The organism is Muricoccus pecuniae, assembly GCF_014199205.1.
GTDB classification, from domain to species: Bacteria; Pseudomonadota; Alphaproteobacteria; order Acetobacterales; family Acetobacteraceae; genus Roseomonas; species Roseomonas pecuniae.
Genome location: NZ_JACIJD010000004.1, coordinates 111,040 through 165,347, shown reverse-complemented (window position 1 = coordinate 165,347; position 54,308 = coordinate 111,040). Strand labels below are relative to the sequence as shown.

The following is a 54,308-nucleotide window of genomic DNA, read 5'->3' as shown; positions in this document are numbered from 1 at the left end:
AAGAACTTCGAGCGCGTGCTGACGAAGCAGGGCTTCAAGTTCAAGCTCGGCCACAAGGTCACGGGCGCGACCAGGACCGAGGCGGGCATCTCCCTCTCGGTCGAGCCGGCCAAGGGCGGCGAGGCGCAGACGGTCGAGGCGGATGTCGTGCTCGTCGCCATCGGCCGCCGCCCCTATGTCGAGGGGCTCGGGCTGGAGGCCGTCGGCGTGGCGCTGGACGAGCGCGGCCGGGTGAGGACCGACGAGCACTTCGCGACCAATGTCCCCGGCATCTACGCCATCGGCGACGTGATCGCGGGCGCCATGCTCGCCCACAAGGCCGAGGACGAGGGCGTGGCGGTGGCCGAGATCCTGGCCGGGCAGCACGGCCATGTGAACTACGGCGCCATCCCCGGCATCGTCTACACCTGGCCCGAGGTCGCCGCCGTGGGCGCCACCGAGGACGAGCTGAAGGCGGCGGGCACGGCCTACAAGGTCGGCAAGTTCCCCTTCACCGCCAATGGCCGGGCCCGCGCCATGGGCGACCTGGACGGCTTCGTGAAGATCCTCGCGGACAAGACGACCGACCGCGTGCTCGGCGCCCATATCCTCGGCCCCGATGCCGGGCACCTCATCGCCGAGATGGTCACGGCCATCGAGTTCGGCGCCAGCGCCGAGGACGTGGCCCGCATCTGCCACGCCCACCCGACGCTGAGCGAATCGGTGAAGGAGGCCGCGCTGGCCGTGGACGGGCGCCCCATTCACATCTGATCTGACAAGCCCGCGCGCCCCGGTTGATCCGCGGGGCGCGCGGGCCATCTGGCGGCGGGATGGATCACGCCCGCCCCGCCTTCGTCACGCTCAACCCCCGCCCCGGCCGCAAGGCGCTGGGATGGTTCTTCATGGTGGTGGGCGTGCTCGGCTGCATCCTGCCCTTCCTTCAGGGCTTCATCTTCCTCGCCCTCGGGCTCTTCGTGCTGCGGGACCAGTATCTCTGGGCCGCGAACCGCTGGGCCTGGGTGGAGGGACGCTGGCCGAACGCCGTCTCGCGGATCGAGCGGATGGAGGCCTCCCTCGGCGGCCGGATGCAGGGCTGGGGCCGCGGCATCCGCCGGGCGCTCGGCCGGGGGTAGAAGCCCCCCGATGCGCCCCAGGCCTGCCTGAACGGGGCGCGCGCCGTACTTCATCCCGCCCTGCGGATGACGCCCGAGGCCGTGGCCTGGGACGCCACCGTCCGCGTTGCGGCCGGGGCCGTCGCCCTGCACCTTCATCCCCGCGACGCCGCATTTCGAACGGCAGTCAGCCTGGCACACGGGGGTAGGAGCGGAATTAGCTTGCATCATGCAAGCTTATTGGCTTGCATGATGCAAGCCAACGGAGGGCAGCCATGCCCCGCACCGACTTCTCCCTCATGGGATGCCCGATCGCCCGCTCCATGGAGGTGCTCGGGGAGCGATGGGCCATCCTGGTGATGCGGGAGGCCTTCTACGGCACCACCCGCTTCGACGACTTCGCGCGCCACCTCGGCATCGCCACCAACATCCTGAGCGCGCGCCTCGCCAAGCTGGTGGAGCACGGTCTGCTGGAGCGCGTGCCGGAGGGGGCGCGCCACGCCTACCGGCTAACGGAGAAGGGGCGCGACTTCTTCCCCGCCTTCCTCGCCCTCAAGCGCTGGAGCGACCGCTGGATGGCCCCGGACGGCCCGGTGGTGCGGCTGGTGGACCGGGCGACGGGGGAGGAGGTCGCCATCCCCCCGCCGCTCGGTGCGGACGGCGCCCCGCTCACCCCCGAGGCGGTACGGCTGCTGCCCGGTCCCGGGGCGGGGGAGGCCATGCGCCGCCGGCTCGCCCTGGTGGAGCGCGCCGATGGCTGAGACCCTGGCCGTCGCGCCGCCCCGGCCCTCCGCGGCCCGGATGATCCTCGCCCTGGCCGCGCCCACCGCGCTCAGCGCCGTTCTCCAGGCGGGCGGGCAGGTGGCCGAGACCTGGCTCGCGGCGCGGCAGGGAACGGCGGCGCTGGCGGGGTGGTCGCTGGTGCTGCCCTTCTCCCTGCTGATGCAGCAGATGTCGTCCGGGGCGATGGGGGGCGGCATCGTCTCCGCCATCGCCCGCGCGCTGGGGGCGGGGCGGCGGGAGGAGGCCTCGGCCCTCGTGCTGCACGCCGTGCTGATCGCGCTGCTGGCCGGGGCGGGCTTTGCCATCCTGCTCGCGGGCTTCCCGCACGCGGTCTTCGGGATGATCGGCGGGGCCGAGGCGGCGGCGGCCGCCGCGCCCTATGCCGTGGCTCTCTTCGGCCTCGGGGCCGTGCCGGTCTGGCTGGCCAACACGCTCGCCTCGGTCCTGCGCGGGGCCGGGCGGCACGCGCTGGCGGCGCGGGTGCTGCTGCTGACCTGGGCCGCCTATCCGCCCCTCGCCTGGGCGCTGGCGGAGCCGGCGGGGATGGGGCTGCCGGGCATCGGCCTGGCCCAGGCCCTCGTCTTCATCGCCTCTACCCTTGCCATGGGCTGGGTGGTGATGCGGGGCGGGATGGGGTTCCGGCCGGTGCTGCGGGTCCGGCCCTCCCGCGCGATGTTCTGGCGCATCCTCTCCGTCGGGCTGGTGGCCTCGGCCCTGGCGGGGGTGGCGAACCTGACCACCATCCTCGTCACCGCCCGGATCGCGGCGGAGGGGGCGGCGGCGGTGGCGGCCTATGGCATCTCGGCACGGCTGGAGTTCCTCATGATCCCCATCGCCTTCGGGGTGGGCTCGGCGCTGACGGCGCTCGTCGGCCGCGCGGTCGGGGCGGGGGACTGGGAGGGCGCGCGGCGGATCGCCTGGACGGGCGGGCTGATGGCGCTGGGCGTGACGGGGGCGATCGGCCTCGCCGTGGCGCTGGCGCCCCGGAGCTTCGCGGGCTTCTTCACCTCGGACCCGGCGGTGGTGGCGATGGCGGCGCGGGCGCTCTCCTTCACCGGCCCGGCCTTCGGCGGCTTCGGCCTGGGCATGGCGCTCTACTTCGCTTCCCAGGGCGCGGGGCGGATGGGCTGGCCGGTCGCGGCCGGGGTGTCGCGCATCGCCCTCGCTGTGGGCGGCGGCTGGCTGCTCGGCGACCTCGCCGGCATGGGGCTGGACGGGCACTTCCTGGCGGTGGCGCTCGGCATCACGGCTTACGGCGTGTTCACGGCGGCCGGGGTGCGGCCGGGGGTGTGGCCGGGGCGGTGAGGCGGCCCCTCAGCCCCCCTCCTCCGCCGGGAAGAAGCGCAGCACGCCTGCCAGGCGGGACACGCCGGAAGCGGAAGGGTGGTTCACCCCGTTATTCACCGGGACCTCCCGCAGGTCGAAGGGTCTGATACCAATCGCCCTGGTGAATGACCGCTCAGGGTGGGAAGCGGATGTAGATGCCTCATACCCAAGCGTCCGCTCCACCGCCTGCGAGCGAACACAGAGCCAATCTATTTTCGCACCACTGGCTAAGACGAGGCGGTGCCGCAGTAGGCTGAGACGACGACCAGCGGTACGCTCCATCTAAGGAGGACCAGCCTATTGCACTAAAGCCGCTACCTCGCCGCTTACGCGGGAGGGTAAAAACCTCTGCACTGGAAAACCGGTTGCGAGTAATTGCTATCATCGGTGCCCTAATGGGGGTGGCCTGCACTCCGCTGCCTGATGCAGATGTTGCCATTGAGGTTCAGGTATCAGGAGCGACGGCAGGAAGGGCAATCCTCCTCTCGCATTCAGTCGATTGGATGCATTTCTGTGAGCCGGGGTCTGTCAGGTTTGCGAAGGACAAGTCTGGTTGGGGTCTGATGTTGCGCGTCCCTCCGCGTTCGCCGCAACAAATGACCCTAGCTGAAGGAAGTAGAGTTTCGTTGCACGTCTGGGTCGATGGCCGCCATTGGCGCACACCCTTCGCGCCGGATAATGGCCTCCGCGTTGATACGACATCGAATGGCCGCTCGGGAACGTTCTGGGCCGAGGGGCTTGAGCCTGATCTCGGCGGCCCCGAGCGCATCAGCGCCCAGGGACGCTGGCGTTGCTCAACTCACGCGGTTCCTCCCGTCCCATGAACTCCCGAACGTCGTATTTTGCTGCCCCCAATCCTGTGGTGCGCGACTGCCCCAAGTGAAAACTAGACGCGACCAGACCATATCGCTGTAAAGGGGTAGCTTATCAGCATCCAACAAGGTGCGGGCGCATAGTCCAGGTCCGTTTCGGGTCGGACCCGGTCAGTCGCCAGGGCGGTTGGTATGCTTCCTTCCAGGCAGGCGAGGTTCACGCCGAGCTGGCGGGGGTCCGAGCGGCGCTGGTGGTGCGTGTAGATGCCGCAGACGGAGCAGAAGTGGTGCTTCGCCGCACGCGTGTTGAACCCATAGGTGGCGAGCTTGTCGGCCCCGGCCAGGATGCTCACCCCGTCCAGGGCCGCCGAGACCGCGACCGCGCCGCGCATCCGGCAGATGGAGCAGGTGCAGCGGCGCGCGCTGCGCAGGCCATCCGCCAGCACCACCTCGAAGCACACGGCACCGCAGTGGCAGGAGCCCTTGAGCGGCTCCTCGCCCGGCTTCTCCATGGGTCAGGGCACGGGATGCGTGTCGTCCGCCCGCTGCGGTGGCAGCTTGATCGCGACCGCCCGGAAGCGCCCCGTGGCGGCGCGGGAGCCGGCGTGGTGGGTGCCGCGCGGGATGATGATGAGGTCCCCGGGCTTCACCTGCACCTCCTTGTCGTCCAGCCAGAAGGCGCCGGTGCCGTCGAGGATGAGCTGGATCTCGTCCGCGTCCCGGTGGAAGTGCTTGAAGACGTTGCCGCTCTGGATGTTGATCGTGCCCTGCGGCGTGGCCACGAGGTTGCGCGAGCGCAGGTCGGTGTTGTTGACCAGCGGCCCGATCTCCTCATCCGTCATGGAGATGAGGTTGACGATGCGCGGCGCCAGCGGGGCCGGTCCGGTCTGGGCTCCCGCTTCCGGCACGGCGCGGGCCGCGATCAGCCCGGCGGCGAAGGAGAAGGCGAGCGCGCCGCAGAGGGTGGCTTTCCGCATGAGGGGTTCCCCGGTTCGTTTCCTGTCCGGGCATGATGGGCGCGCGGCGCGCGGGAGGGCAACCGCCTCTGGAGCGGTCTCCGTTCGCCATGGCTCACGGCAACCGCTCCAGCCACTTGCTCGGTCGCATTTTCCGAGCCGCCGGGTGACCTCACCCGGCTTGAAGCTCTAACCGGCGCGGGGATGCGCCTTCTGCCAGGTTTCCAGCAGCCCCGCCGCATCCACTGCCGTGTAGCGCTGGGTGGTGGAGAGGCTGGCATGGCCGAGCAGCTCCTGGATCGCGCGCAGGTCCGCCCCGCCGCCGAGGAGATGGGTGGCGAAGGAGTGGCGCAGCGCGTGGGGGGTGGCGTGCTCCGGCAGGCCCGTCGCGCGGCGGAGGTCGCGGAGGGCACGCTGCGCCACGCCGGGGTCCAGCCGCCCGCCCTTGGCGCCGGTGAACAGCGGCTCGCCCGGCCCGGCATGGCCGCGGTGGCGCAGCCATTCCGCGACCGCCGTCTCCACCGCGGGCAGGACGGGGACGACGCGCTCCTTGCCGCCCTTGCCCATCACCCGCAGCCCCGTGCCGGCGCGGGGCGCGTCCCGCATGTCCAGGGAGAGCGCCTCGGAGATGCGAAGGCCGCAGCCGTAGAGAAGGGTGAACAGCGCCCGGTTCCGCGCTGCCATGGCGGGGCTCTCTTCGAAGCTGTCCGTCGTGGCGGTGAGGGCCTGGGCCTCGGTGAGGGCGCGGGGCACGGGCGGCCTGCGGCGCGGTCCGGTGAGGCCGCCCAGCGGCAGGGGCGGCAGCCCGTGGCGGCGGGCGAGGAAGCGCAGGAAGGTCTTGATCGCCGAGAGCTGCCGGGCGCGGGAGGTGGCCGCGATGCCCTCGCCCGCGCGGTGGGCGAGGAAGGCGCGGAGATCCGCCAGCCGTAGCGCCGCGAGGTCCGGCTCCCCGCCCTGGTGCCGCGAGAGAAAGCCGAGGAGGTCGGCGATGTCGCGCCCATAGGCCTCCACCGTCTCCGGGCTCGCGCGCCGCTCGTTCGCCAGCCAGTCGAGGAAGGCCTCCCGCGCGGCGAAGGGAGCGATCAAGGGACCGCGTCCAGCGCGCGGGCTAGGGCCCCGGCAAGGAGGCGCAGCGGCGCGGTGGCGCCGTGCACCGGCAGCCGCGAGGCCTCCCGCGCGCCGAGGACGAGCAGCCGCGGCACCGGGCCGGGCAGGGGGAGCAGCGCGTCGCGGGCGATGAGCGGATGGGCCTCGCCGTGCAGCAGCGCCGCCTCGGGCAGGTCCGGGGAGGCGTCGCGCAGCACCACCTCCCGCCCGCCGGTCAGCCGCTTCGCCATGCCCCGGGGCAGGCTGCGGCGCTGGGGGGAGGGGGGAGCCTCCTCGGCCAGGGCCACGCTCTCCAGCCCGAGCAGCTCCGGCCATTCCGCGGCGATCGCCGCGAGGGGGTCCGCCGCGCCGATCAGGGCGATGGCGGCCGCGGAGACGCGCAGGCCCAGTTCCTGCGCCCCTCGCGCCTGGTCCGCGACCGTGCCCGTCTCCGCCCGTGCGGCGGCGAGAAGGGCGGCCATGTGGTCGGCCAGCCTCTCCCCGTGGACGCGGACGGGCGGGTGCAGGGCACGGTAGAGGCCGGGGCGCTCGGCCAGGAAGGCCGGGTGGGCGGCGAGGTAGGTGGCGACGCGCGCCGCCTCGGCCTCGCGCTCCTCCTCCGGCTGGGGTTGGGGGCGGGTCATCCGCCCCATTCTGCCAGCAGGCACGGAGAGAGGCGAATCGCGCCTCCCGAACGCGTCAGAGGCCCGGGTCAGAGAATGGACTGGCCCGTCTTCTTCCAGTCCGCCAGGAAGGATTCCAGCCCCTTGTCCGTCAGCGGGTGCTTGTAGAGGGACTTGATGACCGAGGGCGGCAGGGTGGCGACATGGGCGCCGAGCTTGGCCGCCTGGATGAGGTGGATGGGGTGGCGGATGGAGGCGACCAGCACCTCGGTCCGGATCGCGGGGTAGTTGTCGTAGATCTGCACGGTGTCGGCGATCAGCCCCATGCCGTCCTGGCCGATATCGTCCAGCCGTCCGACGAAGGGGGAGATGTAGGTCGCCCCGGCCTTGGCCGCGAGCAGCGCCTGGGCCGCGGAGAAGCACAGGGTCACGTTGACCATCACCCCGTTGTTCACCATATGTTTGCATGCGCGCAGCCCGGCCTCGGTGAGCGGCAGCTTGATCACGACGTTGGGGGCGATCCGCCCGAGATGCTCGCCCTCGCGCATCATGCCGTCGTAATCCGTGGCCGTGACCTCGGCGGAGACGGGGCCGGGGGTGATGTCGCAGATCTCCTTGATCACCTCGGCCATCGGGCGGCCGGACTTGGCGATCAGGGATGGGTTGGTGGTGACGCCGTCGAGCAGCCCGCTCTCGGCCAGGGCGCGGATCTCGGAGACCTCGGCGGTGTCGACGAAGAATTTCATGGTGCTGGTCCTGGGCCTGTCGGGGGCGGAGCGATAGTCATGGAAGAGGCCGAGGCAGGCGCCAAGGGGGCGTCCTTCGATGGCGGGCTTTTCGGGGACGGGCTCGTCTCCGCCCCCGCCGCGACGGCGAAGGGAAAGCGCCGCGGCGCCGCGCCCAAGGGGCCGCCGGCCCGGCGCATCCGCGTGCTGCTGCCGCTCCCCCTCGATACGCCGGGGGGCGGGGCCTATGACTACCGCGTGCCCGTCGGCACCGCCCTGCCGGAGCCCGGCAGCTTCGTCGCCGTGCCGCTCGGCGGGCGGGAGATGCTGGGCGTGGTCTGGGACGGGGAGCCGGACCCGAACCTCCCGGAAGGCAAGCTCCGCGACATCCTGGGCATCCTGCCCGCGCCGCCGATGAAGGAGGCGCTGCGGCGCTTCGTGGAATGGGTGGCGGCCTATACCCTCGCCCCGCCCGGGGCGGTGCTGCGCATGGCCATGTCCGTGCCCTCCGCGCTGGAGCCGCCGGGGCAGCAGGCGGGGTGGAAGCTCTCCGCCGCCGGCGAGCTGGCGCGGGAGGGGGCGCCGGGCTACCGCATGACCCCCCAGCGCCGCCGCGTGCTGGAGGCGATGCAGCCGGGCGAGCCGCGCGCCGGGGCCGACATCGCCGACGAGGCCGGGGTCTCGACCGGGGTGCTGCGCGGCCTGGCCGATGGGGGCCTGATCGAGCCCGCCCTGCTGCCGCGCCCCCGCAGCTTCGCCCGCCCCGATCCCGACCATCCCGGCCCCTCGCTGGCCGAGGAGCAGGAGGCGGCAGCGGCCACGCTCCGTGAGTCCGTGGCGAAGCGCGCCTTCGGCGTCACGCTGCTGGCCGGCGTCACGGGCTCGGGCAAGACCGAGGTGTATCTGGACGCCGTGGCGGAGTGCCTTCGCCAGGGGCGGCAGGCGCTCGTTCTGCTGCCCGAGATCGCCCTCTCCTCCCAGTGGCTGGACCGCTTCAAGGCGCGCTTCGGCTGCGCCCCGGCCATCTGGCACTCCGAGCTCTCCGGCCGCCTCCGCCGGGCCACCTGGCGGGCGGTGGCGGACGGGGAGGCCACCGTGCTGGTCGGCGCCCGCAGCGCCCTCTTCCTGCCCTTCCCGAATCTCGGCCTCATCATCGTGGACGAGGAGCACGAGACCGCCTTCAAGCAGGAGGACGGCGTCATCTACCACGCGCGTGACATGGCCGTGGTGCGCGCCCGCATGGCCGAGGCCACCTGCGTCCTCGTCTCGGCCACCCCTAGCCTGGAGACCCTCACCAATGCCGAGCAGGGCCGCTATTCCGCGGTGAACCTGCCCCGCCGCCACGGCAGCGCGGGGCTGCCGGAGGTGACGGTGCTGGACCTCCGCAAGGTCCCGCCCGAGCGCGGTCGCTTCATCTCGCCCCCGCTGATCCAGGCGATCACCGAGACGCTCGAGCGGGGGGAGCAGGCGATGCTCTTCCTCAACCGCCGTGGCTACGCGCCGATGACGCTGTGCCGGGCCTGCGGCCACCGCATCCGCTGCCCGAACTGCACGGCCTGGCTGGTGGAGCACCGCGCCCAGCGGCGCCTCCAGTGCCACCATTGCGGCCATGCCGAGCCCATCCCGCCCCACTGCCCGGAATGCGGCGCCGAGGGCAGCCTGACCGCCATCGGCCCCGGGGTGGAGCGCGTGCAGGAGGAGGCAGCCGTCCTCTTCCCCGATGCGCGGCGCCTGGTGATGGCGAGCGACACCATTCCCGGCCCCGCCGCCGCGGCCGAGGCCGCGCGCCAGATCGCGGACCGGCAGGTGGACCTGCTGATCGGCACGCAGATCGTCGCCAAGGGCTGGCACTTCGCCCATCTGACCCTGGTGGGGGTGGTGGATGCCGACCTCGGCCTCGCCGGCGGGGACCTGCGCGCGGCGGAGCGGACGGTGCAGCTTCTCCACCAGGTCTCCGGCCGCGCCGGTCGCGCGGAGAGCCCGGGGCGGGTGATGCTGCAGTCCTGGAACCCCGACCATCCCGTCATGCAGGCCCTCGTCTCCGGCGACCTGCCGGCCTTCATGGCCGAGGAGGCCGAGGCGCGGCGCCCCGGCGGCTGGCCGCCCTTCGGGCGCCTCGCGGCGCTGATCGTCTCCTCGGAGGACGAGCGGGCGGCGGACCGCGTGGCGCGGGACCTCGGCCTCGCCGCGCCGGGCGGGGAGGGGGTGCAGGTGCTCGGCCCCGCCCCGGCGCCGCTGTCCATGCTGCGTGGGCGGCACCGGCGGCGCCTGCTGCTGAAGGCGCGGCGGGACGTGGCGGTGCAGCCGCTGCTGCGGGAATGGCTCTCCCGCGTGGAGGTGCCGAATGCCGTGCGGGTCCAGGTGGACGTGGATCCCGTCAGCTTCCTCTAACGCCGGAAACCGCCCCGGTCGGACGACCGGGGCGGCTGCTCAGGCGCCGGGGGGGATCAGATCTGGCCGGGCAGGTCCTCGATCGCGTTGCGGGCCGTGGCCACGCCCTCGCCCTCGACATAGGCCTCGGTCGCGTCGGGCTGGTCCACGAAGCCGGGGATGGCGGAGCGGGTGGCCGGGTCGGCCTCCGGCGCGCCACTCTCCAGGGCACGGTCCAGCTCGTCGCCGCGACCGATCCCGGGCTGGACGCCGCCCGTCCAGCCGCCGGTCTCCCGCAGCGCCTTCACCGCCGGGTCCTCGCTGATCTTCGGGTCGGCCATGGCCTTTCCTCCTTACGGCTTGCCGCCGGCCGTGGTGCCGGGCTGGCCCTGGCCCTGGTCGGTGCTCTCGGCCGTGTCCTCGCCCGAGGGGGTGATGAAGCCGGTCGTCCCGGTCTTGGGGGCGGGGTCGGAGGCGGGGAAGGTGTCCTCCACGCCCTTGTCCACCTTCGCCTCGGTGCCCGCGCCGGGCTTGAGGTCCGAAATCCAGTCGCCGGTCTCGCGGTCCTGCTTCTGGTCGGTAGTATCGCTGCTCATTCGTGCCTCCTCCGGAGATGGGGCTATCTGGGCCGGGGCGTGGCGCGAGGCCGCCGCCGCCGGTCGGAGGTGAAGCGCCGCAGACCGGGGAAGGGTTCCATGGGACGGTGCGCATCCCCATCTTTCGCGGGTGGGTGATCACCTCGCCCGGCCGGGGGCAATGGACGCGCCGCATTGCATCATGGTAAGGGGCCCGCGCCGGCGCCTGGGGTGATTCCCGGGGCGTCTCACGCAGGTCCGTGAACATCCGGTAAAAGCCGGACGCGCGCGGACCGATGGGTCCTCACCAACCCCTCGAACGGGATCGCCAGTGGCCTCCGAAACCGCCGCCAACGACAAGCCTTCCGCCACCCAGGGAGCCCGTGCTTCCGGCGGCGTGGCGCAGCGCTACGCCCTGGCCCTGCTGGAACTCGCCAAGGACCGCCGGTCGGTGGACGCCATTGCGGGGGATGTGGACAGGCTTGCCGCCCTCGCCCGCGACGATGCCGGCTTCCGCGCCTTCATCGCCGACCCCCGCCTGGGCGCGAAGGCCCAGACGGACGGCGCCTTCGCCGTGCTCGACCGCGCCGGGATCGGCGGGGAGGTGAAGAAGCTCGTCGGCGTGCTGATCAACAACCGCCGCCTCGTCGAGCTGCCGCATGTGCTGGCCACCTTCGGCACCCTGCTGGCCGAGCAGCGCGGGCAGCAGACCGCCGAGGTCACCACCGCCCACCCGCTGAGCCCGACCCAGCGCACCCAGATCGCCGCTCGCCTCACCGAGGCCGGCTTTTCCAACGTCCGGCTTGCCGAGACGGTGGACCCGTCCATCCTGGGCGGCCTGATCGTCAAGATCGGGTCCCGCCTCTATGACACTTCCATCAAGTCCAGGCTTCAGCGCCTGAGCTACGCCATGAAGGGGGCCGCCTGACCATGGACATTCGTCCCGCCGAAATTTCCGACATCCTGAAGCAGCAGATCGCTGGCTTCGACACCGAGGCCGACGTGGCCGAGGTCGGCACCGTCCTGACGGTCGGTGACGGCATCGCCCGTTGCTACGGCCTGCAGAACGTCATGGCCGGCGAGATGGTGGAGTTCCCCTCCGCCGGCGTGCGCGGCATGGCGCTGAACCTCGAGACCGACAATGTCGGCATCGTGGTTTTCGGCGATGACAGCCGCATCCGCGAGGGCGACACCGTCTCCCGCACCGGCACCATCGTGGACGTGCCCGTGGGCCGCGGCCTGCTCGGCCGCGTGGTCGATGGCCTCGGCAACCCGATCGACGGCAAGGGCCCGCTGGTGGATGTCACCCGCGCCCGCGTCGAGGTGAAGGCGCCGGGCATCATCCCGCGCAAGTCCGTGCACGAGCCGATGCAGACGGGCATCAAGGCGATCGACAGCCTGATCCCGATCGGCCGCGGCCAGCGCGAGCTGGTCATCGGCGACCGCCAGACGGGCAAGACCGCTGTCATCATCGACACGATCCTGAACCAGAAGACGATCAACGCCGGCACCGACGAGAGCAAGAAGCTCTACTGCATCTACGTCGCCATCGGCCAGAAGCGCTCCACCGTCGCCCAGCTCGTCCGCACCCTCGAGGAGCGCGGCGCGATGGAGTACTCGATCGTGGTCGCCGCGACGGCCTCCGACCCCGCCCCGATGCAGTTCCTTGCCCCGTACACGGGCTGCACCATGGGCGAGTTCTTCCGCGACAACGGCATGCACGCGGTCATCTTCTACGACGACCTCTCCAAGCAGGCCGTCGCCTACCGCCAGATGTCGCTGTTGCTGCGCCGTCCGCCGGGCCGCGAGGCCTATCCGGGCGACGTGTTCTACCTGCACTCCCGCCTGCTGGAGCGCGCGGCCAAGATGGGCGAGGCCGCCGGCCTCGGCTCGCTGACGGCGCTGCCGGTGATCGAGACGCAGGCGGGCGACGTCTCCGCCTACATTCCGACCAACGTGATCTCCATCACGGACGGCCAGATCTTCCTTGAGACCGAGCTGTTCTTCCGCGGCATCCGCCCGGCGGTGAATGTCGGCCTCTCCGTGTCCCGCGTGGGCTCGGCGGCGCAGATCAAGGCGATGAAGCAGGTCGCGGGCAAGATCAAGCTCGAGCTGGCGCAGTACCGCGAGATGGCGGCCTTCGCCCAGTTCGCCTCGGACCTCGACGCCTCCACCCAGGCGCTGCTGGCCCGCGGCGCGCGGCTGACCGAGCTGCTGAAGCAGCCCCAGTACGCGCCGGTGCCGGTCGAGGAGCAGGTGGTGGCGATCTTCGCCGGCACGCGCGGCTATCTCGACAAGGTGCCGACGACTAAGGTCGGCGAGTTCGAGAAGCGCATGCTCGGCGAGCTGAAGGCGGCGAAGCCCGAGATCCTGGAGTCGATCCGCAGCAGCGGGCAGATCACCGGGGATAACGACAAGGCTCTGGCCGCCTTCCTCGACAGCTTCGCCAAGTCCTTCGGCTGAGCCGCGAGGGAACGGAGAAGCCGCCATGGCGAGCCTCAAGGACCTGCGCGGTCGCATCAACAGCGTGAAGTCCACGCGCAAGATCACGCAGGCGATGAAGATGGTCGCCGCCGCCAAGCTCCGCCGCGCCCAGGCGCAGGCGGAGGCGGCGCGGCCCTATGCCCAGCGGATGGAGCGCATGCTCGCCTCCCTCGGCGCGGCGGTGGCGGACAGCCCCGAGGCGCCGAAGATGCTGATCGGCACGGGGCGCGACCAGGTCCACCTCCTGGTGGTGGTGACGGCCGAGCGCGGCCTTTCCGGCGCCTTCAACACGAATGCCGGCCGCTTCGCGCGCGCCCGCATCCGGGCGCTGGAGGCCGAGGGCAAGACGGTCAAGCTGCTGACCGTCGGCCGCAAGGGCGCGAGCTATCTCAAGCGCGAGTTCGCCTCCCGCCTCATCGGCGAGGTCAGCTACCACACGGTCAAGCGCATCGGCTTCGAGCAGGCCGATGAGCTGGCCACCCGCATCACCGCGATGCTGGAGGCCGGCGAGTTCGACGTCTGCACGCTGATCTACAACCGCTTCCAGAGCGTGATCAGCCAGGTGGCGAGCGAGCAGCGCCTGATCCCCGCGCCGCTGCCCGCCAACGACACGGCGGCCGCCCCGGCCACGGGCGGCGCCCCGGCCCTCTACGAGTACGAGCCGGGCGAGGAGGAGCTTCTGGCGGCGCTGCTGCCGAAGAACCTCGCCATCCAGATCTACCGCGCGCTGCTGGAGAACCAGGCCGGCTTCTACGGAAGCCAGATGACGGCCATGGACAACGCCACGCGCAACGCCGGCGACATGATCAACCGGCTGACCCTGAACTATAACCGCACGCGACAGGCCAACATCACCAAGGAGCTGATCGAGATCATCTCCGGTGCGGAAGCGGTCTGAGGAGCAAGCCCCATGAAGAACAACGTCGGCAAGGTCACCCAGGTCCTCGGCGCCGTCGTGGACGTGCAGTTCCCCTCCGAGCTGCCGAACATCCAGAACGCGCTGACCACCCAGGTCGGCGACCGCACCCTCGTGCTCGAGGTCGCGCAGCATCTCGGCGAGCGCACCGTGCGCACCATCGCCATGGACACGACGGACGGCCTCGTCCGCGGGACGGAGGTGGTGGACACGGGCAAGGGCATCGCCGTGCCGGTGGGCGAGGGTACGCTCGGCCGCATCGTGAACGTCATCGGCGAGCCGATCGACGAGCGCGGCCCCGTTCCGCACGACAAGACCTACACGATCCACCGCGAGGCCCCGGCCTTCGAGGAACAGGCCACGGCGGCCGAGATCCTGGTGACGGGCATCAAGGTGGTGGACCTCCTCGCCCCCTACCTCAAGGGCGGCAAGATCGGCCTCTTCGGCGGCGCCGGCGTCGGCAAGACGGTGACGATCCAGGAGCTGATCAACAACATCGCCAAGGGCCATGGCGGCGTGTCCGTCTTCGCCGGCGTGGGCGAGCGCACCCGCGAGGGCAACGACCTCTACCACGAGATGATCGACGCGGGCGTCATCAAGCTCGGCGAGAACGGCGGCACCGAGGGTTCCAAGGTGGCGCTGGTCTATGGCCAGATGAACGAGCCGCCGGGCGCGCGCGCGCGCGTGGCCCTCTCCGGCCTGTCCATGGCGGAGTACTTCCGCGATGAGCAGGGCCAGGACGTGCTCTTCTTCATCGACAACATCTTCCGCTTCACGCAGGCGGGCGCCGAGGTGTCGGCGCTTCTGGGCCGCATCCCCTCCGCGGTGGGCTACCAGCCGACCCTGTCCACGGACATGGGCGCGCTGCAGGAGCGCATCACCTCGACGAAGAAGGGCTCGATCACCTCGGTCCAGGCCATCTACGTGCCCGCCGACGACCTGACCGACCCGGCGCCCGCGACCTCCTTCGCCCACCTTGACGCGACGACGGTGCTCAACCGCTCCATCGCCGAGCTCGGCATCTTCCCGGCCGTGGACCCGCTGGATTCCACCTCCCGCGCGCTCGACCCCCGCGTGGTGGGCGAGGAGCACTACCGCGTGGCCCGCGAGGTGCAGCGCGTCCTGCAGACCTACAAGTCGCTGCAGGACATCATCGCCATCCTGGGCATGGACGAGCTCTCGGAGGAGGACAAGCTGGTCGTGGCGCGCGCGCGCAAGATCCAGCGCTTCCTCTCCCAGCCCTTCCACGTGGCCGAGGTCTTCACCGGCACGCCGGGCGTCTTCTGCAAGCTCGAGGACACGATCCGCTCCTTCGCGGGCATCGTGGCCGGCGAGTACGACCACCTCCCCGAGGCCGCCTTCTACATGGTCGGCACCATCGAGGAGGCCGTGAAGAAGGCCGAGACCCTCAAGGTTTCGGCGTAATCCTCATGGCCACCTTCGACCTCGAGCTGGTCAGCCCGGAGCGCCTGCTCCTCTCGCGCCCCGTCGAGATGGCCGTCATCCCGGCGGTCGAGGGCGACATGGGCGTGCTGCCGAACCACTCCCCGATGATCGTCGCCCTCAAAGGCGGCGTCATCCGGGTGACGGAGGGCGGGCGGGAGACCGAGCGCCTCTTCATCATGGGCGGCTTCGCGGAGATCACCCCGAACCGCGTCACGGTGCTGGCGGATGAGGCGACCCCGGTCGCCACCCTCTCCCGCGCCGCTGCGACCCAGCGCGTGACGGAGGCGGAGGCCGCCCTGGCCGCCGCCGCCAATGACGCGCCGGAGATCCGGGAGAAGGCGGCGGACCGGCTGATGGCCGCCCGCGCCATGCAGGACGCCGCCCAGGCGGCCTGACCCGGCTTCGCCGGGCGGCTTGATTCCGCCTGTCGCCGCCGCGAAATGTGTCATCACCCTGTCATCGCCCGGCGGGGCGGTCCTCCCGGGCCGCCCCGTCGCGCTATGCTGGGCCAGCGAATCGCCCCAACCGGCCGGGAAGCGCATGAAGCACTGGACCCTCGACCAGATCGCCTGGGACAGCTTCGACCCCTCCAAGGTCGATCCCGAGATCGTGCCGCTGGTGAAGGCCGCGGCGCTCGTGGAGAAGAACGGCGTCGACTACGCCGTCTATCTCAACAACGTCTTCGTCGGTGACCCCGACTTCTCCCGGGCGGCCGACAACTGGGCGGTGGAGGAGGTCCAGCACGGCGACGCGCTGGGCAAGTGGGGCGAGATCGCCGATCCCGGCTGGTCCTTCGACGAGGCCTTCAGGCGCTACCGCGAGGGCTACAAGATCGACGTGAAGGCCGACGCCTCCATCCGCGGCTCCCGCACGGGGGAGCTGATCGCCCGCTGCATGGTGGAGACGGGGACCTCCTCCTACTACACCGCGCTCGGCGACAGCACGGAGGAGCCGGTGCTGCGCCAGGTCTGCCGCCTCATCGCCGCCGACGAGTACCGGCACTTCAAGCTTTTCTACGACCACATGAAGCGCTACCTCGCCCGCGAGAAGCTCTCCTTCCCCAAGCGCCTCCGCGTGGCCGCGGGGCGGATCGGCGAGTCCGAGGACGACGAACTGGCCTTCGCCTATCACTGCGGCAACGAGACGCCGGACACGCCCTACAGCCACGACCGCTGCATCACGGGCTATATGGGCCGCGCCATGGGCTTCTACCGCTTCCGCCACATCGAGCGGGGCATGGGCATGATCTTCAAGTCCATCGGGCTGGAGCCGCGCGGCCGCCTCTCCGACATGGCCGCCAAGGGGGCCTGGAAGCTGCTCCAGTGGCGGCGGGAGAAGTACCGCCAGACCTTGATCCGCGTGGCGAACGAGAACGCTCCCGCCCGGGCCGCCGCCTAGCATGGCCGGCTCCCCGTCGCGCCCGGCGGGGGGCACATCCCGCCGGGCCCTTCTCGGCGCGGCGGCACTCTCCGCCGTCGCCGGCCCGGCGCAAGCGCAGCCCGGGAGCCCGGCGCTGAACCCGCCGCCCGGCCTGTGGCAGGTCGCGCGCGACCGCGGCTTCTCCTTCGGCGCCGCCGTCCAGGCGGAGCTGCTGGAGAAGGATCCGCTCTACGCCGCCGCCTATGAGCGCGAGGCCGGCATCCTCGTCCCGGAGTTCGAGGGCAAGTGGTCCAGCCTCCAGCCGAAGGAGGGGGTCTTCGACTTCTCCGGCCTCGACCGGATCGTCGCCTGGGGCCAGGCGCGCGGCCGCACGACGCGCGGCCACGCCCTGGTCTGGCACGACTCCTTCCCCGACTGGGCCGTGGCCGCGGCAGGGGAGGGGCCGGCCCGCGCCCGCGCCGTGATGGCCGCCCATATCGCCCGCGTTCTCTCGACCACGCGCCTGCGCATCCGGGACTGGGACGTGGTGAACGAGCCCGTCGCCGACCCGCCCGGCAGCGACACGCCCCAGGCCGAGGGCGAGCTGCGCGACACGCCTTTCCTCCGCACCCTCGGCCCTGCCTATATCGAGACGGCCTTCCGCCTCGCGCGGGAGCAGGACGCGACCCTTCGCCTCGTGCTGAACGAGTACGGCGTCGAGGAGGACACGCCCTGGGCGGAGGAGAAGCGCCGGCGCCTGCTGACCCTCCTGCGCGACCTCGTCAGGCGGCGGGTGCCGATCGATGCGGTGGGCATCCAGGCGCATCTCCAGATGGACCGGCCCTTCAACCCCGCCGTCTTCACCGCCTTCCTCCGCGCCATCCGGGCGGAGGGGCTGTCCGTGCTGGTGACGGAACTGGACATCCGCGAGGCCGGGGCCGTGCCGGATGACTACGCCGCCCGGGACCGGCTGGTGGCCGAGCGCGCGGCGGGCTTCCTCGGTGCCGCCGTGGAGGGCGGAGTGCGCAGCCTCCTCACCTGGGGGCTGGTCGACCGCTACTCCTGGCTCGTCAGCGAGCCGGCCGTGGGGCGGCGGGACGGCAAGATGCATCGTGGCCTGCCGCTGGACTGGGAGTACAACCGCAAGGAGATGTGGCGGGCCCTGGCCCGCGGCTTCGGCGCCTGACCGGCCGAGCCCCGGCCAGATCGGCCCCGATCAGGCCGGCACGGCGTAGCGGGCGAAGTCCCGCGCCAGCCGCTCGTAGATCGGGCGGCGGAAGGGCACGGCGATGGAGGGCAGGGAGGCCAGCGGTGCCCACTGCCAGGCATCGAATTCCTGGTGCCTGTCCGCGTCCAGCCGGATCTCGCCATCCGCGCCGAGGAAGCGCAGCGCGAACCACATCTGGGTCTGCCCGCGGTACTTGCCGCCCAGCGCCTTGCCGACGAGATGCGCGGGCAGGTCGTAGTCCAGCCATTCCGCCATGCGGCCGAGCACGACCGCGTTGCGCGTCCCGATCTCCTCCTCCAGCTCGCGCAGCACGGCGGCCTCGGGGTCCTCGCCACGGTCCAGCCCGCCCTGGGGGAGCTGCCAGGCGCCGGACGCTGCCTCCCCCGCCGGCTGGTCCGCGCGGCGGGCGATGAGGACCAGTCCCTCGCGGTTGAACAGGCAGGCGCCGACATTCGGGCGCAGGGGCAGTTCGGTCATTGCGGGTTCCGAGGCAGCTCTTCGGGGCGGCGGATGAGGGCGGTGACGGGAACCATCGCCAGCCCCCGCGACTCCAGCCCCGCCGCCCAGGCCGCCACGCGGTCCACCAGCACGGGGGAGACATCCGCGGCAAGGCCGAGCGCTGAGCCGCGCTCCCGCGCGATCCGCTCCAGTTCCCCCAGCCGCCGGTCGATCTCGCCTCGCGTCGCGGGCTCGTCCACCACGAGGTCGACGGCGCGGCCCCAGGCGCGGGCGGGGTTGGGCGCGCCCGGGCGGGGATCGAGGTAGATCAGCCCGCGGTCCCGCAGCACATCCTGCAGGCCGCCGAGCGCCTCGGGCAGCGCCGCGAAGCGCTCCCCGCGCATGGGGCCGAGCGCGCCGATGGCGCCCACCTGGCCGCCGATGCGCGACAGGACCCAGAGCAGGCGCTCGGCATTCTCGGCCACCGGCAGGCTCGTCAGAAGGGCGCGGTCGCCGGGGTCGTTCGTGGGGTAGTTGGCCGGCTCGAGCGGGATGGCGCTCAGCGCCTCCATCCCCCGCGTCCGGGCACGCTCCAGCAGGGGCGCGGGGCGCGTGGCATAGGGCGAGAAGGCGAGCGCCGTCTCGGGCGGCAACCGCCGGATCGCCTCCTCGGAGAGGGAGGCGGAGAGGCCGAGATTGCCCACCACCAGCGCCACGCGCGGCCGCGTTTCCCCGCGCTCGGTCAGGCGGGCGTAGTAGCGCGCCGGGGTGCGGCCCTCCGGCCCCACCCGGGGGATCGGCCCGTAGCGGGTGGGCTCCTGAAGTCCCGGATCGGGCGGCGGGATCGGCCGGTCGGCGGGCGCCTCGGCGCGCAGGGGCGGGGCGGGCAGGGGCGGCGGCTCGGGCGCGCTGGGAGGCGCGGCGGCCACCGGCGGCGGGGAGGCCGGGGCGGGCGGCGCCTCCGCCGGCGGCGCGGCGGGCGTCGTGGGCGCTGCTTCGGCGACGGAGCGCGGGGGCTCCGGGGCAGGCCGGGGCGGGGCTGTCGGCGCGGCGGGAGGGGTGGAAGGCGCTTCTGCCACGGGCGGCGGCGGCACCTCCGGCGGGGCGGCCGGGGCCGGGGGCGCATCCGGGGCTGCCTCTGCCTCCCGCGCGCGGGTGAGGGAGGGTGGGATCCCATCCTCGGGCGGCCCCGCGAGGTGCAGTGCCAGGCCGCCGGCGCCGAGAGCGGCCAGCACGACCAGCCAGAAGACGCCGAGGGCCTTCATAGGTGGCTTCGGCGCCCCCCGATGGTCAGCGGCTGGCGCGGCGCTGCGGCTGGCCCGAGGCCATCCCGCGCAGGAGGTTCAGCGCCTGCTGGAGCTGGTGGTCGGTCTCCGGCTTCGTCGGGTCGAAGGAGGGCGCGCCCTCCGCGGGGAGGCGCTGCACGGCCTGGACCAGCCCGCTGGGCAGGTTCAGCGGCGGCAGCGGCGCGGGCGGGCGGGCGTTCACGCCCTGGGCCGCGGCGCCGCTGTTGTCGTTGCGGAGCGCCCGGCGCAGGTCGGCCTCGCGGTCGCGCTCGCGGTTCTGTTGCGCGTCCTCCCGCTGGGCCAGCACCTCGATGTCGGGCTCGATGCCGGTGGCCTGGATGGAGCGGCCGGAGGGGGTGTAGTAGCGCGCCGTGGTCAGGCGGATGGCGCCGTTGCCCGGCAGGGGCATCACGGTCTGCACCGAGCCCTTCCCGAAGCTCTTCACCCCCATGATGATCGCGCGGCGATGGTCCTGCAGCGCGCCCGCCACGATCTCGGAGGCGGAGGCGGAGCCTGCATTCACCAGCACCACCACGGGCAGCCCGGCGGTGATGTCCCCCGAGCGCGCGTTCCAGCGCTGCGCGTCCTCGGGCCGGCGGGCGCGGGTGGAGACGATCTCGCCCTGCTCGAGGAAGTCGTCCGAGACCTGGATCGCCTGGTCCAGCAGCCCGCCCGGGTTGTTGCGGAGGTCGAGCACGATTCCCTTCAGCCCGTCCCGCGCCTGGGAGCGCAGGTTGGAGAGGGCGCGGCGCAGGCCGACCTCGGTCTGCTCGTTGAAGGAGGTCAGGCGGATATAGGCGACGTCCCCCGCCTCCATCCGGGCGCGCACGACCTGCGGGCGGATGGTCTCGCGGGTGAGGGAGAGCTCGATCGGCGTCGCCGTGCCCTCGCGCCGGATGGTCAGGCGGATGGAGCTGCCGCGCTCGCCCCGCATCTGGTCCACGGCCTCCTGAAGGGTGAGGCCCTGGGTGGAGGCGTTGTTGATATGGGTGATGAGGTCGCCGGGCTTCACCCCGGCCCGCGCCGCGGGGGTCTCGTCGATCGGCGAGATGACCTTCACATAGCCCGCCTCCTGGCTGACCTCGATGCCGAGGCCGCCGAACTCGCCGCGGGTCTGCACCTGCATGTCGCGGAAATTGCGGAGGTTCATGTAGGAGGAGTGGGGGTCGAGCCCCTGGAGCATGCCGTTGATCGCGTTCTCGATCACGTCGCGGTCGTTCACGGGCTCCACGTACTCGGCGCGCACGCGCTCGAACACGTCGCCGAAGAGGTTCAGCAGCCGGTAGGTCTCGGCCCTGGAGCCGTCCTGCGCCCAGGCGGTGACGACGGGCCCGGCGATGGCGCCCGCGGTGAAGGCGGCGGCGACCGAAGCCATCGCCCGCAGGCGGAAGCGCGGCTTGGAAGACCGTCCAGCAGGAACACCCATCCGTCAGACCCCTCTCGCCGTGGCTGGCCACGGTTCCCAGAACATTGCCACCGGACGTCCTGCCCAGCGGTTAACCAGAACTGCCCGCCCGAGGATCAGCCCCGCCCGGTCCAGCCGGCGGGGTCCACGGCCCGGCCGCCGCGCCGCAGCTCAAGGTAAAGCGACGCGCGGCCCCCGCCAGACCCTCCGGCGTTACCAACTGTACCCACCGCTTCCCCGGCCAGGACGCGCTGTCCGGGCTCTGCGTCCAACCGGTCGAGCCCGGCAAGGACAAAATGGTAGCCGCCGCCGCAATCCACAATCAACATTCGGCCATAGGAGCGAAACGGACCGGCGAAGACGACCCTTCCGCCACAGGGGCTGACCACCCTCGCCCCGGCGGGGGCGGACCAGGTCTGGCCGGTGGCGCCGCCATCCCCGAAATCCCGGCGGACCGAGCCGGCCACGGGGGCGCCGCGCGCAGGGCGGGGCTGGCTGGCGGCTTCCCGCGCGCGCTCCCGCGCCGCCTCCGCGCTCTCGCGGGCGGCGGCCGCGTCCCGCTCGGCTTCGCGCTCCGCCTCCCGCGCGGCGCGGGCCGCGGCCTCGCGCTCCGTGCGCTCCCGCAAAAGGGCCTCACGCTGGGTGGCGCTGCGGGCGGCGGCCTCGCGCGCCTCGGCCTCGCGGGCGCGGCCCTCGGCCTCGCGGCGGCGGGCCATGGCCTGGCGCTCCCGCGCTTCCGCCTCCCGGGCGCGCTCGGCGGCCTCGGCGCGCTCGCGGGCCTCCCGGGCCTCGGCCTCGCGCTCCAGCCGCTCCACCGCGCCGCGGAGGTCGCGCGCCCCGGCGGCGGCGAGGGCGGCGCGGCGGGCGGCGGCGGCCTCGCCCTCCCGGGCGGCGGCGCGGCGCTCGCGGGCCTCGGCGAGGGAGGCCTCCACCGCCTCCGCCGCGGCCTGGGCGGCGGCGCGGGCGGCGGCGAGCCGGGTCCGCTCGGCCTCCAGCGCGGCGGCGGCGCGGGTCGCCTTCTCCTGCGCGCTGCGATAGCCGGCGGCTTCCTGCCCGAGGCGCCGGGCGAGCCCGCGCAGGATCAGCGCCCCGCGCAGCGCCTCCTCCGGCGGGGCGGGGACGACGAGCAGCGTCTCGGCCGGCCAGAGGCCGAGGCGGCGCATGGCGGGAATCATCGGGGCCAGGGCCTCGGCGCGGCGGGCGAGGTCGGCCTCGGCCGCGTCCCGCGCGGCGCCGGCGGCCTCCAGCGCGGCCTCCGCCTCGGCCAGCGCGGCCTCGGCGGCGACGGCGCGGCGCCCGGCCTCGGCGCGGCGCTCGGCCAGGGCGCGCTCGGCGGCCTCGGCGGCGCGGGCGTCGCGGGCGCTGGCGGTGGCATCCTCCCGCGCGCGCTCGGCCTCGCGCTCCGCTTCCCCGAGGGCCTGCCTGTCAGGGGTGCGGTCGGGGGCGCGGGGCTGGGCGAGGGCGAGGGCGGGGAGGAGGGCGAGCAGGGCCAGCAGGCGCGGCGCCCCGCCGGCCCGCCCCCGTGCCGGCGGGCGGCGTGCCGCGCCGGGGGTACCGGGGGCGGCGCGCCGGCCGCTCGGGCTCAATCCGCGGCCTGGCCCATCAGGCTCCGCCCCGTCATCGCCGCGGGCTGCGGGAGGCCGAGCAGGGCGAGCATGGTGGGGGCGAGGTCGGCCAGCCGCCCGTCATGCAGCGCCATGTCGGGCGGGCCGCCGAGGAGCAGCACGGGCACGGGGTTCAGCGTGTGGGCCGTGTGCGGGGCGCCGGTGATGGGGTCCCGCATCATCTCGGCATTGCCGTGGTCGGCCGTGACGAGCAGCGCGCCGCCCGCATCCCGGATGGCGGCGACGATGCGGCCGAGCCCGGCATCCACCGCCTCGCAGGCGCGGATGGCGGCCGCGATGATGCCGGTGTGGCCGACCATGTCGGCATTGGCGAAGTTCAGCACGATCATGTCGTACTTCTCGGAGCGGATCGCCGCCTCGGCCTTCGCGGCCAGCTCGGGCGCCGACATCTCGGGCTGGAGGTCATAGGTCGCGACCTTGGGGGAGGGGACCATGATCCGCTCCTCGCCCGGGCTGGGCGTCTCGTCGCCGCCGTTCAGGAAGTAGGTGACATGCGGGTACTTCTCCGTCTCCGCCATGCGGAGCTGGGTGAGGCCCGCGGCCGAGACGGTGGGGCCGAGCAGGTCCGCCATGGATTGCGGCGGGAAGACCGTCTCGAGGAAGGCGTTCAGGTCGCCCGAATACTCGGTCAGGCCCACGGCGCCGCAGAGGGCGGGGTCGCGCGGGCGCTCGAAGCCCCGGAAGTCCGGGTCCACCAGCGCGGCCAGGATCTCCCGCACGCGGTCGGCGCGGAAGTTGAAGCAGAGCACGGCATCGCCGTCCTTCATGCCGTAGTAGCCGGACAGGACGGTGGCGGGGATGAACTCGTCGGTCTTGCCGGCCGCATGGGCCTGGTACACCGCCTCCGCGCCGCTGGCCGCGCCGGGCCAGCCCTGCGCGCCCTCGGCCATCACCATCGCGCGCCAGGCCTGGGAGACGCGCTCCCAGCGATTGTCGCGGTCCATGGCGAAGTAGCGGCCGGTGACGGTGGCCATGCGGGCGCCGGGCGGCAGCGCGGCCTCGAAGGCGGGGAGGGTGGTCGCGGCGTCCTCGGGCGGGGTGTCGCGACCGTCGGTCCAGGCATGGACGGCGACGGGGATGCCCTTCATCGCGAAGATGCGGGCGAGGGCGAGGCCGTGGTCCTGGTGGGAGTGCACGCCGCCGGGCGAGACGAGGCCGCAGAGATGCAGCGTGCCGCCCGTCTCGCGCAGCCGCTCGCCCAGGTTCACCACGGCGGGCAGGCCGGCGAGGGAGCCGTCCTCGATCGCCGCGCCGATGCGGGGAAGGTCCTGCATCACCACCCGCCCGGCGCCGATGTTGAGGTGCCCGACCTCCGAATTGCCCATCTGCCCCACGGGCAGGCCGACATCCGGGCCGCAGGTGCGGAGGAAGGCACGGGGGCAGGAGGCCCAGAGCTCGTCGAAGACGGGCGTGTCGGCGCGGGAGACGGCGTTGTCCGCCCCGTCCTCCCGCCAGCCCCAGCCGTCGAGGATGACGAGCATGACAGGCTTCGGGCGGGGCATGGGAGATCTCTCGGGCATGGCTGCCCGCGGCTTAACGCGACGCGGGCCGCGGGTCCACGCCCCGGAAGTTCACGTGAGGCCCAACGCTACGCGCGGGCCGTGTAGGCGCGGAACACCTCCAGCTCCGTCGCGCAGGACGGCGCGGTGAAGCCGGCATCCGACAGGGCGCCGAGGATGGTCCCGGCCGGGACGCAGGCCTCGATCGTCTCCCAGTAGTACTTCATCAGCTCCCCCGAGCGGTGCCGCGGGGCGGCGATCCAGCAGAGGGCGGGAATGGCGGCGCCCATGTAGAAGCGCTCGATCAGATGGGCGAGCCGGCTCTCCGGGCGCCCGATCTCCAGCAGCAGCACGGTGCCGCCGGGCCTGAGCACGCGGCGGTACTCCGCGAAGGCCGCGCCGAGATCGGCGACATGGCGCAGCGCGTAGCCCATGGAGAGGAAGTCCACGCTCGCATCGGGCAGCGGGATGCGCTCGGCGCGGCCCTGGATGAGGGTGACGCCGGGCAGCGACTTCCGCGCCTCGGCCAGCATCCCCTCGCTCGGGTCCAGCCCGGTGACGAGGGCGGGGTCGCCGGTGATGGTCACGGCCTGCCGCGCGACGAGCCCCGTGCCCACCGCCACGTCCAGCACCCGCATCCCCGGCCGCAGCCCGGCCTCCCGCAGCGCGCGGCGGCGGTAGCCCGGCCCGGTGCCGAGGGAGAAGATGCGGTCGATCCGGTCGTAATGCGGGGCGGTGGCGTCGAAGAGGGCGCGCACGAAGCCCTCCCGCTCCTCGGCCCGGGCGTAGCGATGGGCGAGGACGGGATGGGGGGCCGTGCCGCCCTGGCCGGCCTCGCTCGCGCTGCCCGTCATGTGTAGCCCCTTCCGGCCGGTGAACCGCCGAGGAATCGCAGGGCAGGGGCGCCCGCGCAAGGCTTCAGCGCGGGATGGGCGAGACGCCGAAGATCGCGGGGTGGAAATGCAGCATCGCCGCCCAGGCGACGAGCCCCACCAGCGCGGGCAGGGCCAGCTCCCGCCAGGCGATCCGGTTCCGCCCGGCCGCCACGGCGCCGAAGGGCAGGAGGGAGGTGCGCGAGGCGAAGCCCGCCCAGGCCGAGGGGTCCCGCGCCGCGACCTTGGCGTCGAGCGAGGGCATGCCGAGGGCCGCGGTCAGCAGGAAGGCGCCGAAGAAGACGAGGGAGGCGCTGTCCCCGTTGCCGATGACGTGCACCGCGCCCCAGAGGGCGAAGGCCCAGAGCATGGGGTGGCGCGTGATCCGCAGCACCCCGCGCGGCTCGGCCGAGAGGGCGGCGTTCTGGCCCACCGAGGTCGGGTTCCGCGCCATGAGGCTGCCGGCGAAGAGGATGAAGGAGGGCAGCATCACTGCCACCAGCACCCATCCGATCGCGGGCGGCACGGCCCAGAGCGGCACCGTCCCCGCATTGCGCCAGGCGAGCACCAGCAGGGTGATCGCAATCGCCGAGGCGATGGAGAAGGCGCCGCGGAACCCGCCCTCGCCGAGCCGGCGGACGAGGGCGGCGCGGGCGGAGGTGCCGGCGATGCCGACATGCAGCCCGATCCAGAGGACGGCCGCGAGGAGGAGGGCGGTCATGCCGGGAGACTGCGCCCGACGAGCCGGGGCGGCAACGATTCGGCGCCTTACCCCGGCCGCCAGGCCCGGTGATAGGGGTGGTTCGCCCGGATGCACTGCGCCCGGAACAGCGCCTCGGCCAGCAGGCCGCGCACGAGCATGTGCGGCCAGGTCAGGCGCCCGAGGGAGAGGCGGTGGTCGGCGCGGGCGAGCACCGATTCGTCCAGCCCCTCCGCGCCGCCGATGACGAAGGCGAGCGGCCGCGCGGCCTCGGCCCAGCGGGTGGTGAGGGCGGCCAGGCGCTCGCTGTCCGGCATCTCGCCGCCGAGGTCGAGGGCGATCGCCAGCGCCCCCTCGGGCAGGGCGGCGAGGATGGCCGCCCCCTCCCGCCGCCGGATCTCGGCGGGGGAGCCGCGCGCCTCCGCCAGTTCCCGCAGGGCAAGCGGCGGGCGGAGGCGGGCGTTGTGGTGCTCGAACAGCGCCGCCTCGGGCCCGCCGCGGGCGCGGCCCACGGCGAGCAGGAGGGGCGGGGCCATGCGGGGCTAGAGGGCCGTCCCGGCCCCTTCGCCGGTGTCGTCGAGGTCGTCGTCCTCGTCGATCTCCTCGTCGCCGGGATCGGCGTCGTCATCGCCGCCGAGGTCCATCGGGCTGTCCACGGCATCGCCGGGATCGACGACGTCGTCATCCGTGCCCCCGTCCTCTGTCCCGTCGAGCACGGAGCCGTCCGGCGTGTCGTCGGCCGCGGTGCCGCCGGGGGCGGGCATGCTGCTGTCCTCCGGCGCCGGGCTGTCCGGGCCCCACATGCGCTCCAGCGCGTAGTTCGCCCGCGCCTCCGGCTTGAAGAGGTGGATCACCACATCCCCGGCATCGAGCAGCACCCAGTCGGGCGAGGCCTCCGTCCGCAACCGGCGGATGCCGTGCTCGGCCAGCGCCTCCTCCACATGGCGCGCCATCGCCTCGATCTGCCGCTCGGCGAGGCCGGTGGCGACGATCATGCGGTCCGCGAAGGCGGAGCGGGTGGCAACGTCCAGCACCACCACGTTCTCGGCCTTGTCGTCCTCAAGGCTCGCCACGGCGGCCTGGACGAGCGCGTCCAGCCGGTCGGGGCTCGGGGCGGCGCGGGTCGGCGTGGCCTTGCCGCGCGGCTTCCTCGGGCCGGCGGCGGCGGCGCGCTTGCGCGGGGTGGGGGCGGAATCGACCTCCAACTCCGCGATGCGGGCAGCGTGGGTGTCGGCCACCTCGTCCGTGCGGCGCAGGCGGGCGGCGCGCGGCGCGGGCTCGGCGGCGGGAGAGCGCCTCGCCGTGCGAGGGGCCGCGGCGCGGGGCGCCTCCTCTGCCGGCGCATTGCCGCGCGGGGCGCGGGCCGGGGCGCGGCTGGCGCGGGGTGCCTCATCCTTCGGCGCGGCTGCCCGGCCGGCGCGGGCCGGGGCCGGCCTCGCCGCGGGACGCGCCCGCGCGGGGGCCTCCACCTCGGTGCGGGAGGACCGGCGGGGCGCGGCCTCCTCCCGCGCGGGGGCGGAGCGGGCCGGGGCCGCCTTGCGCGCGGCGGTGCCGCGGCTGGCCGCGGCCGGGCTGCGGGTGGCGGCGCCGCGTGCCGGCGCGGCGGGCTTCGCCCGCGAGGGCGTGTCAGCCTTGGTGCGCGACGGCGCGGCCGGCTTGGCGCGGGAGGCCGGGGTCTTCGCGACGGGCGCCTTGGCGCGCGTCGCCGCCGGCTTCGTGCGGGAAGCGGGCGCGCGGGAGGCCGCAGGAGCCGCCTTGGCGCGAGACGGCGCGGCGGGCTTGGCGCGGGACGGCGCCGGCTTCGCGCGGGAAACGGGGGCGCGGGAGGCGGGCGCAGCCTTGGGCGTCGGCTTGCGCGCGGCGGGTGCCTTCGCCGCCGGCTTCGCGCGGCTGGGCGCTGCCGGCTTCGCCCTGCTGGCGGCAGCGGGCTTCGCGCGGGAGGGCGCGGCGGGCTTGGCGCGGGAGGGCGCGGCAGGCGTCGCCCGCGCGGGCGCGTCAGCCTTGGCCCGCGACGGCGCGGCCGGCTTGGCGCGGGAGGCTGGGGCCTTCGCGGCGGGTGGCTTCGCCCGGCCCGCGTCGGGCTTGGCGGCGCCCGCACGGCCGGCGGGGGCCTTTCGGGCGCCGGTGCCGCGGCGGTTCGGCTCGGCGGGGTCCTTCGGGGTGCGGGCCATGGCTCGCCTCTCCTTTGTCGTGGCGCCTCGCGGCGCGAGGGTTCAGTGCGCGGGGGCCGGCGCGCCCTGTCGGGGCGCCGGAAGGGATGGTGGTGAATGGCCGGGCGCGGCCGCGGTTGCGTTCGCCCGGAGCGCGCGGATCGCGGTGGCGCTGGCGGGGTGCTCGCGCGCCGGGACGAGGCACCAGGCCGCGTGGCCCCGCGGTGCCCCGGCCAGCAGGGCGCTGCAGGGGCGGCGGTAGCGGCGCAGCACGGCGGCGGCCGGCCCGTCCAGCGCGCGGCGGGTGTAGCCTGGGCGGGGCAGCACCGCCATGGGGGTGCCGCGCGCGAGCTTCCGCCAGCGCCGCCAGCGCGGGAGCTGGACCATGTTGTCCGCCCCCATGATCCAGACGAACTCCGCATGCGGGAAGAGCTGGCGCAGCCGGGAGAGGGTGCGCTCCGTCTCCCGCAGGCCGAGCCGGGCCTCCACGTCCACCGCGATCACGCGCCGTCCGTCGGCGATGCGGCGGGCGGATTCCAGACGCTCCCCGAAGGGCGCCATCCCGGCGCGGGGCTTCAGCGGGTTGCCCGGCGAGACGAGGAGCCAGACCTCGTCCAGCCGCAGGGCGTGGCGCGCCATCTCGGCGACGTGCCGGTGGCCGGGATGGGCGGGGTTGAAGGAGCCGCCGAGCAGCCCGATCCGCACGCGCCGCCCATCGCCCCACTTGCCCGGCACGCGATGCGCGGGCGCGGGGGTGTGGGCGGGCGCCTTCTCGCGTCCGGCCGGGGGAACGGGGGGCGGCACGGGGGCCTATCGCCCCCGCCCGGGGGCGGCCGGGCGGATCAGGGCGTGCGCACCGAGACGGTCAGGGGCCGGTCCGCCAGCCCCTCATAGGTGGCGGTGACGGTGCGCCCGGCCTCCGTCGGCAGGGCGGGGGAGAAGCCGCCGAGCGAGATCAGCTCCCCGGCCCGGAGCCGCCGGCCGTCCCGCTTCAGGTCTTCCACCAGCCAGGGAATGACGTTCAGCGGGTGGCCGAGCAGCGCCGTGCCGGGGGCGCGGGACAGCTCCTTCTGGTCGGTGGCGAGGGTGACGGTCATGCTCGCCAGCCGCGCCGCGAAGTCGGACGTGGCCTGGACGGGGATCGCCTCCCCCAGCACGCCGAGCCGCGCGCCGACATTGATGGCCACGAGGTTCGGCCCGTTCATCCCGCCGGGGGCGAGGACGAGGTCCGGCATCTCGATGAAGGGGATCACCTGGTCGAGGTGGCGCAGGATGGCGACATGGTCCGCCCCGGCCTCGTTGATGCCCTCGTCCCTCACGCGCACCAGCAGGTCGCTCTCCACATTCGGCACGGCGGCGAAGGCGGCGGGGATCTCGGCGGGCTTCTCCGCCGTGCCCTGGGCGCGCACGGTGGCGTGGAAGATCGTGCCGCGCACGGGGTTGGGAATGCCGAAGCGCTGCTGGGCCGCGGCATTGGTGAGCCCGACCTTGTAGCCCGCCGCCGGGCCGTGATGCTGGGCGAGGATCGCCACCAGCTTCTCCCGGGCGCAGGGCGCGTCCTCCATGGAGAGGCCGGCATAGGGCTGGGCGGGGGTGCGGCTCAGGATGCTGCTCGCCATGCGCGCGACATCGGCGTCCGATGGGCAGGCAGCCTTTGCCTCCCCGATGCCGAGAGCGAGGGCCGTGACGGCCAGGAGCGTGGCGCGGCGCATCTCTTGTTCCCTTCCCATGGGCCCGGGATTTCCCGTGGCGGGCCGGATCAGGGGCGAATCTGCCCGGTCCCGATCACATGGTAGCGCCAGGTGCAGAGCTGCTCCAAGCCGACGGGGCCGCGCGCGTGCAGCCGGCCGGTGGCGATGCCGATCTCCGCGCCGAACCCGAACTCGCCCCCGTCGCAGAACTGGGTGGAGGCGTTCCAGATGCCGACCGCCGAGCCGAGCCCGTCGAGGAAGCCCTGTGCCGCCGCCTCGTCCCCCGTGATGATCGCCTCCGTGTGCTCGCTGCCGTGGCGGCGGATATGGGCGAGCGCGCTCTCCACCCCGTCCACCACCGCGATGTTGAGCACCGCGTCGAGCCATTCCGTGGAGAAGTCCGCCTCCGTCGCGGGCTTAAGCCCGGGGAGGATCGCGCGCGCGGCCTCGTCGGCGCGGAAGTCGCAGCCGAGCGCGCGGAGGTCATCGACGAGGAGGGGCAGGAGCGAGGGGGCCACGGCGCGGTCGATCAGCAGCGTCTCCGTCGCGCCGCAGACGCCGGTGCGGCGCATCTTCGCGTTGGCCAGCACGCTCCGCGCCATCGCCGGATCGGCAGCGGCGTGGACATAGGTGTGGCAGAGCCCCTCGGCATGGGCGAGCACGGGCACCCTCGCCTCCTCCATCACCCGCGTCACCAGCCCCTTGCCGCCGCGGGGGATGATGAGGTCGATCAGCCCGGCCGCGCCGAGCATGGCGGCGACGAAGGCGCGGTCCGTGTTGGGGGCGGTGCTGACGCAGGCCTCGGGCAGGCCGGCGGCGCGCAGCCCTTCCAGGATGCAGGCATGGATGGCGGCGGCGCTGTTCAGGCTCTCCCGCCCGCCGCGCAGGATCACGGGGCTGCCGGCCTTGAGGCAGAGGGCGGCGGCGTCCGCGCCGACATTCGGGCGGCTCTCGTAGATCATGCCGACCACGCCGATGGGCTGGGCCACGCGGCGGATCACCAGCCCGTTCGGGCGCGTCCACTCCGCCAGTACGCGGCCCACGGGGTCGGGCAGGGCGGCGATCTCCTGCACCCCGCGCGCCATGGCCTCCACCCGGGCGGGGGTGAGGGTGAGGCGGTCCCGATAGGCATCCGTCAGCCCCGTGGCGGCGGCGAGGTCGGCGGCGTTGGCGGCCAGGATCTCCGCCTCCCGCGCCCGCAGCGCGGCGGCGGCGGCGAGCAGCGCGCGGTCCTTCACCTCCCGCGGGGCGCGGGAGAGAACCGTCGCGGCGTCGCGCGCGGCGCGGGCGGCGCCCTCCAGCGCGGCGCGGGCGATGCCGGCGGCATCCTTCGCGGGGTCGTTGATCGCGTTCATGGCGCCATCGGTAGCGCCGCGGGGCCGGGAGGGGAAGCGCCGCGATGCCGCGCGCCACGGCGAATCGCGGCGGGAGCGGCCGCTAGCGCGGCTTCGCCATGCCCCCCATCTTCGCGAAGACCTGGTTGTCCTTGTTCTGCTGCATCAGCATCGTGAAGCTCGGGATCTTCTCGAAGCCCAGGCCCTGGGGCAGGCCCGTCTCGGGATCGGGCTGGATCTTGGCGTAGCTCTCGCCGGAGATCTTCTCCCACTTCCCCGCCGGCTTCTTCACCTCCAGATTCGCCACCGTCGCCTTGAGGACCATCCTCACGATGGCCTCCTTGGGCGCCGACGGCCTGGTCAGGCTCGGGGCGCCCGCCATCATCTGCCAGCCATTGGCCAGCGCCCAGGCGGTCAGCTCGTCCTTGTCCATCGTGGCGGACCCTTCATGCGTTCGGCGCTCAGACGAGCACCATGTCGTCCCGGTGGATGATCACGTCCCGGCCGCGCCAGCCGAGGACCGCCTCGATCTCCGCGCTCCGGCGGCCGGCGATGCGGCGGACGCTGTCGGAATCGTAAGCGGAGAGGCCGCGCGCGAGTTCCCGCCCGTCCGGCGCGCGCACGCTGACGGCATCGCCGCGCTCGAACTCGCCCTCCACCCCCCGGACCCCGGCGGGAAGGAGGGAGCGGCCCTCGGCGAGCGCCCGGGCGGCGCCCTCGTCCACCACCAGCCGGCCGAGCGGGGCGAGGGAGCCCGCGATCCAGCTCTTGCGGGCCGAGCGCCCCTCGGGCGAGGGCAGGAACCAGGTGGTGCGGGCGCCCTCCAGCACGGCGGAGAGCGGGTGGGGCGCCTTGCCCAGCGCGATGGCCATGGCGCAGCCCGCGCCGGTGGCGATGCGGGCCGCGATCAGCTTCGTCCGCATCCCGCCCGAGGAGTAGCCGGGCGGGGGATCGCCGCCCATGGCCATCACCTCCTCCGTCAGCCGCTCGACCACGGGGATGTGGCGGGCCTCGGGGTCGCGGCGGGGATCGGCCGTGTAGAGGCCGTCGATATCCGAGAGCAGGACCAGCGCGTCGGCCTCGATCATCTCGGCGACGCGCGCGGCAAGGCGGTCGTTGTCGCCGAACCGGATCTCGGCGGTGGCGACGGTGTCGTTCTCGTTGATGACGGGGACGCAGCCGAGATGCAGGAGCGTCTTCAGCGTCTCCCGCGCATTGAGGTAGCGGCGGCGGTCCTCGCTGTCCTCCAGGGTCAGCAGCACCTGGGCGGCGGTCATGCCATGGGCGGCGAGCGCCGATTCCCAGGCCCCGGCCAGGCGGATCTGCCCCACGGCGGCGGCCGCCTGCTTCTCCTCCAGCCGCAGCGCGCGGCGGGTGAGGCCGAGGGCGTGGCGGGCCAGGGCGACCGCGCCGGAGGAGACGAGCACCACCTCCGCCCCGCCCGCGCGCAGCCGCGCGGCATCGGCGGCGACGGAGGCGAGCCACTCGGCGCGCGGCGCCGCCGTCCCGGGGTCCACCACCAGGGCGGAGCCGATCTTGACGACGATGCGCTTCGCGCTGGCGAGGGACGGGGTGGCCATGGGCGCCGCGTTATCACGCCGCGCGCGGGGGCGCGACATCGCGGGGAGCCCGAGGGCGCGACATTACGGGGCACCCGGGACCGTGACATCACACCACGCGCCACGGCGCGACGGGCGGGCGGCGCCCCCCCGGCCAGGCGAGGGCGCGGCTTCAGGCCCCGCGTGGCCCGGCAGGGCCAGGTCCGCTGGTGGGCTCCTGCACGGCCTCGTCCTCGGCGGTCTCCATCTTCTCCTCGGCCGGGCGGGTGGTCTTGCGGACCTCCTCCTCCGGGCCGACGCGGTGGCGCTCGTAGCGCAGGCGCCGCTCCTCCTCCGTCTCCTCGTGGTCGCTCATGCCATCGGTCCTCCGGTCTGCGGGGCGGGAACGTGCGCGGGCGGCGCCGGTTCAGCCTCCGCCTTCACGCCGCCTTCTCCTCCACCCGGTCGCGCAGCACCTGCTCGGGCAGGCCGAGGACGAGGAGGAAGGCGGCCGTCATCACCACGGCGCTGAGGGTGAAGCAGCCCGTCAACGCGTGGCGATAGACACCCGCGAGCTGGGCGTGCTGCTCGGGGGAGAGATTGGCGATCGCGTCGGCGCCGCCGCGGGTGAGCCCCTCCACGTCCACCGGCCCGGCCAGCCGGGCGGAGAGGATGGCGCCCGAGGCCGCGACGCCCACCGCGCTGCCGAGCGAGCGAACGAAGGTCATCGCCCCCGTCGCGGCGCCCAGCTCCTTCTGGGCGACCGCGTTCTGCACGGCGGTGGTCAGGTTGGGCATCCCCATCCCCATGCCGAGGCCGAGCGCGCCGAGGGCGAAGAGGAACATCCAGGGGGGCGCCGCCGTCCAGGCGAGGAGGGCGAGGGCGCAGAGGGCCACCGCCTCCAGCAGGAGCCCGGCCATGAGGAAGGCCTTGTTCCGGCCCAGCCGGGCCGCGGCACGGCCGCCGAGGACGGAGCTGAGCACCATGCAGCCGACCTGCGGCAGCATCATCAGCCCCGCATGGGCCGGGTCCATCCCGAGGACGAGCTGGAAGAAGAGGGGGAGGAAGACCGTGGAGCCGAGCATGGCGAAGGTCATCATCCCGCTCACCGCCACGCCGCGGGCGAAGACGGGGTTGCGGAAGAGGCCGAGGCGGATGAGCGGCGCCTCCGTGCGGGTCTCCCGCCAGAGGAAGGCGGCGATGAGGACGACCACCAGCGCCGCCATGCCCGCGGCGGCGGCCGAGGCCCAGGGGAACTGCACCCCGCCCCAGGTGAGCAGGAGCAGGAGCGCGGTGGTGCCGGCCGCCATCAGCGCGGTGCCCACGAGGTCCAGGGGCCGTGGCTTGGCGGCCCGCGGCGTGCGCAGCCCGAAGCCGATGAGAAGGAGGGCCACCGCCCCGAGCGGCAGGTTCACGTAGAAGACCCAGCGCCAGGAGAGGGTGGAGGTGATGATCCCGCCCAGCAGCGGCCCGGCCACGCTGGCCAGGGCGAAGGTGCCGGTGAAGAGGCCCTGGTAGCGAGGCCGGTCGCGGGGGGCGACGACATCCCCGACCGAGGCCTGGGCCAGCACCAGCAGCCCGCCCGCGCCCAGCCCCTGGAGGGCGCGGAAGAGGATCAGCTGCACCATCGAGTCGGCCGTGCCGCAGAGAAGGGAGCCGGCGAGGAACAGGACGATGGAGACGAGGAACAGGCGCCGCCGCCCGTAGGTGTCCGACAGCGTGCCGTAGACCGGGGTGGTGACGGTGGAGGACAGCATGAAGGCCGTGACGACCCAGGAGAGATGGGCCATGCCGCCGAGGTCGCTCACCATCCGGGGCAGGGCGGCGTTGACGATGTTCTGGTCCAGCGCCGCCAGCAGCATGCAGACGAGCGCCCCGGCGAGGACGGTGCGCTTCGGGACGGGCTTCCCGGCGCCCTCGCTGGCGGGAGTGGCCTGATCGCTCGGGGAAGCGATGTCCGGCGCGGCATCCGCCGGGGTGGTCTGCATGCGAAGAAGCGCGTCGGGCATTCGGCCTGGTTCCGGTCGGGGCGGCGCGGCCAGGCGCGGCGCGGAGAGGTAGGACGCGGCGGGGCGCCTTGCGCCCGTGGCCGCGGGAGCGATGATGCCCTTCCTCAACGCGGCCCGTCCTGGATCGTTCAGCCCCCATGAGCTTCCACGCCCTCTACCGCCACGGCTTCGCCCGGCTGGCCGCCTGCACCACCCGCACCACCCTCGCCGACCCCGAGGCGAATGCGACCGCCATCCTCTCCGCCGCCCGGGAGTGCCACGCGCGCGGCGCGGCGGTGGCCGTCTTCCCCGAGCTCGGCCTCTCCGGCTACTCGATCGAGGACCTGCTGCTGCAGGACGTGCTGCTGGACGCCGTGGAGGAGGCGGCGGCGCGCATCGTCTCGGACTCCGCCGCGCTGATGCCGCTGCTGCTCGTCGGCGCGCCGCTGCGCCATGCCGGGCGGGTCTACAACTGCGCGCTCGCCATCCATCGCGGCCGGCTGCTCGGCGTGGTGCCGAAGATCCACCTGCCGAACTACCGCGAGTTCTACGAGCGCCGCTGGTTCGCCTCCGGCGCGGGCACGGAGGGCGGCACGATCCGCGTCGGCGGCATCGAGGCGCCCTTCGGCCCCGACCTCATCTTCGATGCCGAGGACGTGCGCGGCCTCACGGTCCACGCGGAGATCTGCGAGGACCTCTGGGTGCCGGACCCGCCGAGCAATGCGGGCGCGCTGGCCGGCGCGCTGGTGCTCGCCAATCTCTCGGCCAGCAACATCACCGTGGGCAAGGCGGACACGCGGCGGCTGCTCTGCGCCTCGCAATCCGCGCGCTGCCTCGGCGCCTATGTCTACGCCGCCGCCGGGGCGGGAGAGTCCACGACCGACCTCGCCTGGGACGGGCAGGTCTCCATCTTCGAGAACGGCGCGACGCTCGCCGAGAGCGACCGCTTCCCCGCCGGCCAGCAGATGGTGATCGCCGACACCGACCTCGACCTCCTGCGGCAGGAGCGCGCGCGGCAGGGCACCTTCGACGACAACCGCCGCATCCACGCGCGCCCCTTCCGCCGCGTCGCCTTCCGCCTCGATCCCCCGATGGACGACATCGGGCTGGAGCGGCGCGTGGAGCGCTTCCCCTTCGTGCCGGCCGATCCCAAGCGCCTCGACCAGGACTGCTACGAGGCCTACGCGATCCAGGTCTCCGGCCTCGTGCAGCGGCTCGGCGCGATCGGGCATCCGAAGATCGTCATCGGCGTCTCGGGCGGGCTGGATTCGACCCAGGCGCTGATCGTCGCGGCCCGTGCGATGGACCTGATGCAACGGCCGCGCACGGACATCATCGGCTTCACCATGCCGGGCTTCGGCACGAGCGAGGGCACGAAGTCCAGCGCGCACCGCCTCATGGCCGCGCTCGGCATCACCGCGCGCGAACTGGACATCCGCCCGGCGGCCACGCAGATGCTCAGCGATCTCGGCCACCGCTTTGCCGGCGGCGAACCCGTCTACGACGTGACCTTCGAGAACGTGCAGGCCGGGCTCCGCACCGACTATCTCTTCCGCGCGGCGAACAACGAGAACGGCATCGTCCTCGGCACCGGCGACCTCTCGGAACTCGCGCTGGGCTGGTGCACCTATGGCGTGGGCGACCAGATGTCGCACTACAACGTCAATGGCGGCGTGCCCAAGACCCTCATCCAGCACCTCATCCGCTGGGTGGCGGAGGAGGGGATCTTCGCGGCCGAGGTGTCGGACGTGTTGCGGGACGTGCTCTCGACCGAGATCTCGCCCGAGCTGGTACCGGCGGATGCGAGCGGCGCGATCCAGAGCACGGAGGCGAAGATCGGCCCCTACGGACTGCAGGACTTCAATCTCTTTTACATCCTGCGCTACGGCTTCCGGCCCTCCAAGATCGCCTTCCTCGCCCATCACGCCTGGGGCGATGCCGCGCGCGGCGCTTGGCCGCCTCATTTCCCGGAGGCGCGGCGCGCGGCCTACGACCTGCCCACGATCCGCCGCTGGCTGGAGGTCTTCCTCTCCCGCTTTTTCGGCTTCGCCCAGTTCAAGCGCTCCGCCCTTCCCAACGGGCCGAAGGTGGCGGCCGGCGGCTCCCTCTCCCCCCGGGGGGACTGGCGCGCTCCGTCGGACGGAACGGCGACGGCCTGGCTGGCCGAGCTGCGCCGCAACGTGCCGGAGGGTTGATGGCCGGCGGGCCGATTCGCGCGGGGCGGGTGTTGCGCGGATGCCGATTTGGCCCGGTTTCATTGAGTAAAAGCGCCATGCCTATTGTTGGCCCGCTCGCTTCGTGGTGATTTCCCGCCATCACGCGCAACAGACAGGCGGATCACATGGCAAAGGCAGCGGCAACCAAGGCGCCCGCGGCGAAGGCTCCTGCGGCAAAGGGCGAGGCGAAGGCCGCGGCCCCCGCGGTCGTGAGCCTCAAGCAGCTCGCGGCCTCCCTCGCGGAGAGCCACGAGATGCCCAAGAAGCAGGCTGAGACCCTCGTCAACGACTTCGTGCAGTCCCTCGCCGACCACCTGAAGGAAGGCGCGAAGATCCGCATCAACGGCCTCGGCATCCTTGAGGTGAAGTCGCGCCCGGCCCGCACCGGCCGCAACCCCGCGACGGGCGAGCAGATCCAGATCGCCGCCTCCAAGAAGATCGCCTTCCGCCCGGCCAAGGAGCTGAAGGAGGCCGTCTGACGGCCCGGGGCCTAACGGCCTGGGGCGGCGGCTTCCCTGCCGGGAGCCGCCGCCCTTTCTTGATCTCCGCGCGAACGAACCCTTCGCCGCGCCCCCGGAACTCCGGCCCCTTCCTTCCGGGCCTCCGGTCTTGCCCCCGCGCTGCGCCGCGATTATTTGGGTGAGGACCCGGCCGCCACCTATCCGGCACCTGCCACGCGGCCATCACTCTTTCCGAGTTCCGATACCAGCCGCATGACGTCCCCCACCGATCCAGCCGTCACGGCGGAGTCCGATCGCGCGTCCGCGCCCGAATCCGTGCTGTGGCACCACGCCGCCTTCTGCCGCCTCGGCCTGCCGGTCGAGCCGCGGAACGAGGCTTGGCGTCGGGACGGCGCGGGCGCCTCGCTGCGCATCACCCCCGGCACGGCCGGCGAGATGCTGCCTGATGGCCCGGGCCTCCGCCTCATCCTTGCCTTCCTCTGCGACACGGCGCTGCGCGCCGGCGGCCCGACCGTCTCGCTCGGGGCCGATGCCGCCGCTCTCGCCGCGACGATGGGCTTGGCCCCCGGCGCGGCCGCCCCGCTGGCCGAGCAGGTGGAGCGCCTTCTCGCCGCCAAGATCACCGCCTCCGTCGATGACGGGCCGGAGCTCTCGGTGCTCGATGCCCGCAGCCGCCCGCGCGGCGGCGGCTGGCCCGCGAACCTGAAGCTGAACGCGCGCTTCCTCGCCAGCCTGTCCGAGCACCCCGTGCCGCTGGACCGCGCGATCCTGCGCGCCCTTTCCGGCTCGGCCGAGGCGATGGACGCGCATGGCTGGACGCGGGAGGCCCTGGCGCGCGCCGGGGAGGACGCCACCGTCACCGCGCCCTGGCCCGAGCTGATGGCCCGGTTCGGCGAGCCCGACGGGGAGCCCGCCGCCTTCCGCGAGGCGTTCGAATCCGCCCTTCGCCTCGTGTTCGAGGCCGATCTCTCGATCGAACTGGCGGTGGACGACGAGGGCGTGAGCCTGCGCCGCGCCCGCCCGGAGGAGGCCGCGGCGCCCGAGCCCGCGCAGCCCGAGCCCGCCCCGGTTGCAGCCGCACCGGTTGCCCCGCCGCTCGCGGCCGAGCCCGCCCCGGCGCCGCGCCCGCCCGAGCCGGCCCCGCAGGCACCGCCCCGCGCCGAGGAGGCTCGCCCGCACGAGGACCGCTCCCGCGAGGAGCGGCCCCGGGACGACCGCCAGCGTGAGGACCGGCAGCGCGACGACCGCCCTCGCGAGGATCGCCGCGCTCGCCGTGACGAGGACGAACGCCGTCCCCGCAGGGACGAGGAGGAGCGCCGTCCCCGCCGCGATGACGAGGACCGTCGCCCCCGTCGGGAAGATGATGACCGCCGTCCCCGCCGGGACGAGGCAGGGGAGGGCGGGGCCACGGACGCGATCGTGGACGACATGATCCGCCTCCGCTCCCACCTGACCGGCCTGCCCCAGGTGGTCTGGCTCCGGCGCGGGCACGGGGACGAGAACATCCTCGTCGGCGTCACCCCGGGCACGCGGCTGGATACGGAGCGGCTGACGATCCTGATGGTGGAGCCGATCGTCATGCAGGTCAGCGGCGGCCTGGGGCAGAGCGACTTCGAGCGCGTCTCGGCCTGGGTCATGGCCAATCGCGACCTGATCGACGAGTTCTGGGAGGGCGGCATCGCCTCGGCCGAGGAGGTCACCCGCCGCGTCCGCAAGGCGCCCGGCCCGAGCTGGCGTTGAACGCGCCGTTCACGGAACGGGTTGAACGCGCCGTTCACGGAACGGGTCAGCGCGGCGTTCACGAAACGAGGGGCCGCGCCGCGCGCCCCTCACAATTCCGGCCGCCGTCCCGACCTGTGGGGGGATGGCGCCCGTCTTCCTGAACCGCATCGGCACGGCCAACCCGGGCCATGAGGTGCACGGCACCTTCCGCGCCTTCGCGGAAGCCCTGATCCCCGAGGGGCGCGAGCGCCGCCTCTTCTCCCGCATGGCGGACCGCGCCGGCATCGCCCGCCGCTGGAGCGTGCTGCGCCCCGATGGCCGGCCGGGCCTGGTGGATGCGGAAGGGTTCTACGTCCCCGGCGCCTTCCCCCGGACCGGCACCCGCATGGCGCGCTGGGAGGCCGAGGCGCCGGCCCTCGCCTTCGCCGCGCTCGAATCCCTCGGCCCCGTGAGCGGCATCACCCATCTCATCACGGCCTCCTGCACCGGCTTCGCGGCGCCGGGGCTGGACCACGCGATCAGCGACCGCCTCGGGCTGGACGAGACGGTGGCGCGCACGAATATCGGCTTCATGGGCTGCCAGGCCGCGATCGTCGCCCTCCGCGCCGCGCGGGACGCCGTGCGGGCCGATCCCGCCGCCCGCGTGCTGGTGGTCAATCTCGAACTCTGCACCCTCCACCTGCAGGAGCGGCCGGAGGTGGAGCAGCTCCTCTGCTTCCTCCTCTTCGGGGATGGCTGCTCGGCCGCCCTCGTCAGCGCCGATCCCGAGGGGCTGCGGCTGGACGGCTTCCGCTGCGCCCTGCTGCCGGAGGCGCGGGAGCAGATCGCCTGGCGCGTGGGCGACAGCGGCTTCGACATGGTGCTCTCCGGCGAGGTGCCGAAGAGCCTCGCCCGCGCCCTGCCGCCGCGCCTGCCCGCGCTGCTGGAGGGGAAGGAGGCGGCGGCCTACGATCTCTGGGCCGTCCATCCCGGCGGGCGCTCGGTGCTGGACGCGGTGGAGGAATCCTGCCGCCCGCCCGGGGGCGCGCTGGCGGCCTCCCGCGCGGTGCTGGAGGGGCACGGGAACATGTCCTCTCCCACCGTCATGTTCGTGCTGCGCGACATGATCGCGGCGGGGGAGGCGGGGCGGCGGGGCATCGCCATGGCCTTCGGCCCCGGCCTCTCGGCCGAGACCATGCGCTTCGCGACCGTCTGAGGGGGCGGCCGATGCTGCGCGCGCGATCCCTGGCGCCGGAGATCATGGACGACGCGGCGCAGGACTTCGCCGCCTTCTCCTCCGCCCTGCGCGACCTCGAGCGCATCAACCGCATGAGCCTCGCCTACCGCCCCACCCTCCGCTGGCTGGACGCGCTGGCCCGGCGGACGGGGGTGCGGCGGATGAGCGTGCTGGATGTGGGCGCGGGCGGCGGGGACATGCTCGCCCGCGTCGCGGACTGGGGCGCGCGGCGAGGCGTGGCGCTGGAGCTGGCGGCGCTGGACCGCTCGCCCCACGCGGCCGTCCATGCGCGGGCGCGGCATCCCGGCCTGCCCGTGCGCTGGATCACCGCCGACCTCTTCGACCTCGACCCCGCCGAGCGCTTCGACGCCGCTATCTGCGCCCTCTTCGCCCATCACCTGGAGGACGAGCTGCTGGTGCGCTTTCTCCGCTGGATGGAGGCGCGGGCGCGGCTGGGCTGGCTCGTCAGCGACCTGCATCGCCACCCCATCCCCTGGGCAACGGTCTGGGCCGGGGTGCGGCTGCTGCGGATGGACCCGATGGTGGTGCATGACAGCACGGTCTCCATCGCCCGCGGCTTCTCCCGCGCCGATTGGGAGGGGCTGGTCGCGCGGGCGGGGGTGAGGGCGGAGCTGCGCTGGGCCTTTCCCTTCCGCTGGACCCTCTCGGGTGCCCCTCTCCCGGATGCTGGCCGTCCGTGACCGATGTGCTCGTCCTGGGCGGCGGGCCGGCCGGGGCGGCGGCGGCCATCGCCCTCGCGCGCGGCGGGGCGCGGGTGACCCTGGTCGAGCGCGAGGCGGCGGCGCGGGAGAAGGTCTGCGGCGAGTTCCTCGGCCCCGATGCCGCGCGGCTGCTGGAGGGGCTGGGCCTCCCGCTTCCCGGCCTCGGCGCCCTGCCCATCGGTGCCGCGCGCCTCGCCGCCGGGAGGCATGAGGCCGGCTGGGACCTTCCCTTCCAGGCATGGAGCCTGCCCCGCGCCGTGCTGGACGAGGCCCTGCTCGCCGCCGCCTCGGAGGCCGGCGCGCGGGTGCTGCGGGGCCGCGCCGTTTCCGCCGCGGCGCGGGACGGGGAGGGATGGAGCGCCCGCCTCTCCGACGGCGCGGTGCTGCGGGGCGCGGCGCTGGTGCTGGCGACAGGCAAGCACGAGCTGCGCGGCCATGCCCGCCGCGCCCCGGGCGGGATGGTCGGGCTGAAGCTGCCGCTGCGCCTGGCCGCGCCCATGCCGGAGGAGGTGCTGCTGCTCCCCTTCGCCGGGGGCTATGCCGGTTTCCAGCCGCGCGCGGGGGGAGGGGCGAATCTCTGCTGCGCGCTGGACGCCGCCGGGCGGGAGGCGCGGGACCCGGCCGCGCTCCTCGCCCGCGTCTCCGGCGGCTCGGCCCTGGCCGCCCGGCTGCTGCGCGGCGCCGAGCCCCTGGCCACGCGGCCGCTGGCCGTGGCGGGCGTTCCCTACGGCTTCCGCCACCGCGACACGGCCGGGGAGGTGGCTCCCTACCGGATCGGGGACCAGTTCGCGGTGATCCCCTCCCTCGCCGGGGACGGGGTGGCCATGGCCCTGGCCGGCGGCGCGGAGGCGGCGGCGGCGATCCTCTCCGGCCGGCCCGCCACGGCTTTCCACGCGGCGCTGGACCGCCGCCTCGGCCGCCCGATGCGCTGGGCCGGGCTGCTGGCCGGGTTGCTGGAGAGGGCTCCCGGCACGCTGGCCCTGGCCGCCGGCCTCTCTCCCGCCCTGGCCCGCGCCGCCGCCTCCCGCACCCGCCTCCCCGGAATCTGAACCCTCGGGGCGGGCCAGTGGGCAGCCATCGCCACAGCAACGCCACGAGCGCGCGCCATGCCGGGGCCGACAAGATCGGGCTGCCGAACCTTGGCGCTGCATCGCGAAGATTTCGCTGGGCGCTTCACCGCAGCGCGAAAATTTGTTACGCTCACAATATCGAGAGCGAGCATCTTTGATCGGGGGAGGCGAGCATCGGCAAGGGTGGCGGGACGAAGCGCGAGGGAGGGTGGGTCCGCATGTCGGACGTCGCCCGGATGGCGGGCGTCTCGATGATGACGGTGTCGCGGGCCTACCAGGAGTCCGGCCGGGTCTCGGCCGCGGCGCGGGCGCGCATCGCGGCGGCGGCGGCGGAGCTCGGCTACGTGCCGAACCGAGCCGCGGCGCAGCTCTCCTCCCGCCGCAGCCGCGTGATCGCGGCCACCATCGCCTCCCTCTCCGAGGTGCAGTTCGGCAACGCCCTCGAAGGGCTTTCGGGCGCGCTGCGCCGGGCGGGCTACCAGCTCCTAATCGCCGAGTGCGGCCCGAGCGAGGAGGAGGAGCGCCGCGCCGTCGCCACCGTGCTCGGCTACCGGCCGGACGGGCTGGTGGCGATCGGGGTGGAGCACGGGGCGGCCTCGCGCCGGATGATCCGCGGCGCCGGCATCCCCGTGGTGGAAGCCTGGAATCTCGACATTCCCGCGATGGACATGGCCGCCGGCTTCTCCGACCGCCTCGCGGCCCGGCGCATGGTGGAGCACCTGCTCGCCACGGGGCGGCGGCGGATCGGCTATGCCGACTATCCCGGCCCCGCCATGCGCCGCTTCGCCGAGCGCCGCCGCGGCTTCGAGGAGGCCATGCGGGAGGCGGGGCTGGACGCTACGCTCATCCATGAGGAGGGCAGCGGCCCGGCCGGGCTGGCCCAGGGGCGCGCGGCAGTGCGGGCGCTGATGGCACGCGACCCGGGGATGGACGCCCTCTTCTGCGTGACCGACTTCGTCGCAGCCGGCGCCGTGCTCGAGGCCGTGGCCCAGGGCTGGGACGTGCCGGGCCGGCTTGGGGTGAGCGGCTTCGGCGACTTCGACCTCGCCGCCGAGATCCCGCCGGGCATCACGACCATCAGCATCAATCCCCGCGGCATCGGCGGGGCGGCGGCGGAGATGGTGCTGGCGCGGATCGCCGAGACGGCGGGCGCCGCTGCCGGTGCGGTCGTGGGCCAGAAGCGCGACCTCGGCTTCGAACTGGTGCGCCGGGGCAGCGCTTGAGGCCTCAGCGCGCCGCGACGCGCCGGGCCTGGATCACCGTGATGGGCGGCGCCTGGAACACCCGGTCCCGCCCGGACCTCTTCGCCTCGTAGAGGGCCGAATCGGCCGCGCCCAGCAGCATCGGCGCGTCCGGCGCGCTGAAGGCGTGGGGCTGCACCGCCGCCACCCCGATGCTGGCCGTGATATGGCCCGCCGCATTCCCCTCATGCCCGATGCCCAGCGCGGCGATCGCCCCCCTGATCCGCTCGGCCACCTCGCGCGCGCCCGCGGCATCGGTCCGCGGCAGCACCGCCGCGAACTCCTCCCCGCCGTAGCGCGCGGCCAGGTCGCCGGGGCGGCGGATCGTCTCGCCGATCGCCCGCGCCACCTCGCGCAGGGCGTCGTCCCCGGAGAGATGGCCGTAGAGGTCGTTGAAGGCCTTGAAGTGATCGACGTCCAGCAGCAGCACGGCGAGGCAGCTCTCCTCCCGCGCGGCGCGGCGCCACTCGCGGTTCAGCACCTCGTCGAAGCGGCGGCGGTTGGCCAGGCCGGTCAGCCCGTCCGTGGAGGCCAGCTCCGCCAGCCGTGACTCCATGGAACGCCGCTCCGTCACGTCCCGGGAGACGGCGACATAGCCGTGCACCTCGCCGGAGGGGGAGGGTTCGAGGCGGCGGAGGGTCGTCTCCAGCCAGACCACCGAGCCGTCCGGCCGCGAGACCCGGCAGGTCACCTCCCCCTGGCGCCCCGGCTCGCCCGCCACGGCCAGCGCCTCGTGCAGGGCGGGGCGGTCCTCGGGGAGGACGAGCGCCTCCATCGGGCGGCCGATCAGCCCGCGCGGCGGCAGGCCGATCAGGCGGGCAGCGGCGGGGGAGGCGTAGCGGATGAGCCCGTCGGGGCCGAGGCGCGAGACCATGTCGCTCGCATGCTCGGCCAGCAGGCGGAAATGGGCCTCGCTCGCGGCCAGCCCCCCCTCCGCCTCCCGCCGCCGGCGGATCTGGCGGACGAGGCGGTGGCCCATCAGCACCAGCAGCCCCGCGAGAAGGAGGACCACCCCGGCGCGCAGGGCGGCCCGCACCGTCCAAGCGGCCAGGGCCTCCACCGCGCCGCGCCCGACGATGACGCCGATGGGGTAGCGCTCCCCCGTCTCATAGGCACCCAGCCGCTCGATGCCGTCGATGGGGGAGGCGTAGTGGAAGCGGCCGGGGCGCCCCTCGGAAAGGGGGTCGCCGGGGAGGCGGCGGAACATGGGCGCGTCGAGCGCGGCCTCGTCCACCGGGTTGCGCGCGAGCAGCCGCCCGTCGGAGCGCAGCAGCGCGACGGAGCCGTGGCGGCCGAGGTCGAAGCGCGCGAAGCCGCGCGACAAGGCCTCGATCTCCATCGCGGCCACGGCCACGCCACCGAAGCGGCCTGCCCCGTCGCCGATGCGGCGGGAGAGGGTGACGATCCACTCCCCGTCCAGCCGGCTGCGCACCGCCGTGCCGACGAGCATGCCCTCGCCGGCCTCCTCGCGGTGGCGGGCGAAGTAGTCGCGGTCCGCGATGCTCGCGCCGGTGGCGAAGCTGGGGAAGGAGCTGAGCGCCAGCGTGCCGTCCGGCCCGTAGATGGAGAAGTTCCTCAGCTTCGGCTGGATGTCGAGCTGCCGCCGCATGAGCCGGAGCAGGGGGGCGAGGGTCCCCGCCGCCGTGCCCTCCGCCTCCACCTGCTCGACGATGCCCAGCAGCGCCGCATCCGCCATGGCGAAGTCGCTCTCCGCCTCCTGGACGAGGGAGCGCGCGAGGTTGGAGGCCGCGATCCCCGTCTCCTCGATCTGCCGCTCGCGGCCGCTCCACTCGTTCCAGGCCTCGGCGACGACGAGAAGGAGGCTGAGGGAGAGGATGGCCGGGAAGGCCAGGCGGAACCTCCGGCTGGCCGGGCGGGACGGGGCGGCTCCAGTGGGATGGGGCACGGGCCTGTCCTCCAGTCCTGGCGAAGACCTGTGATGGCCTCCGACTCGTTGCGTCCGGCGGTGCCGGGCCCGGCTGCGGAGCATCCGGGTTCACACACGCGTTAAGCGAGGATTAAGGGGGTTGTCTACCCTTAATGGTTGTGGTCGCGCTGCCGCAACCTCGCCGTCCGCCGCGAGATGGAGGGGAACATGCGGCGGCCTTGCGCGTTACCGGCCTGTCGCAGCCGGAAAAGCGGAGGGTCAGGATGGCAAGCGAGAGCAAGGCACAGAGCACGGGCGCACCGGCAGGACGGGCGCCGGACGGGATGCTGGTACTGGGGCTGGTGGCGGTGCTCGTCCTCGGCGGGTTCACGGCCTTCGCGATGATCGCCTCCCTCGGCTAGGGGGAGGTGGTGCCAGGGAAGGCCTTCTTCCCTGGCACCGAGTAGCGGAATGGCTCCCGGGGGCCGTGCGCCCCCCCCGCGAAAATGCGGCCTCAGACCCGCAGCCGCGTCCAGCCGAGGCAGCCGCCCGTGAGGGGCGAGCGCCCGACGAGGAGCGCCCCGCCGCGCAGCAGTTCCCAGGTGGAGCCGTCCTCGCCGAGATCGACGGCGAGAAGGCTCCCGCTCGGGTCGCTCCAGGCCACGCGCCCGCCCGCTGCGATGGCGGCGGCGAAGGCGGCGTCCGGGCTGATGCCCGGGCGGAACAGGACGAGCGCCGTGGTCACGCCCGGCGGCGGCAGGGAGGCCAGCGAGGCCGAGCCGATGCAGAGGGCCGCGAGCGAGGCGGCCACGGCGCCCCCGCCCATCCCGCCCCGGGAGGGCGGCGGGGCGGTCCGGGCCAGCCAGAGTCCTGCTGCCAAGGGCGGCAGGCCCACCACCACGATCCAGCCGATGTCCCAGGCCAGCGGGTTCGGCACGTCCACCCGGATCCGGTGGATGCCGATGATCCAGTGGAAGACGACCACGTCCACCAGCTGCCAGACGGCGAAGCCGAGCAGGGTCGCGGAGAGCACGCCCCGCCCGGCGCCCGACGGCGCCAGCCCGCCTCGCGCCCGCCAGAGCAGCCAAAGGCCTATGGCGGTGATGAGGTAGACGGCGACGTGGAACATCCCGTCCGCCAGGATCTGCGCCTCGATGTTCCGCAGCGCCTCCCCCGGCACGAGGGAGAGGAAGTGGTGCCACTGCAGCACCTGGTGCAGCATGATCCCGTCGAAGAAGCCGCCGAGCGCGAAGCCGAGGACGCCGGCGGCGAGGCCCGGCCGCGTCATCGTGCCATCCTCCCGGTGAGGCCGGGGGCGGTGGAGCGTGAGAGAGGGACGATCTCCCGCGACTGGGCCAGGAATCCCTCCGCCAGATCGCGCAGGAGCCGCGCCGCCTCGACCTCGCCGAGGTCCAGCGCGCGCTGCTGGAGCCCGAGCAGCCCGGCCGCCATCCTGTCCGCGGCCCATCCCGCCAGGGCGGCGCGCGCCGTGTCGGAGGGGGTGGGGAAGAGGAGCTCGCGCGGCGCGATCCAGGGAGTGCCGCCCACCGCCACCATGCCCAGCCCGGAGAGCAGGAGGCCGATCCGGCACCCGCCCGCCTCCGCCTCCCGCCGCAGACCGGCGAAGCCCTGCGAGAGGGCGGGGGACCTCGCGGCCGCCGCCCAGGCACCGGCCGCCTCGGCGAGCACGGCACTGCCCGCATGGGCCGAGAGCAGCCCGGGCCCGAGGGCGAGCGGGCCGAGGATGCGGCGCGTGCCCGGCCCGGCCGGGGCGGGCTCGCGCAGGTGCAGGCCTCCGGAGGGGAGGTCGGGTTCCCGGGCCGTGCGGTCGGTCATGGGAAGCATGGGCCGGGGAACTCCTGGGATGGCAGGACAACGCGCGATTGTTCCCTCGCCGGCCACCGCTCCCTCTAACCTGCGTTAAGGAGCCCAGGGCCGAATGCCGTGCTCGCGGAGCCTTGATCCCGCCCGCCCGGCGCGGCCCGGGATGCTGCGGCGCAACCCGCGCCGTCCTGCCCGGTTCCTCAGCCCGGGATGGAGCCGGTAGTCCCGACCGCTCCCCGCCGGGTGCCCCGGCGCGGACGGCATCCCGCCGCTGCGGTCTGGGCGGTGGTGACGATCGGCGGAACCGGAGCGGCGCGATGGATGGAGTGGGGAAGGAGGGGCGGGCTGGAACGGTCCTCCTGATGTCGGGGGGGCTCGCGCTCGGCGCCTTCGAGGCGGGCGTCTGCGAGGTGCTGGACGAGCAGGGCCCGCCGGGCTGGGTGATCGGCGTGTCCTCGGGCGCGGTGAACGCGGCGATCGTGGCGGGCAACCCGCCGGGCAGGCGGGCGGAGGCGCTGCGGCGCTTCTGGATGTCCGCGGCCGACGAGCCGATGCCCTGGACCTCCTTCCTGCTCGGCCCGCCGCCGGCCGAGGGCGCCTGGCGCCGCACCTACAACGAGATGGCGGCCATCCGCACCCTAACCCTCGGGCGGCCCGGCGTCTTCAGCCCGCGCCTCCTGCAATCCGGCACGGGAGCCGCCCCGGCGCTCTACGACTTGGAGCCGCTGCTCCGCCGCCTGCCGGACTGCGTGGATTTCGACCTGCTGAACGGCCCCGCCGCCCCGCGGCTGACGCTGGTGGCGACCGATGTGGAGAGCGGCGAGCGCGTGGTGTTCGACAGCGCCCGCGGGGCCCGGATCGGGCCCGGCCACGTCCTCGCCTCCTGCGCCCTGCTGCCGGTCTTCGCCCCCGTGGAGGTGGAGGGGCGGCTGCTCGGGGATGGGGGCCTGGCCTCGAACCTGCCGCTCGACCTCCTGCTTGCGGGAGACGAAGCGGGGGAGAGGCTGGCCGTGCTCGTCGATCTCTTCGCGGAGCGGGGCAGCCGGCCGCGCTCCCTCGGCGCCTCGATCGCGCGGGCGGGAGATCTCGCCTTCGGCAACCAGACCCTCAGGATGATCGAGGCCGCGGCGCGGGAATACGGGCTGCGGGACCTGCTCCGCCGCCTTGCCGATGGCCTGCCCGCAGAGAGCCGGGAGGATGCCGCGCTCGCGCCCCTGCTGGCCGAGGCGGAGAGGGAGGGGAGCAAGGGCGCGCTCACACTGCTCCGGCTGGGCTACCGCGCCTCGCTGGACGAGGCCGGGCCGGGCAAGCTCTTCGACTTCTCCCGTGCCACGCTGCAGGACCGCTGGCGCGCGGGGGCCGCCGCCGCCCGGGCGGGGCTGGAGGGGCTCGGCGCTGCCGGGGCGGGGCGGGCGCTCGCCCCCGGCCTCACCCTGCACGAGGTGGAGGGCTAGGGACGGCCCTCAGCGCCGCGCGGGCACGGGCGGCTCGAAGGCCGCGATCGGCGGCAGGTTCCCCTCGAAGCGCTCCACCTCCAGCACGGTGAGCTGGCCTGTGCAGCCCTGGGCGAGGCGGGAGGTGCCGGCGTCGCGCGTCAGCACGTTCGGATTGCCGTGGACGCAGAGGGGCTTGCTCTCCGCCGGATCAGCCGGGTCGTACCAGGCGCCCGTGGGAAGCTGCACCACGCCGGGCCGCACGTCCTCCGTGATGGAGGCGGAGGCGAGGCAGGCGCCGCGGTCGTTGAACAGGCGGAGGATGTCGCCCTCCGCGATGCCGCGCGCCGCCGCATCCACCGGGTTCATGCGCGCGACCTCGCGGCCCCGGCGCTTGGAGGCCGCGCTGTAGCCGCCAAAATCGAGCTGGCTGTGCAGCTTGGTGTGCGGCTGGTTCGCGACGAGCCGGAGGGGGTGGCGCGCGTCCGGCCTCTCCACCGGCTCCAGCCAGGCGGGATGGCCGGGGCAGTCGTCGTAGCCGAAGCCCGCGACGGTTTCGGAGAAGATCTCCACCTTGCCGCTCGGGGTCGGCAGCGGGTGGCCCTCCGGGTCCTCGCGGAAGGCGCGGATGATGCCGCCATCGTCGGGGGCGGAGGGGAGGTGGACCTCCTCGTCCCGCCAGAACTCGTCGAAGGAGGGGGCGGGTAGGCCCTTCTCTTCCAGCGCCGCCCGCGTGCGCTCGTAGAGATGGCGCAGCCACTCCTCCGCCGTGCGCCCCTCGGTGAAGGCCGCCTCGGCGCCGAGGCGGCGGGAGAGGTCGGCGAAGATGGCGTAGTCGTCCCGCGCCTCGCCGAAGGGCTCGGCGAGCTTCTTCATCGCCACCATCAGCGGGTCGGTCGCGGCGGCGCCGATGTCGTCGCGCTCCAGCGTCATGGTGCAGGGGAGGACGATGTCGGCGTGGCGCGCCGTCGCGGTCCAGGCGATCTCGTGGACGACCAGCGTGTCCACCCGCGCGAAGGCCTCGCGCAGCCGGTTCAGGTCCTGGTGGTGGTGGAAGGGATTCCCGCCGGCCCAGTAGACGAGCCGGATGTCCGCGTAGTTCATCCGGCGGCCGTTGTAGTCGAAGGGCGCGCCGGGGTTCAGCAGCATGTCCGCGATGCGCGCGACGGGGATGAAGTTCGCCACCCCGTTCGTGCCCTGCGACAGGGTCGGGATGGGCACGGCGTTCTGCTGCTTGCCGTAATGGGCGAGGCTGCCGAGCGCGTAGTTGTAGCCGCCGCCGGGCAGACCGATCTGGCCGAGCATCGCCGCCAGCACGGCCGCCATCCAGACGGGCTGCTCGCCGTGCTCGGCGCGCTGGAGCGACTGCGCGACGGTGATGAGGGTGCGCCCGCGCGCGATCCGCCGCGCGAGCTCCGCGATCCGCCCGGCCTTGATGCCGCAGATGGCGGCCGCCCATTCCGCGCTCTTGGGCTGCCCGTCCGCCTGCCCCAGGAGGTAGCGCTCGAACTGCGGATAGCCGACGCAGAAGCGGGCGAGGAAATCCGTGTCGTGCAGCCCCTCCGTCGCAAGGGTGTGGGCGAGGCCGAGCATGAGGGCGACATCCGTGCCCGGCACGGGGGCCAGCCACTCCGCGCCCGCCTCCTCCGGCAGGTCGCTGCGGAGCGGGGAGACGAGGATGAAGCGCGTGCCGCGCGCCCGCGCCTGCGCCATGGAGCCGCGCTCGACATGCGCGCTGACCCCGCCGCTCGCCACCGCGCTGTTCTTCAGCGCCATGCCGCCAAAGGCGAGCACGGTATCGGTATGCGCGACCACCTGCTTCCAGGTGACGTGGCGGCGGCAGACCGCGTCGAACGGGCCGAGGATATGCGGCAGGATCACCGCCGAGGCGCCGGCGCTGTAGGAATTGACCGAGCGGACGTAGCCGCCGATCGAGGTGTTCAGGAAGCGGTGCACCTGACTCTGCGCGTGGTGGAAGCGCCCGGCGGAGGACCAGCCGTAGGAGCCGCCGAAGACCGCGCCCGGCCCGTGCTCGTCCCGCACCCGCGCGAGCTCGCGCGCGAGGAGGTCGAGCACCTCATCCCAGCCCATCTCCACGAACTCGTCGCGCCCGCGCCGGCTGTCCGGCCCGGGGCCGCGCTCCAGCCAGCCCCGGCGCACCATGGGGCGCGCGATGCGGGCGCGGTGGCGCAGCGCGTCGGGGAAGTTCTGCAACAGGGGTGAGGGATCGGGGTCGGCGGGATGCGGCGCGACGACAAGCCGCCCGCTCTCCCAATGGCCGCGGAACACGCCCCAGTGGGAGCTGTGGGTGCGCGGGATGGCGTCGTCGCGGGTGTCCGTCATGGTCCGGGCCTCAGTGCCGGGGAAGCGACCGTCGCGACGCCCTTCCCGTTGCTTCAATGAATGAAGTTCGTTTTATTGAATGAACCACAAGCGTAGGAACCGGCCCGGGGCAGGTCAAGCCGGACGGCAGGGAGGCCTTGCGAAGCTCGAAAGGTGCCGCGGCCGGTCGGGAAGGTGTCCAGGGCGTCGCGGATCTTCTGCGCGATCGCCTGCATCCGGGCCGTCCAGTCCTCCACATGCCAGCGGAGAAAGAGGTTGGGACGGGGATCCCAGATAGAGGCGCCTCGGCCCGGGGCCGGCTCCGCCATCGCCTTGAAGAGGCCCTCAATGATGCTGTCGCAAGCGCAGGAGGGGACCGCTTCGATGTTGACGAGGAGAAGCATCCCCTCATCCTCGCGTCATGACGGGAAGACAGGGGGCTAGCGCCGCCGCCTCTCCTTGGCGTCGTCAAGCATCTTCTGGAGATAAGCCGGGAGCTTGATGCCGGTGTCCGTGCGAGGAATCCCGGCCTCGTAGGTGTCGAATTTCTCCATCTCCTCGGGTGTCAGCGCTGGCCAAGGGGAGGAGGGCGTATCGTTCTGCATGGAACTCCTCGGGGGAGGGGACGCGCCTAGCGGTGCACCACTAGGACGGGACCCCCGCCTGGGCGCGGCCGGCTAGCGGGTCGGAGACCTTCTCGCCGAACATCCAGGGATCGGTCCTGTTGGTACCCTGATAGGGCTTCCAGGTCCCGCTACTATGGAGGATGTCGGTCACGCCACCGCCCGAGGCGGGCCGGCGAAATATCGCCCCGTCGTAGTCGTGGTAAGTGTAGCCTTCGCTCTGGGTGTCGGGGGCGCTCTGGGCGGCCGGCGGAAGAGCCTTCTTCAACGGTACTTTGCCTCCAGTCGCAGCTTCCCACGCGGTCCGATAGAGCGCCACCGATTCCTGGCGCGCGTGCTCGTGGCTCTGGGTTTCCTGCTCGGTCCATTCGGTGCGCGGCTTGGCGTCAAGCTTGCGCGTCACCTCGTAGTGGTGATGCCCGTGGTTCTTAGCAACCAGGATGCCTTGAGGTGAATCCGAACCTCGGCGAGCATCCCGCCCGGGAGCTTCACGATCAGGTTGGCGTCGCGGTAACCTTTGGGCGCCGGGTTCGCAAACTTGGTCTTCGGCCGCTGGGCGTGGCCGATCCCGCCATCCCGGAGCTTGTCCAGGACGGTTTTCACCTCATTGAGGCTATCGACGGCGATGGAGGGAGGAGGGCATGGCCGCAGGCGCGCCGGAAGGGGAGCCGCCGCCCAGCGGCGTGCTGGAGCGCGGGCTTCTCGTCCTCTCCTGCTTCACCGAGGAGCGGCCGCGCCTGCACCTGCGGGACTTCGCCGCGATCACCGGGCTGGACAAGGCCACGCTGCTCCGGATGCTCGGCACCCTCGCCGCCCACGGCTATGTCCGGCGCGGGGAGGACGGGCGCTACGCCCCAGGTTCCGCCCCGCTGCGCCTCGCCGCCCTCTACCACGCCACCACCGACTTCCCCGCGCGCATGATGCCGGTTCTCGAAGCCGTGGCGGAGCGCACGGGGGAGAGTGCGGCCTTCTACGCGCGGGAGGGCGAGGACCGCGTCTGCCTTCTCCGCGCCAACGCGCCGCGCGCGCTGCGGCGGCAGGTGGAGACGGGCGAGCGCCTGCCGCTGCGCGCGGGCGGGGCGGCGGCGCACGTCCTGCTCGCCCATACCGGCGGCGAGACGCCCTTCGCCGCGGAGGTGCTGTCGCGCGGCCATCTCAGCACGGCGGCGCAGCGCGACCCCGAACTCGCCTCCGTCGCGCTGCCCGTCTTCGAGGGCGACGGACGCTTCATTGGCGCGCTGGTGGTGAGCGGCCCCGTTAGCCGGCAGACGGAGGCGGGCTTCGCGCGGGCGCGGGAGATCGCGGCGGGGCTGCTGCACGGGCAGGGCTTCTCGGTCAGCCCCCGCCACGCCCCATCATCTTCCCGGGATTCAGGAGATGCGCGGGGTCCAGCGCGTCGCGCAGGCGCCGCATGAGGTCCATCTCCACGGGGTCCTTGTAGCGCAGCAGCTCCCCCGCCTTGAGCAGGCCGATGCCGTGCTCGGCGGAGATGGAGCCGCTGAGGCCGGCGACGATGTCGTGGACCACGGCGTTCATCCGCTCCCACTGGGCGAGGAAGGCGGTCTTCTCCATCCCCTCGGGCTGGGTGAGGTTGTAGTGGATGTTGCCGTCGCCGAGATGGCCGAAGGCGCAGATCCGCACCCCCGGCATCGCCGTCTCCACCGCCTCTCCCGCGCGCCTGAGGAAGTCGGGCACGCGGGAGACGGGGACGGAGATGTCGTGCTTGATGCTGCCCCCCGCCTTCTTCTGCGTCTCGGGGATGCCCTCGCGCAGGCGCCAGAGATTGCCCGCCTGGTCGAGGCTCTCCGCGATCACGGCATCCGCCACCACCCCCGCCTCGAAGGCGGATTCCAGCAGGGATTCCATCGCGGGGCGCAGCGTGCCGTCCCGGTCCGACCCCGCCAGCTCGACCAGGGCGTAGAGCGGGTGCCGCCCGGCGAAGGGCGTCTGCCCGCCCGTGTGGCGCTCCACGATCTCCAGCGCGAAGGAGGAGATCAGCTCGAAGGCCGTCACCGCCTCGCCCGCGCGGCCCCGCGCCATGGAGAGAAGGGTGAGGGCGTCGCTGGGATCGTTCAGCGCGCAGAGCGCGACCTGCCGGTCCGTCAGCCGGGGGAAGAGCTTCAGCACGGCGCGGGTGATGATCCCGAGCGTGCCCTCGCTGCCGATGAACAGGTGCTTCAGCGCGTAGCCCGTATTGTCCTTGTGCAGCGCGCGCAGCCCGTTCCACACGCGGCCATCCGCCAGCACCACCTCCAGCCCGAGGGTGAGTTCGCGCGCGTTGCCGTAGCGCAGCACGTTGATGCCGCCCGCATTGCTCGCGAGGTTGCCGCCGATCTGGCAGCTTCCCTGCGCGCCGAGGGAGAGGGGAAAGAGACGGTCCGCCGCCTCCGCCGCTGACTGTATATCGGCCAGCACGCAGCCCGATTGCACCGTCATGGTGAAGTTAAGGGGGTCCACCTCCTCGATGCGGTTCATCCGGCCGAGGGAGAGCAGCACCTCATGCGCCGCGGAGACGGTGCCGCCGACGAGGCCGGTATTGCCCCCTTGCGGCACGATCGCGACGCCGGCCTCGGTGCAGAGCCGCACGGCGGTCGCCACCTCCTCCGTGCTGCGCGGCCGCAGCACGATCGGTGCCTCGCCCCGGTAGAGGCTGCGCTCCTCGACGAGATAGGCCGTGCGGTCCGCCTCCTCCGTCAGCACCACGCCTTCGGGCAGGGCGGCGCGGAGGCGCGCGGCGAGGTCGGCCGGCACACTGCGGGCAGGGCGCGCGGCGGGATCGATGGCCAGGGGGAAGGGCGCGCCGCTCATGCCGCGTTCTCCAGGGATTGCGCCGGCGGGCGGAAGAGCGCGCCCGCGCGGCGGTCGAGATCCGGGTCGCCCTCGCCGAAGGCGCGGCACCAGGCGATGACGGCCTCCCGCGCCCCGGCATCGGGCAGGGCAGGGGCGGCGATGCCGTGGAAGCGTTCCACCAGCGCGTCCCAGGGCCAGGGCGCCTCTGGATCGCCGCGGCGGAAGCTGCGCTCCTCCACCAGCACGCGGCCGTCCTGCGTGGCGACCGTGATGCGCGCGGGGCGCTCCCGGGGGTAGCGGGCGGAGAAATCGGGCGGCGCCAGCACCTCGACGCGATCCGCGAGGGCCTGCACCGCCCGATCGCCCACGGCACGCCCGTCGAAGCCGGTGAAGGAGAGGTCGCCGCCGGAGAGCAGCAGGGCGACGCAGAAGGCGGTGGAGAACTTCGCCTCCGCGAGATTGGCGGGATGGCGGATGCCGGCGATGTCGAGCAGC

54 protein-coding genes and 1 pseudogene (2 of these 55 only partly in view) are annotated in these 54,308 nt (G+C 73.7%); 22 read left to right on the top strand and 33 right to left on the bottom strand.

Annotated elements, in window-relative coordinates; translation table 11 throughout:
* The 4 genes from lpdA to FHS87_RS06100 all read left to right on the top strand — a co-directional run.
* Positions 1–750, top strand: partial view of a dihydrolipoyl dehydrogenase gene (lpdA, locus tag FHS87_RS06115; protein ID WP_184514958.1) — the 3' portion only. Its footprint begins 642 nt before the window's first position; 750 of the gene's 1,392 nt are visible here — the last part of the coding sequence; its start codon lies off the left edge, out of view; the stop codon is at positions 748–750.
* Positions 751–809: 59 nt separating this feature from the next.
* Positions 810–1,112 (top strand): PGPGW domain-containing protein, encoded by a 303-nt coding sequence (locus FHS87_RS06110; protein WP_184514957.1) that lies wholly within the window; start codon positions 810–812, stop codon positions 1,110–1,112.
* A 254-nt stretch (positions 1,113–1,366) separates the two neighbouring features.
* Positions 1,367–1,852 carry a winged helix-turn-helix transcriptional regulator gene (locus tag FHS87_RS06105; RefSeq protein ID WP_184514955.1) on the top strand — a complete coding sequence of 162 codons (486 nt, stop codon included), beginning with the start codon at positions 1,367–1,369 and terminating at the stop codon, positions 1,850–1,852.
* Entirely contained in the window at positions 1,845–3,179 is a 1,335-nt protein-coding gene (locus FHS87_RS06100; protein ID WP_184514953.1) for an MATE family efflux transporter, read from the top strand. The genes FHS87_RS06105 and FHS87_RS06100 overlap by 8 nt, the downstream gene beginning before the upstream one ends.
* Before the next feature lie 907 nt (positions 3,180–4,086).
* Here the strand turns inward: FHS87_RS06100 and FHS87_RS06095 are convergent.
* From FHS87_RS06095 to fsa, 5 genes are all read right to left on the bottom strand, one after another.
* Positions 4,087–4,524: a GFA family protein gene (locus tag FHS87_RS06095; RefSeq protein ID WP_184514951.1), complete on the bottom strand. Its 438-nt coding sequence runs from the start codon at positions 4,522–4,524 to the stop codon at positions 4,087–4,089.
* Between the two features lie 3 nt (positions 4,525–4,527).
* Positions 4,528–4,989, bottom strand: a complete 462-nt coding sequence (locus tag FHS87_RS06090; protein ID WP_184514949.1) for a cupin domain-containing protein — start codon at positions 4,987–4,989, stop codon at positions 4,528–4,530.
* A 168-nt stretch (positions 4,990–5,157) separates the two neighbouring features.
* Positions 5,158–6,051: a tyrosine recombinase XerC gene (locus tag FHS87_RS06085; protein WP_312861897.1), complete on the bottom strand. Its 894-nt coding sequence runs from the start codon at positions 6,049–6,051 to the stop codon at positions 5,158–5,160.
* Positions 6,051–6,698 (bottom strand): hypothetical protein, encoded by a 648-nt coding sequence (locus FHS87_RS23660; protein WP_246418034.1) that lies wholly within the window; start codon positions 6,696–6,698, stop codon positions 6,051–6,053. The genes FHS87_RS06085 and FHS87_RS23660 overlap by 1 nt, the downstream gene beginning before the upstream one ends.
* A gap of 68 nt (positions 6,699–6,766) precedes the next feature.
* On the bottom strand, positions 6,767–7,423 hold the full coding sequence (gene fsa / locus FHS87_RS06080) for a fructose-6-phosphate aldolase (RefSeq protein ID WP_184514945.1): 657 nt from the start codon (positions 7,421–7,423) through the stop codon (positions 6,767–6,769).
* Between the two features lie 39 nt (positions 7,424–7,462).
* Between fsa and FHS87_RS06075 the strand changes: the two genes are divergently transcribed.
* Positions 7,463–9,793, top strand: a complete 2,331-nt coding sequence (locus FHS87_RS06075) for a primosomal protein N' (protein ID WP_221299589.1) — start codon at positions 7,463–7,465, stop codon at positions 9,791–9,793.
* A gap of 56 nt (positions 9,794–9,849) precedes the next feature.
* Here FHS87_RS06075 and FHS87_RS06070 read toward each other — a convergent pair whose 3' ends face one another.
* Both FHS87_RS06070 and FHS87_RS06065 read right to left on the bottom strand, forming a co-directional pair.
* Entirely contained in the window at positions 9,850–10,113 is a 264-nt protein-coding gene (locus FHS87_RS06070) for a hypothetical protein (protein WP_184514943.1), read from the bottom strand.
* Between the two features lie 12 nt (positions 10,114–10,125).
* Positions 10,126–10,368, bottom strand: a complete 243-nt coding sequence (locus tag FHS87_RS06065) for a hypothetical protein (RefSeq protein WP_184514941.1) — start codon at positions 10,366–10,368, stop codon at positions 10,126–10,128.
* A 310-nt stretch (positions 10,369–10,678) separates the two neighbouring features.
* Here FHS87_RS06065 and FHS87_RS06060 point away from each other — a divergent pair, with 310 nt between their 5' ends.
* From FHS87_RS06060 to FHS87_RS06030, 7 genes are all read left to right on the top strand, one after another.
* Positions 10,679–11,275, top strand: a complete 597-nt coding sequence (locus FHS87_RS06060) for a F0F1 ATP synthase subunit delta (RefSeq protein WP_184514939.1) — start codon at positions 10,679–10,681, stop codon at positions 11,273–11,275.
* Between the two features lie 2 nt (positions 11,276–11,277).
* On the top strand, positions 11,278–12,810 hold the full coding sequence (gene atpA / locus FHS87_RS06055; protein ID WP_184514937.1) for a F0F1 ATP synthase subunit alpha: 1,533 nt from the start codon (positions 11,278–11,280) through the stop codon (positions 12,808–12,810).
* Between the two features lie 25 nt (positions 12,811–12,835).
* The gene (locus tag FHS87_RS06050; protein ID WP_184514935.1) at positions 12,836–13,729 is read left to right on the top strand and encodes a F0F1 ATP synthase subunit gamma; all 894 of its coding nucleotides are present in this window, start codon (positions 12,836–12,838) and stop codon (positions 13,727–13,729) included.
* A gap of 12 nt (positions 13,730–13,741) precedes the next feature.
* On the top strand, positions 13,742–15,172 hold the full coding sequence (atpD, locus tag FHS87_RS06045) for a F0F1 ATP synthase subunit beta (RefSeq protein WP_184514933.1): 1,431 nt from the start codon (positions 13,742–13,744) through the stop codon (positions 15,170–15,172).
* A gap of 5 nt (positions 15,173–15,177) precedes the next feature.
* Positions 15,178–15,588 (top strand): ATP synthase F1 subunit epsilon, encoded by a 411-nt coding sequence (gene atpC / locus FHS87_RS06040; RefSeq protein WP_184514931.1) that lies wholly within the window; start codon positions 15,178–15,180, stop codon positions 15,586–15,588.
* A gap of 145 nt (positions 15,589–15,733) precedes the next feature.
* Complete coding sequence (locus FHS87_RS06035) at positions 15,734–16,591, top strand: ferritin-like domain-containing protein (RefSeq protein WP_184514929.1); 858 nt, start codon at positions 15,734–15,736, stop codon at positions 16,589–16,591.
* Position 16,592: 1 nt separating this feature from the next.
* Positions 16,593–17,738, top strand: a complete 1,146-nt coding sequence (locus tag FHS87_RS06030; protein ID WP_184514927.1) for an endo-1,4-beta-xylanase — start codon at positions 16,593–16,595, stop codon at positions 17,736–17,738.
* Between the two features lie 30 nt (positions 17,739–17,768).
* Here FHS87_RS06030 and FHS87_RS06025 read toward each other — a convergent pair whose 3' ends face one another.
* The 16 genes and pseudogenes from FHS87_RS06025 to FHS87_RS05950 all read right to left on the bottom strand — a co-directional run bounded on the left by FHS87_RS06025 (position 17,769) and on the right by FHS87_RS05950 (position 34,327).
* Positions 17,769–18,257, bottom strand: a complete 489-nt coding sequence (locus FHS87_RS06025; RefSeq protein ID WP_184514925.1) for an RNA pyrophosphohydrolase — start codon at positions 18,255–18,257, stop codon at positions 17,769–17,771.
* The gene (locus FHS87_RS06020; RefSeq protein ID WP_184514923.1) at positions 18,254–19,483 is read right to left on the bottom strand and encodes a divergent polysaccharide deacetylase family protein; all 1,230 of its coding nucleotides are present in this window, start codon (positions 19,481–19,483) and stop codon (positions 18,254–18,256) included. The genes FHS87_RS06025 and FHS87_RS06020 overlap by 4 nt, the downstream gene beginning before the upstream one ends.
* Before the next feature lie 25 nt (positions 19,484–19,508).
* Positions 19,509–20,879 carry a S41 family peptidase gene (locus FHS87_RS06015; protein ID WP_246418032.1) on the bottom strand — a complete coding sequence of 457 codons (1,371 nt, stop codon included), beginning with the start codon at positions 20,877–20,879 and terminating at the stop codon, positions 19,509–19,511.
* A gap of 146 nt (positions 20,880–21,025) precedes the next feature.
* Positions 21,026–22,495, bottom strand: a complete 1,470-nt coding sequence (locus FHS87_RS24170) for a murein hydrolase activator EnvC family protein (protein WP_184514919.1) — start codon at positions 22,493–22,495, stop codon at positions 21,026–21,028.
* The gene (gene gpmI, locus FHS87_RS06005) at positions 22,492–24,036 is read right to left on the bottom strand and encodes a 2,3-bisphosphoglycerate-independent phosphoglycerate mutase (protein WP_184514916.1); all 1,545 of its coding nucleotides are present in this window, start codon (positions 24,034–24,036) and stop codon (positions 22,492–22,494) included. Before gpmI ends, FHS87_RS24170 begins: the two co-directional genes overlap by 4 nt.
* Before the next feature lie 86 nt (positions 24,037–24,122).
* Positions 24,123–24,887, bottom strand: coding sequence for a class I SAM-dependent methyltransferase (locus FHS87_RS06000; RefSeq protein WP_184514914.1), 765 nt, complete (start codon positions 24,885–24,887; stop codon positions 24,123–24,125).
* A 64-nt stretch (positions 24,888–24,951) separates the two neighbouring features.
* The gene (locus tag FHS87_RS05995) at positions 24,952–25,626 is read right to left on the bottom strand and encodes an NnrU family protein (protein ID WP_184514912.1); all 675 of its coding nucleotides are present in this window, start codon (positions 25,624–25,626) and stop codon (positions 24,952–24,954) included.
* Positions 25,627–25,673: 47 nt separating this feature from the next.
* Positions 25,674–26,141: a 23S rRNA (pseudouridine(1915)-N(3))-methyltransferase RlmH gene (locus FHS87_RS05990; RefSeq protein WP_184514910.1), complete on the bottom strand. Its 468-nt coding sequence runs from the start codon at positions 26,139–26,141 to the stop codon at positions 25,674–25,676.
* A gap of 240 nt (positions 26,142–26,381) precedes the next feature.
* Positions 26,382–26,810, bottom strand: a pseudogene (gene rsfS, locus FHS87_RS23650) (ribosome silencing factor); the annotation flags it as partial.
* A gap of 1,008 nt (positions 26,811–27,818) precedes the next feature.
* Complete coding sequence (locus tag FHS87_RS05980; RefSeq protein ID WP_184515173.1) at positions 27,819–28,490, bottom strand: nicotinate-nucleotide adenylyltransferase; 672 nt, start codon at positions 28,488–28,490, stop codon at positions 27,819–27,821.
* Between the two features lie 107 nt (positions 28,491–28,597).
* Positions 28,598–29,485, bottom strand: coding sequence for a 2-keto-4-pentenoate hydratase (locus tag FHS87_RS05975; protein ID WP_184514907.1), 888 nt, complete (start codon positions 29,483–29,485; stop codon positions 28,598–28,600).
* A 29-nt stretch (positions 29,486–29,514) separates the two neighbouring features.
* Positions 29,515–30,801 (bottom strand): glutamate-5-semialdehyde dehydrogenase, encoded by a 1,287-nt coding sequence (locus FHS87_RS05970; protein WP_184514905.1) that lies wholly within the window; start codon positions 30,799–30,801, stop codon positions 29,515–29,517.
* 82 nt (positions 30,802–30,883) lie between these two features.
* A complete protein-coding gene (locus FHS87_RS05965) occupies positions 30,884–31,213 on the bottom strand; it encodes a hypothetical protein (RefSeq protein ID WP_184514903.1) in 330 nt (109 codons plus the stop codon).
* A 28-nt stretch (positions 31,214–31,241) separates the two neighbouring features.
* Complete coding sequence (gene proB, locus FHS87_RS05960) at positions 31,242–32,399, bottom strand: glutamate 5-kinase (RefSeq protein WP_246418030.1); 1,158 nt, start codon at positions 32,397–32,399, stop codon at positions 31,242–31,244.
* A 112-nt stretch (positions 32,400–32,511) separates the two neighbouring features.
* The gene (locus FHS87_RS05955; protein WP_184514901.1) at positions 32,512–32,694 is read right to left on the bottom strand and encodes a hypothetical protein; all 183 of its coding nucleotides are present in this window, start codon (positions 32,692–32,694) and stop codon (positions 32,512–32,514) included.
* A gap of 64 nt (positions 32,695–32,758) precedes the next feature.
* Positions 32,759–34,327, bottom strand: a complete 1,569-nt coding sequence (locus tag FHS87_RS05950) for a DHA2 family efflux MFS transporter permease subunit (RefSeq protein WP_184514899.1) — start codon at positions 34,325–34,327, stop codon at positions 32,759–32,761.
* 137 nt (positions 34,328–34,464) lie between these two features.
* Here FHS87_RS05950 and FHS87_RS05945 point away from each other — a divergent pair, with 137 nt between their 5' ends.
* The 7 genes from FHS87_RS05945 to FHS87_RS05915 all read left to right on the top strand — a co-directional run bounded on the left by FHS87_RS05945 (position 34,465) and on the right by FHS87_RS05915 (position 42,936).
* Positions 34,465–36,501 (top strand): NAD(+) synthase, encoded by a 2,037-nt coding sequence (locus tag FHS87_RS05945; protein ID WP_184514896.1) that lies wholly within the window; start codon positions 34,465–34,467, stop codon positions 36,499–36,501.
* 146 nt (positions 36,502–36,647) lie between these two features.
* Entirely contained in the window at positions 36,648–37,001 is a 354-nt protein-coding gene (locus FHS87_RS05940) for an HU family DNA-binding protein (protein WP_184514895.1), read from the top strand.
* A 234-nt stretch (positions 37,002–37,235) separates the two neighbouring features.
* Positions 37,236–38,723 (top strand): replication protein RepA, encoded by a 1,488-nt coding sequence (locus FHS87_RS05935; protein ID WP_184514893.1) that lies wholly within the window; start codon positions 37,236–37,238, stop codon positions 38,721–38,723.
* A gap of 124 nt (positions 38,724–38,847) precedes the next feature.
* Complete coding sequence (locus tag FHS87_RS05930; RefSeq protein WP_184514891.1) at positions 38,848–39,900, top strand: type III polyketide synthase; 1,053 nt, start codon at positions 38,848–38,850, stop codon at positions 39,898–39,900.
* An 11-nt stretch (positions 39,901–39,911) separates the two neighbouring features.
* A complete protein-coding gene (locus FHS87_RS05925) occupies positions 39,912–40,622 on the top strand; it encodes a methyltransferase domain-containing protein (RefSeq protein ID WP_184514889.1) in 711 nt (236 codons plus the stop codon).
* Complete coding sequence (locus FHS87_RS05920) at positions 40,619–41,692, top strand: FAD-dependent monooxygenase (RefSeq protein ID WP_184514887.1); 1,074 nt, start codon at positions 40,619–40,621, stop codon at positions 41,690–41,692. Before FHS87_RS05925 ends, FHS87_RS05920 begins: the two co-directional genes overlap by 4 nt.
* Before the next feature lie 239 nt (positions 41,693–41,931).
* The gene (locus FHS87_RS05915; RefSeq protein ID WP_184514885.1) at positions 41,932–42,936 is read left to right on the top strand and encodes a LacI family DNA-binding transcriptional regulator; all 1,005 of its coding nucleotides are present in this window, start codon (positions 41,932–41,934) and stop codon (positions 42,934–42,936) included.
* Positions 42,937–42,940: 4 nt separating this feature from the next.
* Here FHS87_RS05915 and FHS87_RS05910 read toward each other — a convergent pair whose 3' ends face one another.
* A complete protein-coding gene (locus FHS87_RS05910) occupies positions 42,941–44,860 on the bottom strand; it encodes a diguanylate cyclase (protein ID WP_184514883.1) in 1,920 nt (639 codons plus the stop codon).
* 245 nt (positions 44,861–45,105) lie between these two features.
* On the opposite strand from FHS87_RS05910, the gene FHS87_RS05905 reads away from it, so the two are divergent.
* The gene (locus tag FHS87_RS05905; RefSeq protein ID WP_184514881.1) at positions 45,106–45,243 is read left to right on the top strand and encodes a hypothetical protein; all 138 of its coding nucleotides are present in this window, start codon (positions 45,106–45,108) and stop codon (positions 45,241–45,243) included.
* 92 nt (positions 45,244–45,335) lie between these two features.
* On the opposite strand, the gene FHS87_RS05900 is transcribed toward FHS87_RS05905, so the two are convergent.
* On the bottom strand, positions 45,336–46,109 hold the full coding sequence (locus tag FHS87_RS05900; RefSeq protein WP_184514879.1) for a DUF2243 domain-containing protein: 774 nt from the start codon (positions 46,107–46,109) through the stop codon (positions 45,336–45,338).
* Positions 46,106–46,666 (bottom strand): hypothetical protein, encoded by a 561-nt coding sequence (locus FHS87_RS05895; protein ID WP_184514877.1) that lies wholly within the window; start codon positions 46,664–46,666, stop codon positions 46,106–46,108. Before FHS87_RS05895 ends, FHS87_RS05900 begins: the two co-directional genes overlap by 4 nt.
* A gap of 341 nt (positions 46,667–47,007) precedes the next feature.
* Here FHS87_RS05895 and FHS87_RS05890 point away from each other — a divergent pair, with 341 nt between their 5' ends.
* Positions 47,008–48,099: a patatin-like phospholipase family protein gene (locus FHS87_RS05890; protein WP_184514875.1), complete on the top strand. Its 1,092-nt coding sequence runs from the start codon at positions 47,008–47,010 to the stop codon at positions 48,097–48,099.
* 9 nt (positions 48,100–48,108) lie between these two features.
* Here FHS87_RS05890 and FHS87_RS05885 read toward each other — a convergent pair whose 3' ends face one another.
* Genes FHS87_RS05885 through FHS87_RS05865 form a run of 5 tightly spaced genes read right to left on the bottom strand, consistent with a single transcriptional unit; the run spans position 48,109 to position 51,626 of the window.
* Positions 48,109–50,421, bottom strand: coding sequence for a molybdopterin guanine dinucleotide-containing S/N-oxide reductase (locus FHS87_RS05885; protein WP_184514872.1), 2,313 nt, complete (start codon positions 50,419–50,421; stop codon positions 48,109–48,111).
* Positions 50,422–50,474: 53 nt separating this feature from the next.
* Positions 50,475–50,804 (bottom strand): hypothetical protein, encoded by a 330-nt coding sequence (locus FHS87_RS05880; protein ID WP_184514870.1) that lies wholly within the window; start codon positions 50,802–50,804, stop codon positions 50,475–50,477.
* A gap of 36 nt (positions 50,805–50,840) precedes the next feature.
* Positions 50,841–51,005 carry a hypothetical protein gene (locus FHS87_RS05875; protein WP_184514868.1) on the bottom strand — a complete coding sequence of 55 codons (165 nt, stop codon included), beginning with the start codon at positions 51,003–51,005 and terminating at the stop codon, positions 50,841–50,843.
* A gap of 40 nt (positions 51,006–51,045) precedes the next feature.
* Complete coding sequence (locus FHS87_RS05870) at positions 51,046–51,426, bottom strand: hypothetical protein (RefSeq protein ID WP_184514866.1); 381 nt, start codon at positions 51,424–51,426, stop codon at positions 51,046–51,048.
* The gene (locus FHS87_RS05865; RefSeq protein ID WP_184514864.1) at positions 51,423–51,626 is read right to left on the bottom strand and encodes a hypothetical protein; all 204 of its coding nucleotides are present in this window, start codon (positions 51,624–51,626) and stop codon (positions 51,423–51,425) included. The genes FHS87_RS05870 and FHS87_RS05865 overlap by 4 nt, the downstream gene beginning before the upstream one ends.
* A gap of 38 nt (positions 51,627–51,664) precedes the next feature.
* Here FHS87_RS05865 and FHS87_RS05860 point away from each other — a divergent pair, with 38 nt between their 5' ends.
* Positions 51,665–52,438, top strand: coding sequence for an IclR family transcriptional regulator (locus FHS87_RS05860; RefSeq protein ID WP_184514862.1), 774 nt, complete (start codon positions 51,665–51,667; stop codon positions 52,436–52,438).
* On the opposite strand, the gene FHS87_RS05855 is transcribed toward FHS87_RS05860, so the two are convergent.
* Together FHS87_RS05855 and FHS87_RS05850 are read right to left on the bottom strand one after the other, a co-directional pair.
* Positions 52,359–53,831, bottom strand: a complete 1,473-nt coding sequence (locus FHS87_RS05855) for an FAD-binding oxidoreductase (RefSeq protein ID WP_184514860.1) — start codon at positions 53,829–53,831, stop codon at positions 52,359–52,361. The two genes, FHS87_RS05860 and FHS87_RS05855, sit on opposite strands and share 80 nt — an antisense overlap.
* A protein-coding gene (locus tag FHS87_RS05850; RefSeq protein ID WP_184514858.1) for an MmgE/PrpD family protein crosses the window boundary here: on the bottom strand, positions 53,828–54,308 show its end. It continues 935 nt past the right edge of the window; only the last 481 of its 1,416 coding nucleotides appear in the window; its start codon lies off the right edge, out of view; it ends in the stop codon at positions 53,828–53,830. Before FHS87_RS05850 ends, FHS87_RS05855 begins: the two co-directional genes overlap by 4 nt.

Bases quoted from the DNA above. Each gene is read 5' to 3' on its own strand.
- gpmI (WP_184514916.1), bottom strand. From the start codon at position 24,036: ATGCCCCGCCCGAAGCCTGTCATGCTCGTCATCCTCGACGGCTGGGGC.
- FHS87_RS05945 (WP_184514896.1), top strand. From the start codon at position 34,465: ATGAGCTTCCACGCCCTCTACCGCCACGGCTTCGCCCGGCTGGCCGCC.
- FHS87_RS06110 (WP_184514957.1), top strand. From the start codon at position 810: ATGGATCACGCCCGCCCCGCCTTCGTCACGCTCAACCCCCGCCCCGGC.
- FHS87_RS05990 (WP_184514910.1), bottom strand. From the start codon at position 26,141: ATGGCCCCGCCCCTCCTGCTCGCCGTGGGCCGCGCCCGCGGCGGGCCC.
- FHS87_RS05940 (WP_184514895.1), top strand. From the start codon at position 36,648: ATGGCAAAGGCAGCGGCAACCAAGGCGCCCGCGGCGAAGGCTCCTGCG.
- FHS87_RS05995 (WP_184514912.1), bottom strand. From the start codon at position 25,626: ATGACCGCCCTCCTCCTCGCGGCCGTCCTCTGGATCGGGCTGCATGTC.
- FHS87_RS23660 (WP_246418034.1), bottom strand. From the start codon at position 6,698: ATGACCCGCCCCCAACCCCAGCCGGAGGAGGAGCGCGAGGCCGAGGCG.
- FHS87_RS05925 (WP_184514889.1), top strand. From the start codon at position 39,912: ATGCTGCGCGCGCGATCCCTGGCGCCGGAGATCATGGACGACGCGGCG.
- proB (WP_246418030.1), bottom strand. From the start codon at position 32,399: ATGTCGCGCCCCCGCGCGCGGCGTGATAACGCGGCGCCCATGGCCACC.
- FHS87_RS05855 (WP_184514860.1), bottom strand. From the start codon at position 53,831: ATGAGCGGCGCGCCCTTCCCCCTGGCCATCGATCCCGCCGCGCGCCCT.
- FHS87_RS05965 (WP_184514903.1), bottom strand. From the start codon at position 31,213: ATGGACAAGGACGAGCTGACCGCCTGGGCGCTGGCCAATGGCTGGCAG.
- fsa (WP_184514945.1), bottom strand. From the start codon at position 7,423: ATGAAATTCTTCGTCGACACCGCCGAGGTCTCCGAGATCCGCGCCCTG.
- FHS87_RS06105 (WP_184514955.1), top strand. From the start codon at position 1,367: ATGCCCCGCACCGACTTCTCCCTCATGGGATGCCCGATCGCCCGCTCC.
- FHS87_RS05885 (WP_184514872.1), bottom strand. From the start codon at position 50,421: ATGACGGACACCCGCGACGACGCCATCCCGCGCACCCACAGCTCCCAC.
- FHS87_RS05930 (WP_184514891.1), top strand. From the start codon at position 38,848: ATGGCGCCCGTCTTCCTGAACCGCATCGGCACGGCCAACCCGGGCCAT.
- FHS87_RS05935 (WP_184514893.1), top strand. From the start codon at position 37,236: ATGACGTCCCCCACCGATCCAGCCGTCACGGCGGAGTCCGATCGCGCG.
- FHS87_RS06095 (WP_184514951.1), bottom strand. From the start codon at position 4,524: ATGGAGAAGCCGGGCGAGGAGCCGCTCAAGGGCTCCTGCCACTGCGGT.
- FHS87_RS06025 (WP_184514925.1), bottom strand. From the start codon at position 18,257: ATGACCGAACTGCCCCTGCGCCCGAATGTCGGCGCCTGCCTGTTCAAC.
- FHS87_RS06050 (WP_184514935.1), top strand. From the start codon at position 12,836: ATGGCGAGCCTCAAGGACCTGCGCGGTCGCATCAACAGCGTGAAGTCC.
- FHS87_RS06100 (WP_184514953.1), top strand. From the start codon at position 1,845: ATGGCTGAGACCCTGGCCGTCGCGCCGCCCCGGCCCTCCGCGGCCCGG.
- FHS87_RS05880 (WP_184514870.1), bottom strand. From the start codon at position 50,804: ATGCTTCTCCTCGTCAACATCGAAGCGGTCCCCTCCTGCGCTTGCGAC.
- FHS87_RS06035 (WP_184514929.1), top strand. From the start codon at position 15,734: ATGAAGCACTGGACCCTCGACCAGATCGCCTGGGACAGCTTCGACCCC.
- FHS87_RS05890 (WP_184514875.1), top strand. From the start codon at position 47,008: ATGTCGGGGGGGCTCGCGCTCGGCGCCTTCGAGGCGGGCGTCTGCGAG.
- atpD (WP_184514933.1), top strand. From the start codon at position 13,742: ATGAAGAACAACGTCGGCAAGGTCACCCAGGTCCTCGGCGCCGTCGTG.
- FHS87_RS05970 (WP_184514905.1), bottom strand. From the start codon at position 30,801: ATGAACGCGATCAACGACCCCGCGAAGGATGCCGCCGGCATCGCCCGC.
- FHS87_RS05895 (WP_184514877.1), bottom strand. From the start codon at position 46,666: ATGCTTCCCATGACCGACCGCACGGCCCGGGAACCCGACCTCCCCTCC.
- FHS87_RS06020 (WP_184514923.1), bottom strand. From the start codon at position 19,483: ATGAAGGCCCTCGGCGTCTTCTGGCTGGTCGTGCTGGCCGCTCTCGGC.
- FHS87_RS05900 (WP_184514879.1), bottom strand. From the start codon at position 46,109: ATGACGCGGCCGGGCCTCGCCGCCGGCGTCCTCGGCTTCGCGCTCGGC.
- FHS87_RS05975 (WP_184514907.1), bottom strand. From the start codon at position 29,485: ATGGGAAGGGAACAAGAGATGCGCCGCGCCACGCTCCTGGCCGTCACG.
- FHS87_RS05955 (WP_184514901.1), bottom strand. From the start codon at position 32,694: ATGAGCGACCACGAGGAGACGGAGGAGGAGCGGCGCCTGCGCTACGAG.
- FHS87_RS06030 (WP_184514927.1), top strand. From the start codon at position 16,593: ATGGCCGGCTCCCCGTCGCGCCCGGCGGGGGGCACATCCCGCCGGGCC.
- FHS87_RS06090 (WP_184514949.1), bottom strand. From the start codon at position 4,989: ATGCGGAAAGCCACCCTCTGCGGCGCGCTCGCCTTCTCCTTCGCCGCC.
- FHS87_RS05915 (WP_184514885.1), top strand. From the start codon at position 41,932: ATGTCGGACGTCGCCCGGATGGCGGGCGTCTCGATGATGACGGTGTCG.
- FHS87_RS06070 (WP_184514943.1), bottom strand. From the start codon at position 10,113: ATGGCCGACCCGAAGATCAGCGAGGACCCGGCGGTGAAGGCGCTGCGG.
- FHS87_RS06065 (WP_184514941.1), bottom strand. From the start codon at position 10,368: ATGAGCAGCGATACTACCGACCAGAAGCAGGACCGCGAGACCGGCGAC.
- FHS87_RS06015 (WP_246418032.1), bottom strand. From the start codon at position 20,879: ATGGCTTCGGTCGCCGCCGCCTTCACCGCGGGCGCCATCGCCGGGCCC.
- FHS87_RS05875 (WP_184514868.1), bottom strand. From the start codon at position 51,005: ATGCAGAACGATACGCCCTCCTCCCCTTGGCCAGCGCTGACACCCGAG.
- FHS87_RS05950 (WP_184514899.1), bottom strand. From the start codon at position 34,327: ATGCCCGACGCGCTTCTTCGCATGCAGACCACCCCGGCGGATGCCGCG.
- FHS87_RS06075 (WP_221299589.1), top strand. From the start codon at position 7,463: ATGGAAGAGGCCGAGGCAGGCGCCAAGGGGGCGTCCTTCGATGGCGGG.
- FHS87_RS06000 (WP_184514914.1), bottom strand. From the start codon at position 24,887: ATGACGGGCAGCGCGAGCGAGGCCGGCCAGGGCGGCACGGCCCCCCAT.
- FHS87_RS05905 (WP_184514881.1), top strand. From the start codon at position 45,106: ATGGCAAGCGAGAGCAAGGCACAGAGCACGGGCGCACCGGCAGGACGG.
- atpC (WP_184514931.1), top strand. From the start codon at position 15,178: ATGGCCACCTTCGACCTCGAGCTGGTCAGCCCGGAGCGCCTGCTCCTC.
- atpA (WP_184514937.1), top strand. From the start codon at position 11,278: ATGGACATTCGTCCCGCCGAAATTTCCGACATCCTGAAGCAGCAGATC.
- FHS87_RS05860 (WP_184514862.1), top strand. From the start codon at position 51,665: ATGGCCGCAGGCGCGCCGGAAGGGGAGCCGCCGCCCAGCGGCGTGCTG.